General features: G+C 34.8%; 49 protein-coding genes, 2 pseudogenes and 1 CRISPR repeat array (1 of these 52 running past the window's edge). Of the genes and pseudogenes, 32 read left to right on the plus strand and 19 right to left on the minus strand.

Annotated features, from left to right (window positions below; genetic code table 11):
• Window positions 1-194 precede the first annotated feature (194 nt).
• Window positions 195-665 (plus strand): annotated as a pseudogene (locus H6F32_RS21235) (cadherin repeat domain-containing protein); the annotation flags it as partial.
• A 207-nt stretch (window positions 666-872) separates the two neighbouring features.
• Here the strand turns inward: H6F32_RS21235 and H6F32_RS21240 are convergent.
• The gene (locus H6F32_RS21240) at window positions 873-938 is read right to left on the minus strand and encodes a GLUG motif-containing protein (protein WP_395939613.1); all 66 of its coding nucleotides are present in this window, start codon (window positions 936-938) and stop codon (window positions 873-875) included.
• 99 nt (window positions 939-1,037) lie between these two features.
• Here H6F32_RS21240 and H6F32_RS21245 point away from each other — a divergent pair, with 99 nt between their 5' ends.
• The gene (locus H6F32_RS21245; RefSeq protein ID WP_395939614.1) at window positions 1,038-1,958 is read left to right on the plus strand and encodes a calcium-binding protein; all 921 of its coding nucleotides are present in this window, start codon (window positions 1,038-1,040) and stop codon (window positions 1,956-1,958) included.
• A 551-nt stretch (window positions 1,959-2,509) separates the two neighbouring features.
• Here the strand turns inward: H6F32_RS21245 and H6F32_RS13425 are convergent.
• The 3 genes from H6F32_RS13425 to H6F32_RS13435 all read right to left on the minus strand — a co-directional run bounded on the left by H6F32_RS13425 (window position 2,510) and on the right by H6F32_RS13435 (window position 6,446).
• On the minus strand, window positions 2,510-4,747 hold the full coding sequence (locus tag H6F32_RS13425; protein ID WP_190369836.1) for a tetratricopeptide repeat protein: 2,238 nt from the start codon (window positions 4,745-4,747) through the stop codon (window positions 2,510-2,512).
• 175 nt (window positions 4,748-4,922) lie between these two features.
• Window positions 4,923-5,702, minus strand: a complete 780-nt coding sequence (locus H6F32_RS13430) for a PP2C family serine/threonine-protein phosphatase (protein ID WP_190369837.1) — start codon at window positions 5,700-5,702, stop codon at window positions 4,923-4,925.
• Window positions 5,703-5,771: 69 nt separating this feature from the next.
• Entirely contained in the window at window positions 5,772-6,446 is a 675-nt protein-coding gene (locus H6F32_RS13435) for a VWA domain-containing protein (RefSeq protein WP_190369879.1), read from the minus strand.
• 733 nt (window positions 6,447-7,179) lie between these two features.
• On the opposite strand from H6F32_RS13435, the gene H6F32_RS13440 reads away from it, so the two are divergent.
• The gene (locus H6F32_RS13440; RefSeq protein ID WP_190369838.1) at window positions 7,180-8,637 is read left to right on the plus strand and encodes a response regulator; all 1,458 of its coding nucleotides are present in this window, start codon (window positions 7,180-7,182) and stop codon (window positions 8,635-8,637) included.
• A gap of 111 nt (window positions 8,638-8,748) precedes the next feature.
• Complete coding sequence (locus tag H6F32_RS13445) at window positions 8,749-9,981, plus strand: ATP-binding cassette domain-containing protein (protein ID WP_190369839.1); 1,233 nt, start codon at window positions 8,749-8,751, stop codon at window positions 9,979-9,981.
• Between the two features lie 30 nt (window positions 9,982-10,011).
• Here the strand turns inward: H6F32_RS13445 and H6F32_RS13450 are convergent, their stop codons facing one another.
• The 5 genes from H6F32_RS13450 to leuB all read right to left on the minus strand — a co-directional run bounded on the left by H6F32_RS13450 (window position 10,012) and on the right by leuB (window position 14,907).
• Window positions 10,012-10,491, minus strand: coding sequence for an MEKHLA domain-containing protein (locus tag H6F32_RS13450; RefSeq protein WP_190369840.1), 480 nt, complete (start codon window positions 10,489-10,491; stop codon window positions 10,012-10,014).
• 680 nt (window positions 10,492-11,171) lie between these two features.
• On the minus strand, window positions 11,172-12,122 hold the full coding sequence (accD, locus tag H6F32_RS13455) for an acetyl-CoA carboxylase, carboxyltransferase subunit beta (protein WP_190369841.1): 951 nt from the start codon (window positions 12,120-12,122) through the stop codon (window positions 11,172-11,174).
• A 413-nt stretch (window positions 12,123-12,535) separates the two neighbouring features.
• Window positions 12,536-13,363, minus strand: coding sequence for an A24 family peptidase (locus H6F32_RS13460; RefSeq protein ID WP_190369842.1), 828 nt, complete (start codon window positions 13,361-13,363; stop codon window positions 12,536-12,538).
• 51 nt (window positions 13,364-13,414) lie between these two features.
• Window positions 13,415-13,675 (minus strand): hypothetical protein, encoded by a 261-nt coding sequence (locus H6F32_RS20600; RefSeq protein ID WP_313926636.1) that lies wholly within the window; start codon window positions 13,673-13,675, stop codon window positions 13,415-13,417.
• A 146-nt stretch (window positions 13,676-13,821) separates the two neighbouring features.
• Window positions 13,822-14,907, minus strand: coding sequence for a 3-isopropylmalate dehydrogenase (gene leuB / locus H6F32_RS13465; protein ID WP_190369843.1), 1,086 nt, complete (start codon window positions 14,905-14,907; stop codon window positions 13,822-13,824).
• Window positions 14,908-15,446: 539 nt separating this feature from the next.
• Between leuB and H6F32_RS13470 the strand changes: the two genes are divergently transcribed.
• The 4 genes from H6F32_RS13470 (at window position 15,447) to argH (ending at window position 21,028) form a co-directional block, all read left to right on the plus strand.
• Complete coding sequence (locus H6F32_RS13470; RefSeq protein WP_190369844.1) at window positions 15,447-16,397, plus strand: ABC transporter ATP-binding protein; 951 nt, start codon at window positions 15,447-15,449, stop codon at window positions 16,395-16,397.
• Window positions 16,398-16,553: 156 nt separating this feature from the next.
• Window positions 16,554-18,395 (plus strand): ABC transporter permease subunit, encoded by a 1,842-nt coding sequence (locus H6F32_RS13475; protein ID WP_190369845.1) that lies wholly within the window; start codon window positions 16,554-16,556, stop codon window positions 18,393-18,395.
• A 331-nt stretch (window positions 18,396-18,726) separates the two neighbouring features.
• Window positions 18,727-19,572, plus strand: a complete 846-nt coding sequence (locus H6F32_RS13480) for a lysophospholipid acyltransferase family protein (RefSeq protein ID WP_190369846.1) — start codon at window positions 18,727-18,729, stop codon at window positions 19,570-19,572.
• Between the two features lie 67 nt (window positions 19,573-19,639).
• Window positions 19,640-21,028 carry an argininosuccinate lyase gene (gene argH / locus H6F32_RS13485; protein WP_190369847.1) on the plus strand — a complete coding sequence of 463 codons (1,389 nt, stop codon included), beginning with the start codon at window positions 19,640-19,642 and terminating at the stop codon, window positions 21,026-21,028.
• 97 nt (window positions 21,029-21,125) lie between these two features.
• On the opposite strand, the gene H6F32_RS13490 is transcribed toward argH, so the two are convergent.
• On the minus strand, window positions 21,126-21,296 hold the full coding sequence (locus H6F32_RS13490; protein ID WP_190369848.1) for a hypothetical protein: 171 nt from the start codon (window positions 21,294-21,296) through the stop codon (window positions 21,126-21,128).
• Between the two features lie 584 nt (window positions 21,297-21,880).
• On the opposite strand from H6F32_RS13490, the gene H6F32_RS13495 reads away from it, so the two are divergent.
• Window positions 21,881-22,375 carry an NUDIX hydrolase gene (locus H6F32_RS13495; protein ID WP_199294571.1) on the plus strand — a complete coding sequence of 165 codons (495 nt, stop codon included), beginning with the start codon at window positions 21,881-21,883 and terminating at the stop codon, window positions 22,373-22,375.
• A 170-nt stretch (window positions 22,376-22,545) separates the two neighbouring features.
• Here the strand turns inward: H6F32_RS13495 and H6F32_RS13500 are convergent, their stop codons facing one another.
• Window positions 22,546-23,433 carry a WYL domain-containing protein gene (locus H6F32_RS13500; protein ID WP_190369849.1) on the minus strand — a complete coding sequence of 296 codons (888 nt, stop codon included), beginning with the start codon at window positions 23,431-23,433 and terminating at the stop codon, window positions 22,546-22,548.
• A 156-nt stretch (window positions 23,434-23,589) separates the two neighbouring features.
• Here H6F32_RS13500 and H6F32_RS13505 point away from each other — a divergent pair, with 156 nt between their 5' ends.
• The 17 genes and pseudogenes from H6F32_RS13505 (at window position 23,590) to H6F32_RS13585 (ending at window position 43,018) form a co-directional block, all read left to right on the plus strand.
• On the plus strand, window positions 23,590-23,832 hold the full coding sequence (locus H6F32_RS13505; RefSeq protein WP_190369850.1) for a DUF433 domain-containing protein: 243 nt from the start codon (window positions 23,590-23,592) through the stop codon (window positions 23,830-23,832).
• 14 nt (window positions 23,833-23,846) lie between these two features.
• Window positions 23,847-24,221 carry a DUF5615 family PIN-like protein gene (locus tag H6F32_RS13510; protein ID WP_190369851.1) on the plus strand — a complete coding sequence of 125 codons (375 nt, stop codon included), beginning with the start codon at window positions 23,847-23,849 and terminating at the stop codon, window positions 24,219-24,221.
• Window positions 24,222-24,226: 5 nt separating this feature from the next.
• Window positions 24,227-26,404: a type I-D CRISPR-associated helicase Cas3' gene (cas3, locus tag H6F32_RS13515; RefSeq protein ID WP_190369852.1), complete on the plus strand. Its 2,178-nt coding sequence runs from the start codon at window positions 24,227-24,229 to the stop codon at window positions 26,402-26,404.
• Between the two features lie 497 nt (window positions 26,405-26,901).
• On the plus strand, window positions 26,902-27,072 hold the full coding sequence (locus tag H6F32_RS13520) for a hypothetical protein (RefSeq protein WP_242031130.1): 171 nt from the start codon (window positions 26,902-26,904) through the stop codon (window positions 27,070-27,072).
• A 143-nt stretch (window positions 27,073-27,215) separates the two neighbouring features.
• A complete protein-coding gene (locus H6F32_RS20605) occupies window positions 27,216-27,392 on the plus strand; it encodes a DUF433 domain-containing protein (RefSeq protein ID WP_395939615.1) in 177 nt (58 codons plus the stop codon).
• Window positions 27,393-27,404: 12 nt separating this feature from the next.
• Window positions 27,405-27,821, plus strand: a pseudogene (locus H6F32_RS13530) (DUF1016 N-terminal domain-containing protein); the annotation flags it as partial.
• Window positions 27,822-27,914: 93 nt separating this feature from the next.
• Window positions 27,915-31,286: a type I-D CRISPR-associated protein Cas10d/Csc3 gene (cas10d, locus tag H6F32_RS13535; protein ID WP_190369854.1), complete on the plus strand. Its 3,372-nt coding sequence runs from the start codon at window positions 27,915-27,917 to the stop codon at window positions 31,284-31,286.
• Between the two features lie 3 nt (window positions 31,287-31,289).
• Window positions 31,290-31,898, plus strand: a complete 609-nt coding sequence (locus H6F32_RS13540) for a type I restriction enzyme HsdR N-terminal domain-containing protein (protein WP_190369855.1) — start codon at window positions 31,290-31,292, stop codon at window positions 31,896-31,898.
• Window positions 31,899-31,921: 23 nt separating this feature from the next.
• The gene (gene cas7d / locus H6F32_RS13545) at window positions 31,922-32,932 is read left to right on the plus strand and encodes a type I-D CRISPR-associated protein Cas7/Csc2 (RefSeq protein ID WP_190369856.1); all 1,011 of its coding nucleotides are present in this window, start codon (window positions 31,922-31,924) and stop codon (window positions 32,930-32,932) included.
• 62 nt (window positions 32,933-32,994) lie between these two features.
• Window positions 32,995-33,702, plus strand: coding sequence for a type I-D CRISPR-associated protein Cas5/Csc1 (gene cas5d, locus H6F32_RS13550; protein WP_190369857.1), 708 nt, complete (start codon window positions 32,995-32,997; stop codon window positions 33,700-33,702).
• A gap of 83 nt (window positions 33,703-33,785) precedes the next feature.
• Window positions 33,786-34,604, plus strand: coding sequence for a CRISPR-associated endoribonuclease Cas6 (gene cas6, locus H6F32_RS13555; protein ID WP_190369858.1), 819 nt, complete (start codon window positions 33,786-33,788; stop codon window positions 34,602-34,604).
• A 229-nt stretch (window positions 34,605-34,833) separates the two neighbouring features.
• Window positions 34,834-35,442, plus strand: coding sequence for a CRISPR-associated protein Cas4 (gene cas4, locus H6F32_RS13560; protein ID WP_190369859.1), 609 nt, complete (start codon window positions 34,834-34,836; stop codon window positions 35,440-35,442).
• A gap of 345 nt (window positions 35,443-35,787) precedes the next feature.
• Complete coding sequence (gene cas1d / locus H6F32_RS13565; protein ID WP_190369860.1) at window positions 35,788-36,792, plus strand: type I-D CRISPR-associated endonuclease Cas1d; 1,005 nt, start codon at window positions 35,788-35,790, stop codon at window positions 36,790-36,792.
• Window positions 36,793-36,896: 104 nt separating this feature from the next.
• A complete protein-coding gene (gene cas2, locus H6F32_RS13570; protein WP_190369861.1) occupies window positions 36,897-37,169 on the plus strand; it encodes a CRISPR-associated endonuclease Cas2 in 273 nt (90 codons plus the stop codon).
• Window positions 37,170-37,396: 227 nt separating this feature from the next.
• Window positions 37,397-40,497: direct repeats of the CRISPR family, unit length 37 nt; unit sequence ATTGCAATTTCTACTAATCCCTATTAGGGATTGAAAC.
• A gap of 329 nt (window positions 40,498-40,826) precedes the next feature.
• Entirely contained in the window at window positions 40,827-41,633 is an 807-nt protein-coding gene (gene rsmA, locus H6F32_RS13575) for a 16S rRNA (adenine(1518)-N(6)/adenine(1519)-N(6))-dimethyltransferase RsmA (RefSeq protein WP_190369862.1), read from the plus strand.
• A gap of 20 nt (window positions 41,634-41,653) precedes the next feature.
• On the plus strand, window positions 41,654-42,601 hold the full coding sequence (ispE, locus tag H6F32_RS13580; protein WP_190369863.1) for a 4-(cytidine 5'-diphospho)-2-C-methyl-D-erythritol kinase: 948 nt from the start codon (window positions 41,654-41,656) through the stop codon (window positions 42,599-42,601).
• 96 nt (window positions 42,602-42,697) lie between these two features.
• The gene (locus H6F32_RS13585) at window positions 42,698-43,018 is read left to right on the plus strand and encodes a DUF3082 domain-containing protein (protein WP_190369864.1); all 321 of its coding nucleotides are present in this window, start codon (window positions 42,698-42,700) and stop codon (window positions 43,016-43,018) included.
• A 63-nt stretch (window positions 43,019-43,081) separates the two neighbouring features.
• On the opposite strand, the gene H6F32_RS13590 is transcribed toward H6F32_RS13585, so the two are convergent.
• The gene (locus H6F32_RS13590) at window positions 43,082-43,951 is read right to left on the minus strand and encodes a helix-turn-helix domain-containing protein (RefSeq protein ID WP_190369865.1); all 870 of its coding nucleotides are present in this window, start codon (window positions 43,949-43,951) and stop codon (window positions 43,082-43,084) included.
• A gap of 672 nt (window positions 43,952-44,623) precedes the next feature.
• On the opposite strand from H6F32_RS13590, the gene H6F32_RS13595 reads away from it, so the two are divergent.
• Together H6F32_RS13595 and H6F32_RS13600 are read left to right on the plus strand one after the other, a co-directional pair.
• On the plus strand, window positions 44,624-44,923 hold the full coding sequence (locus H6F32_RS13595) for a HetP family heterocyst commitment protein (protein ID WP_190369866.1): 300 nt from the start codon (window positions 44,624-44,626) through the stop codon (window positions 44,921-44,923).
• A 150-nt stretch (window positions 44,924-45,073) separates the two neighbouring features.
• Window positions 45,074-45,928 carry an indole-3-glycerol phosphate synthase TrpC gene (locus H6F32_RS13600; protein ID WP_190369867.1) on the plus strand — a complete coding sequence of 285 codons (855 nt, stop codon included), beginning with the start codon at window positions 45,074-45,076 and terminating at the stop codon, window positions 45,926-45,928.
• Between the two features lie 189 nt (window positions 45,929-46,117).
• On the opposite strand, the gene rfbB is transcribed toward H6F32_RS13600, so the two are convergent.
• From rfbB to H6F32_RS13615, 3 genes are all read right to left on the minus strand, one after another.
• Window positions 46,118-47,146 (minus strand): dTDP-glucose 4,6-dehydratase, encoded by a 1,029-nt coding sequence (rfbB, locus tag H6F32_RS13605; protein WP_190369868.1) that lies wholly within the window; start codon window positions 47,144-47,146, stop codon window positions 46,118-46,120.
• Between the two features lie 8 nt (window positions 47,147-47,154).
• A complete protein-coding gene (locus H6F32_RS13610; RefSeq protein WP_190369869.1) occupies window positions 47,155-48,153 on the minus strand; it encodes a glycosyltransferase in 999 nt (332 codons plus the stop codon).
• 527 nt (window positions 48,154-48,680) lie between these two features.
• Window positions 48,681-48,956: a LuxR C-terminal-related transcriptional regulator gene (locus H6F32_RS13615; RefSeq protein WP_190369882.1), complete on the minus strand. Its 276-nt coding sequence runs from the start codon at window positions 48,954-48,956 to the stop codon at window positions 48,681-48,683.
• A 1,302-nt stretch (window positions 48,957-50,258) separates the two neighbouring features.
• Here H6F32_RS13615 and ctpB point away from each other — a divergent pair.
• Complete coding sequence (gene ctpB / locus H6F32_RS13620) at window positions 50,259-51,617, plus strand: carboxyl-terminal processing protease CtpB (RefSeq protein WP_190369870.1); 1,359 nt, start codon at window positions 50,259-50,261, stop codon at window positions 51,615-51,617.
• 20 nt (window positions 51,618-51,637) lie between these two features.
• On the opposite strand, the gene H6F32_RS13625 is transcribed toward ctpB, so the two are convergent.
• From H6F32_RS13625 to H6F32_RS13635, 3 genes are all read right to left on the minus strand, one after another.
• Window positions 51,638-51,904, minus strand: coding sequence for a DUF3143 domain-containing protein (locus H6F32_RS13625; RefSeq protein WP_190369871.1), 267 nt, complete (start codon window positions 51,902-51,904; stop codon window positions 51,638-51,640).
• 57 nt (window positions 51,905-51,961) lie between these two features.
• The gene (locus H6F32_RS13630; RefSeq protein ID WP_190369872.1) at window positions 51,962-52,396 is read right to left on the minus strand and encodes a J domain-containing protein; all 435 of its coding nucleotides are present in this window, start codon (window positions 52,394-52,396) and stop codon (window positions 51,962-51,964) included.
• Window positions 52,397-52,616: 220 nt separating this feature from the next.
• Window positions 52,617-52,907: a DNA methyltransferase gene (locus H6F32_RS13635; RefSeq protein WP_190369873.1), complete on the minus strand. Its 291-nt coding sequence runs from the start codon at window positions 52,905-52,907 to the stop codon at window positions 52,617-52,619.
• Between the two features lie 368 nt (window positions 52,908-53,275).
• Here H6F32_RS13635 and H6F32_RS13640 point away from each other — a divergent pair, with 368 nt between their 5' ends.
• Window positions 53,276-53,827 carry a ferritin-like domain-containing protein gene (locus H6F32_RS13640; protein WP_190369874.1) on the plus strand — a complete coding sequence of 184 codons (552 nt, stop codon included), beginning with the start codon at window positions 53,276-53,278 and terminating at the stop codon, window positions 53,825-53,827.
• A gap of 218 nt (window positions 53,828-54,045) precedes the next feature.
• Here the strand turns inward: H6F32_RS13640 and H6F32_RS13645 are convergent, their stop codons facing one another.
• A complete protein-coding gene (locus H6F32_RS13645; protein WP_190369875.1) occupies window positions 54,046-54,927 on the minus strand; it encodes a fasciclin domain-containing protein in 882 nt (293 codons plus the stop codon).
• 442 nt (window positions 54,928-55,369) lie between these two features.
• On the opposite strand from H6F32_RS13645, the gene H6F32_RS13650 reads away from it, so the two are divergent.
• Together H6F32_RS13650 and H6F32_RS13655 are read left to right on the plus strand one after the other, a co-directional pair.
• A complete protein-coding gene (locus H6F32_RS13650) occupies window positions 55,370-56,164 on the plus strand; it encodes a glutathione S-transferase family protein (RefSeq protein ID WP_190369876.1) in 795 nt (264 codons plus the stop codon).
• A 195-nt stretch (window positions 56,165-56,359) separates the two neighbouring features.
• Window positions 56,360-57,671, plus strand: the 5' portion of a protein-coding gene (locus H6F32_RS13655) for an ATP-binding protein (RefSeq protein ID WP_190369877.1). The gene runs 404 nt beyond the window's last position; only the first 1,312 of its 1,716 coding nucleotides appear in the window; its start codon is at window positions 56,360-56,362; its stop codon lies beyond the right edge, outside the window.

The following is a 57,671-nucleotide window of genomic DNA, read 5'->3' on the forward strand; positions in this document are numbered from 1 at the left end:
CCATTACCAATAATCAACTTACCACCAACGCTGTATTTAACTTTGAAACCAAAAACAGTTACAGCATTAGAGTTAGAACCACAGACCAGGGTGGGTTATTCTTTGAGAAACAATTAACCATTGGAGTAACTGACCTTAACGAAACTCCTACCAACCTCACTCTTTCTAATAGTGCTGTTGCGGAAAACCAAATTATTGGTACATTAGTTGGTAATCTCACCACCACAGACCCAGATACAGCAAACACCTTTACCTATAGCTTAGTTACCGGAGACGGTGCAACGGATAACAGTTTATTTACCATTACCAATAATCAACTTACCACCAACGCCGTCTTTGACTTTGAAACCAAAAACAGTTACAGCATTAGAGTTAGAACCACAGACCAGGGTGGGTTATTCTTTGAGAAACAATTAACCATTGGAGTCAGCAACGTTAACGAAACTCCTACCAACCTCACTCTTTCTAATAGTGCTGTTGCGGAAAACCAAATTATTGGTACATTAGTTGGTAATCTCACCACCACAGACCCAGATACAGCAAACACCTTTACCTATAGCTTAGTTACCGGCACAGGTGCAACGGATAACAGTTTATTTACCATTACCAATAATCAACTTACCACCAACGCCGTCTTTGACTTTGAAACCAAAAACAGTTACAGCATTAGAGTTAGAACCACAGACCAGGGTGGGTTATTCTTTGAGAAACAATTAACCATTGGAGTAACTGACCTTAACGATAACAACAGCTTCACCACCACAGCCCAACAAGATATCATAGATGCTCAAGATGGAGAAGACACCATCACCAGCACATGGGCCAATTTACAACAAAACGACACCATCAAAGGTGGTAATGGCACAGATACCTTAATTATCAGTGGCGGAACAGTTAATGATATTATCTCCATAGATACCAGTAATACCACCAATCAATTAGATATTCCAGGGACAACAGTATTCGGATTTGAACGCTTTGATTTAACTGGCTTTACAGGTACTGTCAGCTTTTTAGGTACTGCGGGTAATGATTGGATTAAAGGTGGTACAGGAAACGATGATTTAAGTGGTGGAGACGGTAATGACTATCTGAACGGGGGAACAGGTGCAGATTTATTAGGTGGTGGTAGTGGTAATGACACTTATGTGGTAGATAATGTGGGAGATGTCATTGCTGAATTTTTAAATAGTGGAATAGATACCGTTGAATCTTCTATCACTTGGACATTAAGAAACCACTTAGAAAACCTAACCTTACAGGGAACAACCGCTATTAACGGTACTGGTAATAACCTGAATAATATCATTACAGGTAACACTGGTAATAACATTCTCACAGGTGGTGCGGGTGCTGATACCCTCATTGGTGGCGCTGGTAATGATTCCTATTATGTGGACAATACGGCAGATATCATCACGGAATTAGTAAATCAAGGAACGGATATTGTTTTCACCACTGTAACCTATACTTTAACCACCAATACGGAAAACCTAACATTACAGGGAACAACCGCTATTAACGGTACTGGTAATGACCTGAATAACAGCATTACAGGTAATGCAGCGGCTAACATTCTCACCGGTGGTTTAGGAAATGATACTCTCACAGGTAATGCCGGTGCTGATACTTTCATTGGTGGTTTGGGTAATGATAGCCTGTATTTAGGTTTAAACGATAATGCTGTGGATAACGTTAATTACGTTCTTGGTGATGGTACGGATACAGTTTACCAATTTGTGCGCGGTGTCGGTGGCGATAAACTGAATTTTACAGGTATTGCCAATTTTGATGTGATTACATCAGGTACTTCTACATTAGTGCGAGTTGGTGATGGTATTGCTGGTAATACTGGTTTTGGTACTGGTCAATTATTGGTTACGTTATCTGGTACATCAGGATTTAATAGCACTGATGCGAATGTAAACCTGTTCGGTGGTAATTTCCTGTTTAGTTAATAGCTTGGTTGGGTTGAGAAAACCCAACATCAAGCCTAACATAAAGTTATAGGATAAAAGATAATAATGTGTTACGTCCTGCGCTTTATACTTGATTTTGTAATAAGCTGTTGTGCCTTTAACTTGAATAATTAATACAAGCAAGATGCTTGTGCTACTGTAACTTCAGGTTTTTTAATTATACAGTGAGTGCTGCACATTAGCTTATTTTCTTTTATGATTAGCTATTTTGTGGTTATTTTTCACGGTAGAAAATTTTTCATTTCTTGATATACAAAGATTTCACCCATTATTTATTTTTTGTCTTTGATGTTTTTTTGCAGTCAGTGTTTTCTACTTATAATCAAAATTTTCAAACAACAATATTTTCTGCCAATTTTTTCCTAACCAGGACTGTCCATCTTTTATTGATATACAGCACGTTCCATCTATATGAGCAACAGGCAAGATGCCTGTGTTACAAGGGTTTTATCATTAATATCTGTATTTTATAATAACGGAAACTGTTGTAAAAATTAATGCAGATGTAAATGATTTCTGGAAAGATTGTATTATCTATTCATATTAAATTTATTGCTTATTTCTAAGCCACTAATTTTATCTAAATTAGGTAGAATACTATCACACCTATTAGACATTAACATACACATATTGCTCAAAGATTCTTGATAGCTTTCTATATCATTTTCTACAAGAGATATTTTCTCCGCAGTTTGTAAATCAGCTATGGCTTGTAAGTAGTTTTTATCTGTTTGTTTTTTATCATATTGAGCTAAGTCGTAATAAACCATGGCACGTTTGATGTATAATTTTGCTATGCGAGGATTGATTTTAATGGCTTGGGTAAAATCTTCAATTACTTGTTTATATTCTGCTAAATAGTTACTGCTATATTGCGCTAACTGATACCGCACTAAACCACGCTGAAAATAGGCATCTACTTTGGAAGAATTTATTTTTATGGCTTTGGTGAAGTCAGCGATCGCGTTATGATATTCTTCTAATGAAATATTGAGGTATTTGGTGAGTTCAAATCTTACTATTCCTCTTCTAATATAAGCTTCTGTGTCGTATTGATCTAAAGTTAGTGCTTGGTTAAAGTCGGCGATCGCTTGTCTATATTTTTCGTCGGGGTTGCTGCTATAGTCTGCTAACATATAATAAGTATTACCACGATTTACATAGGCTTTAATTTCTTGAGGGTTTAATTTTAATGCTTGGTTGTATTCGGCTAATGCTCCTTGATAGTCGCTCAAATTATAGCGAGCGTTACCTAAATTTACATATCCTCTAGCTTGGGGGTTTTTCTTGACGGCTTGACTAAAATGAGCGATCGCTAATTGATAATCTTTCTGTTTATAAGCTATATCACCTTGCTGATAATAGTCTATATTTGCTAAGTTTTCTGGTACGGATTTTTGTAGTTTTTCACTAGAAATCAAGTTTTGTTCGGTATAAGGATTGGCAGAAATAAAAGGACGAGTAAATTTAATCATTAGATCCAAATACCCGAAAATTCCTAAGCTTAAAGCTATAAAAATCATTCCATAGACTTTTGTTTTTGGTAGTTTTGTTACTCCTGTTTTTAAGTTAGTTTTTACGCTGGTTGTATATTGGGGTGTTACCGGTTGCTTATTATATACAATGGGGTTGGAATAATAAGGTTTAACAATTTTAGGGGTGCGATTTTTCTGATGTTTTAATTTAAGATGTGGTTGTAGATGTTGCTTATTAATGATTGCTTTTACAGAGGGAAAAGGATCTCTACCTTTTAAATGAGATGTTCTTTGACACCAAGGACATTCCTGTAGGTGACTATAATACCAATGTTGGGTGTTATTAGAACAAGTAAGTAAAGTTTCTTCTATATCGGCTAATGTGGATAGCCATGTTTGGGCTGTGGGGCGTAATTGTGGGTTATCGTGACCTTTTTCAAAACAATTTAAAAATAATTCTTGTAAGTTAGGGTGTAATAGTTTCCAGGCGGGGGCTATGGGGGTGGGTGCGTAGGGAACTTTTTTATTTTGACTGTAAGTAAAGTGTCCGGCGGCGATTCGTGCTTCATAACCTGGAGGATCACCAATGCCTTTGAAAATACCCGAATAAGGATGGGTTCCTTCCATTAATAGTTGGAAAATTAATACTCCTAGCCCAAATAAGTCATGATAGGTTTCTCGATCATAATCTCCAAAAGTTTTATTTTGTAATTCTGGAGGAGTATATTCTGGTTTACCCATAAAACAGCGATAAACCTGATTATTCTCTATATTTTTTACTTGAAATGAGTCTGTATCTACTAATGTTACTAAGGCTGTGTTGCTTACTAAAATGTTAGATTCGTTAATATCACCAATACAATAACCACTAGTGTGTAATGCTACAAAAGTAGATGCTAAGTTTCGAGCGGTTCTTAATAAATAACGATAATTAAATAACGGACAATATTGGCGACGAGTTCTGGGATTATAAAAATCTACTATTGGTCTCATCCTTTCAATTTTTGGCATTAAAAAGCCAATTATATTTTTACTGCCATCTACTGTTTCTAATAATTCCAGTGGCCAAGCAATAGAAATATGTCCCATATTAGCTGTAGGATCAGTAGGGCGATTGGCCAGCATTGTTTGCAGTTTTTCAGCTGATAAAAGGGTTGGTTTGTGATATACCTTTGCTACCAAATTATCATCGGATGGTACTGCATAAATACAGGCTTCTCCCCCACGTCCTATAATGACGGAGAGGTTGAGAATTTCTTGTTTGTGAACAGAACGACAACGTATTACTTGCATAACGTAATTACAATTGTAAAGGTTTATTTGAAAAGATATGGCAATGAAATAGACTTCTCTCAATTTACAGATTTAATGCACAATAAACTTACTAATTTTTACTGTTTTATATATTGCAAATCCATTCATCTAATCATTGCTGTATGACTTGGCTAAGACTTTATTTATCCATTAATTAATTAATTAACGCAGCTAACACTAAAGTTAGATCGTCATCAGTACGTTCTGTAATCTTATCAGAATTTAAAAATTTAATTAGCTGATCTTTAGCTAATACTTTATTTTCTGCACTGGATACAAATTGGAATAATGGTAAGAAAAATGGTTTATGAGGTTCCATGGCTGTCATATTTAAAGCTAACATTTGTAATCCGTCGGTTAGCACTCCTATGTTAACTATTTTATTTCGCCATATTTTAGTTTGTACTGTATCTAAGGCATTAATAGAGGTTAAAAATATGGTTTCGTTGATATATTCACCGCTATTGGGCATGGTTAAAGCAAATAGTTCGCCTATATTGTTCTTAGCTACTGCTACACCGTCTCCAATTTGTCCTACTGCTACTAAATTGGGTGTGGCAATCATAATGATTAATGTTGTGGCTAAATCATGGAGTTGGTGATTGCCTGTCATTGCTTCATCGGCGATCGCTTTTTGAGATACTGCTATGGTATCGTTGAGCAAATCTGTAATAAAGTCGTCGTGTTGTAGTTGATCTGGACTAAAATGCTGTTTTGCAAGATGGGCGATCGCTGTTTCTACGGCGATCATTGCTCCTACCTTTCCTAAATTAGCAGAACCAGCACCATCAGCCGTTGCCACCAGCAACATATTATTATTTAATACTTGCCAATGGTGAGCATCCTGACACAATTGTTGATTTTTTACGTGACTAGTACCACATACGGATGCTGACACTATGCGCCATTGCTGATTCTCTATTTTTTTATTCATATCACCCATAACTTAATTATCCATAGCTAACAGATAGCCAATTAGCTAACAGTTAGTTCAACGAGTATTTTAAACAGATCCCCAACCAATAGGAGGTAAAGCCACCTGTTCATTTACTTGGGAGTGGGATACCGCCGACATACTAGCTGATAACCACACGAACATCTCAATAAAGTTCAAACCTTTTAGCTTGAGGGGACTGCGAACGGCAATTTGACTTAGGAAACTCATATTAGCGTTTTCTACACCTACAGTAAAGAATGCTACTTTTTTATTAGCTTCGTTTTCTTGTAATCTCTGGGCTGCTTGTTGTATTAGATGATCTAATTCTCCCTGGGGTTCGCCATCAGTAATCATAAATATCCAGGGACGATAATAAGCAATACCATTTTTGCGATATTGGTATTTTCGTTCTTGAATAATATCTAAAGCCTTATGAATCCCTGAACCCATATTTGTTAATCCTTGGGCAGTTAAAATGGGAGGATTAAACTGATCTGCTGTGACAAAATCCTGTACCACATTGACATGGCTATCAAAAGTAACAATTGCTACTTCTACTCTTCGAGAAGCGAGGGTATTTTTCACCAGTTCATCTTTTAAACTTAGTAACCCTTGATTAAGGGATTCTATCCTATCACCTTGCATAGAACCAGATGTATCTAATAATAATACACATGGACAACGAGGTTCAGGATTTTCGGCAAATTCTACAACTTCATCCAGGTTAAATGTATCAATCATAACGTTTTGTGTTATGTTATAGTCCAAAGTTTTGTTTTCCTTTTTTTTAAAGTATATCGGTTCTGATGCTAGTATGACTACAATTATACTGTTTTGCCCTGCTGGCAGTTATTCTGAATCAGGGTAATAAACATACAACAAGTTGTAGTTTGTAGGAGGTACAAAATTTCATCAAGCACTGATCAAAAAGTCTGACCTAGAATTTTATCAATTTTATGTCAGTTGCCAATTTTCTATGACCTCTTCTTTACTGTAATAATCAATATATACATTTACCTCCGTTTTTGTTTAAAGATTATGTGCATTTTTTTCTGGTTTCATGTAAATCAATTCACTGGTAAAATTTAAGGTTCATGTATCAATAGTCTACTTATTGATCATGTTTATAATTAATTGTCTCTGGTGGATTTTGATATGGGAAAAACCGATTTTATGGCAACCTATTTCTGGCAAACTGATCATTTACAGCATATTCGATCTACATGAGGTACACTATGAACACAGTAAGATGCCCGTGTTACAAGGGTTTTATTATTAACATATGTACCTTATAATAAGGGAAACCGCTGTAGTTTAGAATATTAACCAGAAAAGAAGGCGTTAATTAAAGTAATTAAAGTCATGATCCTATCATGATGCCAATGTTTTTCCTAGCGATCATCTCAAGAAAGACAATTCTTTAATCTTTTTCAAGATTAGCTTGTTTTATCCGCATAGAAAAATTATAGAAAATATGAAGAATACTGGTTCATTTACTCATTTATCTCCTCAAGGTTTATTAAGACAATTAAGTAATTGTTGTGAAAATACTTATGTTCGAGTATTAAGTAATTCTGTATATTGGTTAATATACATAGAATCAGGAAAGATCATTTATGCTACTTATTCAGTAGAGTCTTTTGATAGATTAGAAAGAGTAATGCGTAGTCTTAGCCCGAATATTCCATTAGTAGCTAGTGAGATACGCGCACAAATGCGGTTGCAGTTTGAGGGGAATGAACAAAATGAACATTTGCTTGAACCTCCTGAATATGCTGCTATTTCTTGGTTAGTTGCTGAGAAGCATTTACTGTTTAACCACGCATCTTTGCTGATTCAAGAATTAATTAAAGAGACAATTTACTCTTTTTTATTAATTAAATTTGGTAGTTATGAATTAGATAATACTATCAAAATTTCTGAGAAATATTGTAGATTAGATGTTAATTATCTCCTGGAATATAGTGAAGATTATCGGCAAATTTGGCAACAATTTTTACCTTATGTTTATTCTCCTTATCAACGTCCTTATTTATTGATAAGTAGGAAATTTGAAGATAAAAAATTACCACCACTTCCTGAAAATTTAACTAATTGGATGAAGGGTTTTAGTTTACGTCATCTAGCGATAATTATGGATGAGGATGAATTACAATTACTTGTAAATTTGTATCCATACATTGTCAAGGGTTCGATAGTTTTACATGAACCAGATCCTCCATTTGATAAATTACCAAAAATTGCTGATCATCAAGAATATCTTAGTAAGACTGACTTAGTACGTGGTAAATCATTTGTTATTAATGAATCTCCTATATTGCGGAAAGTAATTCCAACACAAACTACTGTTACTGTACCACAGCAGTTAATTGAACAACCAATTGAACCACCTATTGAACAATCAATCATAGCAAAAGTATCTGAAGAAGTTACACCACAATCCTTATTAATAAATGTTACCAATGAAGGAGAATTAGAGTCAGATCAAGAATTTTCCCTAGCAACTGTTACTAATAGCATAGAGTTGGATTCAGAAAAAGTTAATGAGAATACCAAAATTGAGCAAAAAATTTACAAAATTATTTCCGTAGATGATAGTCCCACTATTCTCAAGGAAATTAGTCGTTGTTTAGAAAATGAAAACTTCTCTTTAGTGACAATTAATGAGCCAGTAAAAGCGGTAATGTCTATTATTAGACATAAACCAGATTTAATTTTACTGGATCTAAATATGGCCGGAATTGATGGTTATGAGTTATGTAGAATTATCCGGAATAATTCGATGTTTAAGAAAACACCGATTATTTTTGTCACGGGAAATAAGGGAATTATTGATAAAGTTAAAGCGAAGTTTGTTGGTGCTTCTGGGTATTTAACAAAACCCTTTACTCGCGCTCAATTGCTAAAAATTATTTTTATGCACTTGACATAATTTTTTTGGTGGTAATTGATGTTAAAATCTATGACAGGGTAGAGGGAATAGGTCATGGGGATGATTAGTAAAAAAGTTATTTTATAAGTTGAAAGGGTATCATTAAATATTGTGGCACAAGTTATATTAGAGAACGTTTATAAGAGTTTTTCTCCTCGTCATGAGTCTGACGAACAAGCTGAAAATCTGGCGGTTTTAAGACGAATCAATTTAACAATTGCTGATGGGGAATTTATTGTATTGGTTGGACCTTCGGGATGTGGTAAAAGTACATTATTGAGGTTAATTGCTGGGTTAGAAGAGATTACTGGGGGGAATATTTATATAGGCGATCGCTTGATCAATGATTTACCTCCTAAAAATAGAGATATCGCTATGGTATTTCAAAATTATGCTCTGTATCCCCATAAAACTGTGTATGAAAATATTGCTTTTGGGTTACGTCGTCGTTTAGGAAAAAATCACAATAAGCAGAATAAAATATCCCAATGGGGAGAGAATTTATTAACAGGAATGACCCGAAAACTACCTGAGAAATTGAGGTATTTTTCGGCGGAGGAAAATATAGTTGATCAAAGAGTGCAACAGGTTTCCCAGTTATTGCAAATTGAATCATTATTAAACAGACTACCAAAACAATTGTCAGGAGGACAAAGACAAAGAGTAGCATTAGGAAGAGCGATCGCTCGTAACCCGCAAGTATTTTTAATGGATGAACCGTTATCTAATTTAGATGCAAAATTGCGAGCAGAAACCCGGACACAAATAGTTAAATTACAGCGACAATTGGGAACAACTACTATTTATGTAACCCATGATCAAACTGAAGCGATGACCATGGGCGATCGCATAGCGATAATGTCAGCAGGACAAATTCAACAAGTGGCAAAACCATTAGAATTATATAATTATCCTGCCAATATTTTTGTAGCACAATTCATTGGTTCCCCCCCCATGAATTTTATTTCTGTGCAATTTAATGGACCATTACTAATTACCCATCCACACTTTCGTTTTACGTTACCAAATACGTGGGCAAAAGCCCTAGAAAAGTATGATGGAAAAACATTAATTTTAGGTATTCGTCCAGAACATTTTAATTTGAGTGTACCTGCAACTAAAAATCTACCTGTGAAAGTAGAACTAGTAGAAAATTTAGGAAATGATACTTTTTTATCGGCAAAAATTCATGATCCTGATGTAGAAACTAGGGTAGATCAAAATTTACAAATTCGTATTCCTCCTGATAAAATGGTGAGCATAAATGAACAAATATGGTTATCAATTAATCCTGAAAAGATTCATTTTTTTGATCCAGAAACAGAATTAGCAATTTATCCTTGATCAAGAGTTGATCAATAATTAATTCAGCAATTAATTCAGCATTTCCCAAGTAGAAAACGTGGCAGCTTGTCCACAAAGTTGCTGATGTTCATCTAATAAATTCCAGAGGATACCATCAGGAATAAAAAAGCGCTGACCTTTAGTAGAAATTCTTACTACCTGATAATTACAAATACCCTGTTCTTGGCAATTTTTAATAATGCGATCGCGTTCTGCTTGTTCTATGGGTTCTGCACTTTTACGGGAGGGTAATTTGATCAACTCATCCCAGTCTATTTCCCATAAACTTAAGGCCATTTGATTGCCATAATTAAAAATGGGATCATCGGCATTAGTGTGAGATAATACTGGAAAATCGGCATGAAATAATCTTGCTGCTATTTCTTTATCTGTTCCGTTTGTGTCAATTAAATGTTTACCAGTCCAATGATAGTAACTATTGAGGATAGTGAGACTTTGAGTAATGACTGATATTTGTTGATAAATTATCTGAGTTTGATGATTAGTCATGATGATACAGCACTTTTGGAGTAAATGAAGTACACAAATTTTAGAGGGTAGTTTTAAAAATTGAAGTTCAATCGCTTAGTGTACCTCATAAACCTCGAATATGCTGTAACTTTGAATTAAAGGAGAAAAAATCTAGAAATGAAGTTAAGCTGTTGTGCCTTTAACTTGAATAATTAATACAAGCAAGATGCTTGTGCTACTGTAACTTCAGGTTTTTTAATTATACAGTGAGTGCTGCACATTAGCTTACCACCAAAAATCACAATAGTAGATCAATCTCAAGATTTAGAATATTGAAGTCTGTAGAATTGTCTCAAAGTATGTATGATTGTATCAGTAATTGTAAAATATTCTTAAAATGATCCTGTACATCCTTAAATCCCTGGATATCCTAATTTGTGACAAATAAAAAATAGGAAAAAGAATTAATTATCAATTATCAACAGCACTTACGCAACTGGCACATTAGTAGGGTGTGGTTCGACGAGACTACTAACCACGTCAGACAGTATAAGTCATGTAAGTAACCAAATTGTTCATATCTGACGCACCCTACAACAGATTTTGTACTCTGAAACTTGCATAAGTCCTAATCAATTATCCTACGCATTCAGCCATCAGCTATACCGATAGCTGAATACTTATCAATGATCAATGATCAATTCTTTCTGCATATCTTCCTACTCAACTACAGAATGACTTAACTTCATACTTTCCCATAAAGCCATATTTGGTGCAGTAGGTAAAGGTTGATGTAAAGATATTAATTGTGCCAAAGTATTTTTTAACTGCGTTCGAGGTACAATATCATCCACAAAACCATGTTTTAACAAATCCTCAGCCGTTTGAAAATCTTCCGGTAATTTCTCCCGCAAAGTTTGTTCAATTACCCTTCTACCAGCAAAACCTATAGTTGCTTTTGGTTCAGCAATAATAATATCACCTAACATGGCAAAACTCGCTGTTACACCGCCAGTAGTGGGATTTGTTAACACGGGAATATACAACAGTTTCGCATCTTGATGTTGTTGTAACGCACCGGAGATTTTCGCCATTTGCATTAATGATAACATCCCTTCCTGCATTCTCGCGCCACCGGAAGTACAGACTATAACCACAGCATACCGACGTTGTGTAGCTTGTTCAATTAAGCGAGTGAGTTTTTCCCCCACTACAGAACCCATACTACCACCCATAAACCGGAAATCCATCACTCCTAAAGCTATGGGTAGGCCGTTAATTTCTCCTAAACCTGTTTTTACAGCATCCACTAATCCTAGCTTATCCTGCATTTCTTTGAGGCGATCGCTATAAGGTTTTCTATCCTTAAATTGCAAAGGATCAGTTGGCCGTAAATGATCATCTATAGATTTCCATGTACCAGGATCAATTAACTGTCGAATCCGTTCATCACTATCCACACGATTATGATGACCACATTCTGCACAAACCATTTGATTAGCTTTTAAATCTTTTGTATAAGATAAAACACCACATTGGGAGCATTTATGCCATAAACCATCTGCTATTTCCCTTTCTTGACGTTCTAAATTAGAATTAGTAGATTTGCGACGGTTTGCAAACCAATCAAATAGAGACTTTAAACCACGTGATTCTTCGTTGTTTGCCATTTTTATCTTAATTTAGTAGTAGGGATGGGTTAAAAAGTAACCACCGGAAAAGGTTGTCACCACAATTGTAGATTTTCAATTGAAGATTTATAAATAATTGACAATTGGTAATTGATAATTGGTGATTGGTAAAATGATTATCTATCATTTATTGCCTGCCATATATTACCAAAATAGTAAATCTTCATAACGTCATATCAATTACATTAACGAGTGACTCTTGAGTATGGAGTGCAGACTACTGACTCCTGACTCCTACAGGACTTACGCAACTGGTACATTGGCAAGGTGTGGTTCGACAAGCACACCAACCACGTCAGACAGTATAAATCATCTGCATAACCAAATTGTTGATATTTGACGCACCCACTCAACAGATTTTTTAGTGTGACACTTGCGTAAGTCCTATCCTATTACACCAAAAATAGTTTCATATAACCAGATAACATATTTTCCCCTACAAATAGCGTAATTACAGCACCTAAGGCCAAAAAAGGACCAAAGGGTATTTTTTGATCTCTGGTGCGCCCTAATAGTAAAATAGCTCCTATACCAATCACAGCACCGATAAAACAACCTATAAAACTTGCTAAGAGTAAATATCGCCATCCCAGCCATGCTCCCATCATAGCCGCTAATTTTGCATCCCCCGAACCCATCGCAGCTTTTTTAAATATTATAGAACCTAATACAGCAATACCATCAAATAACCATATTCCTAAAGTTGCCCCACCTATACTAGTCATTAAATGTTTAGCTACGCCTACACTAGAATTAGCCGATAATAAACCTAACACAAGATGAAATACAATTCCTGCAACTAACCCCGACTTAGTAAGCTGGTTAGGTAAGGTCATTGTATCAAAATCTATCATTGATAAGGCTAATAACCAGCTACAAAAAGCCCAATAACCGATAGTCAAAGGAGAAAATTGAAAAACCCAAAATACCGCTAAAAAGATTAATCCCGTAAAACCTTCTACCAATGGATAACGACTAGATATCTTTGTTTTGCAAAAATGACATCGTCCTTTTAACCATAACCACCCAAACACAGGTACATTCTGATAGGGTTTTAATCTATTTAAACATTTAGGACAACGAGAAGGCGGCCATAACACCGACAAACCAGCAGGGAGACGGTAGATAACCACATTGAGAAAACTACCCACAGAAGCACCAACAGCAAACACAAATACACCTACAAGTATATTTGTGACAGCATAAACAAAACTATCCATATTTTACAAAAGTGATTAAATGATTAACTTAATTAAAATAACTAATCATCACTAATATACATAGGATTCAATTTGACTTAATGGTACGAAACACTCCTGTGGAAGTAATACTGGACACCCGGTAAAAATCACTTTACCGCGATAAGTGACACGGCTAATAGCGACTCCGGTAGCCCTTCCCTGGATTTCTGGGTGTACCTCACAGTAGGTATAATAAATCTGACTTGCTGCCCTAATCAATGTAGGATCAACTAGAGGCAGATGGCGTTTGGGAGGGGCAAAATTTGTTTGTTCTTGTTTTAAAGCGTACACTATAATTTTTGGTGTTGATTTTATAGATTTTGATAGATTTTGTTTTGAAGTCATGTAAGGTAATTGGTGATGGGTAATTGGTAATTGGTAAGTAATTCTTGCACTGTCACCTGTCACCTATAACCTGTCACCTATCACCGCACTTATTATAATTCAAGAATTTGTAATAGTGCATCACCCATAGCACGACAACCAACGAGTTTCATTCCTGGGGACATAATATCTCCTGTGCGATAATTTTGTTGTAAAACCTGTAACACTGCATTTTCAATTAAATCTGCTGCCTGTGGTTGGTTTAAATCGTAGCGTAACATCATTGCCGCACTTAATACCTGTGCCAAAGGGTTGGCTTTATCTTGTCCAGCAATATCTGGTGCTGAACCATGAACGGGTTCATAAACTCCTGGACCATTAGCACCCAAACTAGCAGATGGTAACATTCCTATACTACCAGTTAACATGGCGGCCGCATCAGAAAGAATATCACCAAATAAATTACCAGTAACGATGGTATCAAATTGTTTAGGAGCGCGAACTAATTGCATGGCGGCATTATCTACATACAAGTGAGATAGTTCTACTTCGGGATATTCCGCAGCTAATTTTGTGATCCCTTCGCGCCACAGTTGGGATACTTCTAATACATTGGCTTTATCAACAGAACAAAGTTTTCCTCCTCGTTTTTTGGCTGTTTCAAAGGCAACTTTGCCAATTCTGTGGATTTCTGACTCGCTGTAAACCATCGTATTTACACCACGTTTTTCTCCGGTTTCAGTAGTAAAAATACCTTTAGGCTTACCAAAGTAAATACCACCAGTTAGTTCACGTACTACCATGATATCTACTCCGTCTACTACCTCTTTTTTCAAAGTAGAAGCATCTATCAATTGAGGTAAAATTTTCGCAGGACGTAAGTTAGCAAATAGTTCTAAACCTGCCCTTAGTCCTAATAAGCCTGCTTCTGGACGTTTGTAAGAAGGTAGTGTATCCCATTTGTAACCACCAATAGCAGCAAGTAATACAGAATTACTGTTGCGACACATATCTAAAGTAGCAGATGGTAAAGGTTCCCCAGTTTCATCAATAGCTGCACCACCAATTAAAGCAGTCTGAAAGGTAAATTTCAGATCAAAGCGTTTACCAATAACATTTAATACTTCCACTGCTACGGACATAATTTCTGGACCGATGCCATCACCAGGAAGTAAAGTAATATTGTAGTTTTGAGTCATAGTTAGGTTTTGTGGAGATTGTAAACAGATAAGAAAGATATCATACCGCAGTTTGGAAAAGATCCCTTGCAAAAGATCCCCGACTTCTTTAAGAAGTCGGGGATCTGAACTTTTGAATGTTTATAAATGACATCTTTTGTGATGGAATATCAGATGATTTTGTAAATTAATGAAAGTCATAGCAGCAGATGAATTTTATGCTGTAGAAATCCAAGTAAAAACTCGTTCTATATTGCCAGAAAATTTAAAAAATTATCATCAAATATCATCATAAAACAAATTAAATTTCATGTTAATAGGACTTATCTAGGGTGTAGTTCCACAAGCTCACCAACCACGTCAGACAGCATCAATTATGTCAATAAATAAATTCTTGATACCTGACACACCCTACTAATGTGCCAGTTACGTAAGTCCTGTTTCATTTTCCGAAACAAGGGTAAAAATTGTTGTATAAGTAAGTTAGTTTATATCATGCTGAATTTTCTGGACTTGATTTTTCATGTCTGTGATACCCTTTATACAGCATTTTTACAGCTATGGCTAAAGAAATCGCAATTCGTACTAATGGACTAACCAAGCAATTTGAAAAACATATTGCTGTAAATAATGTTGACTTAGAAATCCAAGTGGGTGAAGTTTATGGGTTAATTGGTCCTAACGGTGCAGGTAAAACTACTTTAATTAGGATGTTAGCTACTGCGGAAGAACCTACTACTGGTGAAATCTATATTAATGGAGATAAATTATTAAGAGATCAAACAAATCTTAAAATTAAACGTCGTTTAGGATACTTACCGGACGACTATCCACTTTATGAAGATTTGACGGTTTGGGATTATCTGGATTATTTTGCGCGTTTGTATCGTTTAACGGGAAAACATCGAACTCAACGTTTACATGAAGTTTTAGAACTAATCCAATTAGTTAATAAACGTCATAGTATGATTTCTACCCTATCACGGGGGATGAAACAACGTTTGAGTTTAGCCCGTACTATTATCCATGAACCCATTTTACTGCTTTTAGATGAACCCGTATCAGGACTTGATCCTATTGCGCGGATGCAGTTTAGAGAAATTATTAAGGCATTGCAAGAAGCAGGAATGACAATTTTAATTTCTTCCCATGTTTTAAGTGACTTAGCAGAGTTATGTACATCTGTAGGCATTATGGAATTAGGGTTTTTGGTGGAAAGTGCTTGTTTGCAACATCTTTATCAACGTCTATCTCAACAGCAAATTTTTATCTCAACTTTGGGTAATTTAGATGTATTGATAAGTGAGATTAAGAATTGTGATTTAGTGTCAGAATGGGAGGTAATTCAGGGTAGAAATAGTATCAGAGTGAATTTTTCTGGTAAGCCGGAAGATAGTGCGAATTTATTGCGATCGCTTGTTAGTGTAGGTATTCCTTTAACAGAATTTCATTGTACACAAGAAGACTTAGAAACCATTTTCTTAAAATTAGGACATAAACAAGCATCGTAGTAACTTATCAGCTATCAGCAGTTAGCAAAAAGTTGATATTTTGGCTATCTTTTTGGATTTTTTGGATTTATTTTATCAATAAAAAACAATTTCCATGTCGTTAACTAACCGCTAAAAAATGAAAATAAACACTCACAAACTTTGGAGTAATTAACCATGTTGATGAATTTTATAGACAAATTAACAGACAGAATAGGAGAAGCTAATCCCCAACTATTTCGAGAAGTAAAAGGGAGGTTTAACCCCTTAAATTTGATTCTAGTAATGGGATCATCTATACTTGTGCAACTGCTAGTTTTCCTCTATCAATTAACTAGTTTTCCTGGGGATAAATACTATCTAACCGATACGTACTGTGAATTTAATAAAGTATACAATGGTAGCCAGCAACAACTTTATAGCTTGATTAATTCCTTGGAAAGTAAAATTTCTAATTATCAGCAAATTACCCTTTCTGATCCTACCATAATTCCCAAATTACAGGAACAACTGCAACAAGCGCAAACCGAGTTAAGTCACCTGAATAACTATGTAGCTAAAAACTTTTGTCCTCCGAATCAAATCAACTATACATTATGGTGGAGAGATCATTGGGAATATTATTTTCTCACATTTACTGTGATTTTCATTTTCACATTACTAGTAGCAGGAACTTACACCCTAATTCACGACTTATCCAAAGAAGAACAACGAGGAACATTAAACTTTATTCGTTTAAGTCCACAAGCAGAAACCAGTATTTTAACTGGCAAAATGTTAGGAGTACCCAGTTTAATATATCTTGGGATTTTGATAGCTATTCCCTTGCATATAGTTGCAGGAATTGGTGCAGATATAGCATTTAGTTACATTGTTAGTTATTACCTAACTTTGATAGGCTCTGGCATTTTATTTTATAGTGCCGCCATTTTATGTGGCCTACTAAATCGTTCATTTAGTAATTTTTTATCCTGGTTAGGAAGTGGTTCTGTTTTGCTGTTTTTGTTCATGACAATGGCTTGCACATATTTCTATCCCTATGATAATGACATAATCCAAAATCCTTTTTCTTGGGTGAGAATACTTAGTCCTTGGGAAATTACGAATTATCTTTTCCCTAATTTATTTGGTTATTCCCATGATTCTGGAATGAAAAAATTGATGTTTTTTGCCTTACCAATTGGTAGCAATACTTTTACATTGTTGCTATTTCACTTAGCTAATTATGGCATTTGTTCCTATGGAATTTGGCAAGTAATTAAACGTTGTTTCCGTAATCCCAATACGACAATATTAAGCAAGAAACAAAGTTATGGACTAGTGGCATTTTTGCAAATCATGTTTTTAGGCTTATCTGTCCCAGCAATAGGTGAAAGACAAGATTTAGATGCTTTATATATTGTGATGTTTTGTAATTTTGTCTTAGTTTTGTGCCTAATATTGATTTTAGCCCCACCTCGTCAAACTATTCAAGATTGGTCCAGATATCGCCATGAAGATGAACTTAAAAAGTCCAGATGGCAAGATTTAATGTTTGGTGAAAAAAGCCCTGCTATTGTGGCTATAGGCATTAACCTTTTAATTGTCACCATACCTTTAGCAATTTGGATTTTCACTATTCCAGAAAGTCTTTATCGTTATGATAATTTACCACAGATCAAAGTATTATCGGAGATGATTTTCTGTGCTAGTTTAATCATGCTCTATGCCACAGTTGCCCAATTAGTGCTATTGATGAAAAATCCCAAACGTTATGTTTTTGCGGTGCTTGCTGTGGGAGGATTAATCTTTTTACCACCAATTGCTCTGGCATTTTTGGGCATTAGACAATATGATTATCCCATTGTTTGGTTATTTTCTACCTTCCCTTGGTTTGGTTTACAAGAACTAGGGTTAGAGACTATTTTCATGGCATTATTAGGACAAATGACTGTTACTGCTGTGTTAAATTTCCACCTCTATAAACAGATGAATAAATTAGGAGAATCTGCAACTAAAGCCTTATTAGCTTCGAGATAAATATGCAACGGAAGTTGGCAAATTTGTAGTAGGGCGTTTTTATTGCCTAGAGTAAAGAAGTGATATTTTTTTGAAAAAATCAAAAAAATATCACTTCTTTTTAAGATTTTAGATTATGCTAAGATTAGTAATGCTCGGAATTAGTATTAGAGGATGTTTTAAAAGTATGGGACGAATATCATAAGGCTTACGCTACGGTAATTGCTCATTACTCATGTCTGAGCAACAATGATAATTGTCTGAAAAAGTTGTTCAAAAAATTGCCAAAAAATATATTATTATGTATAATATTAGCTAAGGTCTAAAAGTATCACAAATATAGAATAATTCCATGTTAGAAATTTCCACTTTACCACATAAAGATTTAGGATGGTCTTTAGATAAACGAGATCCCCAATTTATTCAGGCAATGATGCCTCTTCTCAGTATTATATATAATTTGTATTTTCGTGTTAATACCAGTGGTTGGGAAAATGTCCCTAACGAAAAAGTTTTAGTGGTTGGTTCTCATAATGGTGGTTTAGCCTCCCCTGATACTTCGATGATGTTGTATGATTGGATACGTCGCTTTGGTACAGAAAGACCTATTTATGGCTTGATGCACCCCAAAGTTTGGGAAGTGTTTCCGCAAATCGTGGGATATGCTATGAAAGCTGGTGCAGTACGTGCCCATCCAAAAATGGCTCACACGGCTTTTAAAGCTGGAGCGACGGTTTTAGTATATCCAGGTGGTGCAGAAGATGTTTTTCGTCCCTATCAAATGCGGAATCAAATATATTTCGCGGGTAGAAAGGGTTTTATTAAGTTGGCGTTGCGAGAAAATGTACCTATTTTACCAGCGATTTCCTGGGGAGCGCATGATACCTTAATTGTTTTAGCTGATTTATATAAGTATATGCAAAAATTGCACGAATTAGGTATACCTTGGATTTTGAATATCGATCCTCTGGTATTTCCTGTGTATCTGGGAATGCCTTGGGGTTTAGCCTTTGGACCTTTACCGAATATTCCTTTTCCTAAACAGATTTATACTAGAGTATGTAAACCGATTAGGTTTAATAGATATGGCAAGAAGGCAGCAAGCGATCGCTCCTACGTTAATGAGTGCTATGAATTGGTACAAAACCAAATGCAGCAAGAATTAGATGATTTAATTAAGCAAGCTGGTAAGAATTAGCAGCACGGAACTTGGAAGTTTACAATGCCTAAAACTATAGTAAGATTATAATTTTCTCTTTTCATTTATGACGGAAAAACAAACTTGGAGTCAACGTTTTGAATCAGCATTACATCCAGCGATCGCTCGTTTTAATGCTAGTATCAATTTTGATATAGAACTCATAGAATATGATCTTACTGGTTCTCAAGCCCATGCCAAAATGTTAGCTCACACTGGAATAATTTCCTCCGCAGAAGGAGAAAAATTAGTTACAGCGTTAGAACAAATTCGCCAAGAATACAGACAAGGTAAATTTACCCCCGGCATAGATGCTGAAGATGTTCATTTTGCTGTAGAAAAACGGCTTACAGAAATTATTGGTGATATTGGTAAGAAAATACATACAGCTAGATCCCGTAATGATCAAGTCGGTACTGATACAAGACTATATCTCCGCGACCAAATCCAACAAATTCGTCAACAACTGCGTCAATTCCAAACAGTCCTTCTTGATCTTGCAGAAGCAAATGTAGAAACCTTGATTCCTGGATATACCCATTTACAGCGTGCCCAACCAATAAGTTTAGCTCATCACTTATTAGCATATTGGCAGATGGCACAACGGGACTGGGAAAGATTAGCAGATGTTAATAAAAGAGTTAATATATCTCCCCTGGGATGTGGAGCATTAGCGGGAACAACATTCCCCATAGATAGAGAATATACAGCCAAACTATTGGAATTTGATCACATTTATGCTAACAGTCTGGATGGAGTGAGCGATCGAGATTTTGCCATAGAATTTCTCAGCGCAGCTAGTATCATCATGGTTCATCTGAGTCGACTATCGGAAGAAGTGATCTTATGGGCATCGGAAGAATTTCGCTTTATTACCCTCAAAGATAGCTGTGCTACTGGTTCTAGCATTATGCCTCAAAAGAAAAATCCCGACGTGCCTGAATTAGTGAGAGGAAAAACAGGGCGCGTATTTGGTCATTTGCAAGCCATGTTAGTCATTATGAAAGGTTTACCCCTGGCATACAACAAAGACTTGCAAGAAGATAAAGAAGGTATATTTGATAGCGTAAATACTATTAAAAACTGCCTAGAAGCAATGACAATTCTATTTCAAGAAGGTTTAGAATTTAGACCGCAACGACTAGCGGTGGCAGTTACAGAAGACTTTTCTAACGCTACAGATGTAGCAGACTATTTAGCAGCTAAGGGAGTACCATTTAGAGAGGCTTATAATCTCGTAGGTAAAATTGTCAAAACCAGTATTAGTTCCGGTAAACTATTGAAAGACTTAACCCTGGAAGAATGGCAAACATTACATCCTGCCATTGAAGCAGATATTTATGAAGCCATAACTCCTAAACAAGTTGTAGCAGCCCGTAATAGTCACGGTGGTACAGGATTTAATCAAATTAGACAAGCTATTTTAGCAGCGAAAAAAGAACTTAGCATGATCTAAGAGTCAGGAGTCAGGAGATCAAGAAGTCAGAATAAAGAATTTTTGCTCTCACCCCTCCCCTCTCCCCTCTCACCTGAGAAGTTCACAAACAGAGAAATTAGTCAGCATCCATAGCTGCTGCACCCGTTGCTTCATCTTCTTCACTCTTAGGCGATCTTTGTTGGAATCGTCTGCCCATTCTACCTGTAGTAGTCCGTTTACGAAACTTTCTGGCGTAAGCCTGGTTTCGTAGCGCCTTTTCTTTTTTCGGGTTACGGCGCTTTGCCATATTCACCTCGTAAATAAACAACAAAAAACTTGCATCTAGGCATTATGTAGGCAATATCAATTACTTGGTGTTATTGAGATACTTTTACCCTAGTGCGAAAATCAATAAGTATTAAACAACGTATCATTCTACCATAACTACAATACTTCTGTCAAGCGATCGCCAAATTCCTAATTTTTTGCATTTTTGCAGGAGATAGGGATCTGTTGACTCACTGTATAATTAAAAAACCTGAAGTTACAGTAGCACAAGCATCTTGCTTGTATTAATTATTCAAGTTAAAAGCAAGATATCTTAGCACATAAGTTGATTTTTTATCTATCAGGCCTTAGAATCATAAATCAAACTCCAGCTATTTGTAGACGCAAAACATCAACCTAATGAATTAATTAATAATGAAGTTAATTAAAATTATACATAGGACTTACACAAGTGTCACAGCAAAAATCTGTTGTAGAGTGCCTCAGACTGAATGCCTGCAAATAAACAGACTGTTGATATCTGACGCACCCTACCAATGTGCCAGTTGCGTAAGTCATGATACAAATAACCGAAAAATATTGTATAATCAGGTCGTTTTACCATTGAAACTCTTTGCTTTTTTTACACCCGTGATTGATTTTGGCTTTAGCATTAAAAAACTCTTGCAAACAGTATTAGGTATAATATTTCGCCATCCTATTACTGGTACAAGTATCATTCCTGTTTTACCAAATGGAGAAATTGTCCTGATTAGACGGAAAGATGATGGATGTTGGTCATTACCAGGTGGTGTGGTAGATTGGGGAGAAGATATTAGAAGTGCTGTGCATCGAGAATTAAAAGAAGAAACTGGATTGGAAATAACTAATATTAAGCGATTGGTAGGGGTTTATTCATCACCAAATCGTGATCCTCGCATTCACTCAATTTGTATTGTGGTGGAAGCTCAAGTACAAGGAAAAATGGAGATATCTGATCCTTTAGAAGTAATAGAAATACAATCTTTTCCTCTTAATTCCCTGCCAAAACCCAATATGTCTCATGACCATTCTCAACAATTACAAGATTATTTTAATGGGTTAACAACTCTTGCTTAACTATTATAAGGTGTACTACACTACATATTAACAAAATTGATTTATTAACAGTGATTACAACTATTACAGAAATTAGTACACATATTAAATCAGAGGATGTTTGAAAAGTTCTGAGTAATGTGTCATAAACTTTGAGATCCCCTAGCTGTTTAAGGGGATTTTTATTCCAGTTAGGGCGAAATCTGATTATTATTGTCACCTACTACAATAGCATAATTGTCACACAGGGTAATGAGTTTAGCTTTGATGAGCGATCGCACATTCTCCGGTGAAACTACAATACAATCAGAGGAATATTGCATAATTTCCCGAATAAACCAGAATGTATTTGATATTCTTCTAATTACGCGTTTTACCCGTGGTTGATCTGGTATCCATTCCACTATTTTATCCTCTGGTTTAGGTTGATATGCAAACGCTAACTTATTCAATAGGTGCATTTCCACATCTATTTGATCCAAGTCATTAAGCCATTTTTGAGTAATTTCCGTAACTGATGCTTCATTAATTCCGTCTAAACGGAAACACCAGTTATGTTTTAATTCTGGTATATCAAGATTTCCTTCTGTCTCTTTGCACCAACAGTCAAGATATAGACGTTTTTCATGGGGTCTGATTTTGGCATAACGTACAGTAAAATTAAGTACTTGTTCTAGTGCATCTTGATAAGCAAGTTGAAAGGGTTGTTGACGTAAGATATAGTGATCTATTTGTAACCGCCAAGATGGACGGGAGTTATTTAAAAACCCTTCTATTTCTTTCCGTAAAGGTACGGATAATTCACTGCGTTCTAGTAGCAAATTAGCTATAATTTCCGCCTGTTCATTTTGTCCGATATCCGTTAATGCACTTATACAACGATGTAAGGCACGGATACGAAAATCCTGCCAGTCATTATTTTTACTAACTATTAATTCATGTTGGGCTATAGACTTGATCAGTTTGGAGATATTGGGATCATCTCCCCACTTCATCCCAAATTGGAGAGCGATCGCTTCTAGTTGCGTTTTATCGCGCTCTGATACTGATAGTGTAATAGATTGACCTTTTCGACTCATGGAAAGTGTCCGTGTACTTTATACTTGTTTTCGCTTGTCAATTTTTATTGTGGCTGTTATTATAGATTTTAGCAATGAGTTACGGACAGTTTTTAATTACCTTAATAAATAACTAAAGATAACATAGTAAACAGGACTAAATAGGAAACAACAAAAATGAGTACAAATAATTTACTTTCTCGAATTTCCATTGATCCAAATATTTGTTTTGGTAAACCTTGTATTAAAGATCATCGGATCTGGGTATCACTAATTTTAGATTTACTTGCAGGTGGAGAAACAATAGAGACAATTTTAGAAGAATATCCAGATTTAGAAAGGGATGACATTTTAGCTTGCATTGCTTATGGTGCAGAAATGTCTAAAAATAATTATATAGAAATTCCTTTAGGAATGTAAAAGGAAGTAAGAAAGTGAATATTAAACTTGATGAAAATTTGGGTAATCTGCGAATAGTTACATTATTGCGTCTTGCGGGACATGATCTAGCAACTGTAAAAGAACAAGGTTTAACTTCAACTCCAGATGAGGAATTAATTGATATTTGCCACAGCGAAGCTAGATGTTTGGTAACAATAGATAGAGGATTTGGAAATCGTCTTAAATATAAACCTTCCAACTATACAGGAATTGTAGTTATTCGTTTACCACCGCGTCCTAATTTTGCAGATTATCGTGAAGTTGCAGAAACTCTGATAGCAGGACTAGAAAGAGCAGATGTAACTGGAAAATTATGGATGATTCGAGTAGGAAGTATTCAAGAATATCAAGATATTGAACTAGAGTAAAAGCAATGGAAACAGAATTTAAAATACAACTTAAACCGGTTTATTCTCAAACAGTCCCCACACCTGACGGGGTAAAATTACCAGATGGTTGGTGTTTATCTTGGCATCAATTAGAAACTTTAAAAGCATTACAAGATCCTAACATTGACGTGGTTTTTAACACTGCAATGACTGGAGATGGTAAAAGTTTAGCAGCTTATTTAGAAGTTTTGCAGGGTGAATTTTGCGCTATTGGACTTTACCCAACCAATGAATTGGCAAGAGATCAAGAAACCCAAATTAAAGGATACATTGATATATTTCACCCAGAAAATAAACCGCGCATAGTTAAATTAAGCGGTGCAGATTTAGAAATTTATGCAGAAAATGAAGGATTAAAAAAAGGGGCAGCAATTTTAACACTTTCTAGTCAAAGAGAAGTATTATTAACTAATCCTGATATTTTCCATTATTTACATCGCAGTAATTATTTAATTACAGGTGATAGTCCTGAAAAATTATGGAATAAGATAGATAAAGACTTTGATGTATTTATTTTTGATGAATTTCATGTTTTTGCAGCCCCGCAAATTGCCAGCGTAATTAATACAATGCTATTAATTCATTGTACAAACCGCCGCAAAAAGTTCCTCTTTCTTTCAGCAACACCAGATCAAGATTTAATTAGCAAATTAGAAATAGCCGGATTTCGGTGTAAAGAGATAAATCCTCTAGCAGAAAATAAATATCAATTTCCTGATCATCCAGAACAGGAAGTACAACTTCAAAACCAAAATTGGCGACAGGTAACACAAGGAATTACACTCAATTTTATGCCTTTAGAACCGAGTTTTAAAGCTGCGGAAACTTGGTTAAAAGCAAATAGTAATGTGATTATCTCTCAATTTCAGGAATATCCAGGAAGTAAAGGGGCAATTATTCTTAATTCTATTGCATCAGTGAAACGACTAACGCCATTTTTTCAGGAAATTTTACAACCTTATAATTTGACAGTGGGAGAAAATACAGGTTTATCAAGTAAAGGTGAAAAAGAATTAAGTTTAGCGGCTGATTTAGTTTTAGGTACAAGTACAATTGATGTAGGAGTTGATTTTAAGATTAATTTTCTAATTTTTGAATCTTCTGATTCTGGCAATTTTATTCAACGTTTGGGAAGATTAGGAAGACATGATGGATATGAAAAAAATGGTCAACAAGTTAAATTTGAGAATTATACAGCTTATGCTTTAATTCCTAACTTTTTGGTTGAGCGTTTATTTCAAACAGATTCACCACCATTGCAAGCGGATCATATTTATGATCGCCCATTTTTACAACAAATAATTAAAGAACAATATCGGAAAATTAATGATTTTCATGGATATTATCGCAAATGGGGTGCTGTACAGTCTTTTTGGTTGTGTGTGAAGTTGAGCGATCGCACTATTAAACAACAATATACCCAAAGTCGAGAAAAGTTTCAAATAGCCTGTGAAAAAGTATTTAATACCAGTTTAAAATCCCAAGCAGGACATATTCAAAAATGGGCTAAAGAATGGCGAGAAAAATCAGGTAAATCAGGAAATCCCATTGCGGAAGATGCAGCAAGTTTTCGTGGTTCTAGTCCTTTGCAATGTGGGTTATATGATTTAACAGAAACTAATGAAAGTGAGAGATTTAAAACTTATGATTTACCGGGAATTTTAAGCAATTTAGAAATAGAGATGTGGACAGAAGCGGGATTCATGCGGACATTAAAAGAAACCGCCGCACGCACTGGACAACCTATAGCAAAAGGTAGATTTGCCCATTGTCTAGCATTTATCAAGTTGAAAGCCTACCGGGAGGAACGGTTGAACTGGAAATTTACCTATGATGGAGACTTACAACCCATAGCAGACGCTTGGAAAGTACAGGTTTTAACAGGGGTGGGAGTATGGCAACCGGATATCACTTGGATCAGTCAAATTAATAAAAAACTGAAGAAAGAGGGTTTAGTTTGTTATGTTATTCGTCGTCCAGTTGCTGAAGTGCGAATGCGGTTAAGGTTGCCTATGCACTTTCAAGTTTATCCCATTAGTGACCAATACAGTGTTAATGATGCTAGTAGTCCTTATGCTATAGCTTTTGGTCAATCGGCACTGCTATTAGATACGCTTGTTTATACATTTAAAAGCAAAGGAGATGAGATATGGGTTGTTTAAGGTTTCGACCCCTAATAGGGATTATGGAGTTGAAGGAGTTGTATTCATGCCTTGATTACTTCTTTACCAAAATTTCAATCCCTGATAGGGATTAGGGTTTATTCTCAAGGCTTCCTTAGTATACATCTTAAAAAGTCTCATGGAAGAAAAATTCTTTTTATTGCCAGATTTTTTTGATATCTTTACTAGCAATCTTTGATACCCTTTAAGACTAAATTAGACTTAGCATAAATAAAGCAAAACAAATCTTGTCTTAATACGCTGTTAAATGTCTTCAATCTCCAATTTTGTAAATAGATTTTTTTCCTTACTTCTTTTCCAAAGACCTTTTAATTTTAAACTTCGTATGTTATATTATGGGGAACCGGAAAAAAGTTATCCCAGTTCACCTATATAGAGTCGCACCTTATAGGTTAGCACTAGCATGGCTGATTCGGCGCAAACCACTTGAGGTAATTTTTATGAAAGAAAACCTTCCAAATCGTATGCTACAGCTTATGTCAGATGGTTACTGGCATCCTACAGAAGAACTAGTTGAAAAAATCAGCCACCGATTTTCTGCAACCATATATGTTTTAAGAAAACGAGGTTATATTTTTGAAGATCGTCGTATTGAAGGGCAACGAAGAGAGTGGCGGCTAGTAGTAGAATCACAAGTAACCGCTTAAAAATAATTTCTTGCATATTGGGAGTAGTTTTTCCTGCTCCCATTTCCTGAAAATAGCTAGTAGGGTGCGTTAGCTGTCTTCGTAACGCACCAAAACCTAAACCATATACCTAAATTATCAAAGAACAAACATTACTAGAAAGAATCACATTTAACCCCCAAATCTTTGGCGGTAAACCAATAATTCGTGGTCGTCGTCTAGCTGTTGAACATATTTTAGGAATGTTAGCAGCAGGTGATACTATCGAAACTTTATTAGAAGCATATCCCTGGTTAGAACGGGAAGATATACAAGCCTGTTTAGTTTACGCAGCTAATTAAAACATTGTAGTTATGAATAACCCAATTTCTGATAATTACATACATCTACTTATGGAAGTAAAACAACGAATTCGTTCCGCCCAATATGAAGCACTCAAAGCAGTTAATCGAGAAATGATTAACTTATATTGGGATATTGGCCAGATGATTTTTATCAAACAACAAAATTCTAACTGGGGTAAATCTGTAGTTGAACAGTTATCAAAAGACTTACAAACAGAATTTCCAGGTATTAGTGGTTTTTCTGCTCGAAATATCTGGAATATGAGGAATTTTTACGTCACATACAGCCAAAATGAAAAACTGCAACCATTAGTTGCAGAAATTGGATGGACTCACAATATAGTCATTTTAGAAAAGTGTAAAGATGACTTAGAACGAGAATTTTATATGAAAATGACTCGTAAATTTGGCTGGACAAATCAACTTCCTGATCCTGAACAAGTTGCTAAACTACTAGAAGGATTTGCATAAAACACATCATAAAAATCAACTCTTATTTAATTTTATTGGCAAAAAACAATGGCTAAAAAAAGTAAAAAAACAGATAAATTTCAACAATTATCACTTGTAGAAATAGTAGATAACGCTAATTCTGAAACCTCAGATGATGATTGGTTATCAGGTGATTTTGGTTTTGATGGTGATGGAGATAGAACAATTGAAACCAAAGGACAATTACTCACACTTAAACTATTAAAAGAAGCCATACAATCGCAAAATCCCAACGATCAAGTAATGGCAGATTTTGCCGAATATGTATTACCAAATCTGGTAAAAATCGCTATTGGTGTCACAGCCAAAGGTGGTAAATTCTTTGATGAAATTGACGAAAAACGAGCAGTAGAAGGTAAAACAAAAGTTAGACGAGATAATGCGGCTGATCAATCTTTAAATACTCACTTGCTTAATGGTTTATTTCCAGCTAATTTAATCGAACAAAGGTTAGAAAAACTGGATACCACAATTAAACGAGTGGTAAAAGATAAAGAACGACGTTTAGTAATTGCTGGTTTCATTTTACATGACTTTGAAAAATTCCCAGATGCACCAGAAGAATGTCGCAAATTACCTTTAGATGAACATAGAAAAATTATTGATAAAAAAGTCAAACAATTAGGACTTGATAAATTTATCAATCCAGATAATTCTGAAGAGTATCAAGAATATATTGATGATTTATTGTGTATGGCCTATAATGCCCAAAGACGCTGGGATACTAACTGGAATTTTTCTGAATTTGGTTTAAATCCTATTCTCAAAGATCGCACTATTCGCAGTTTATCAGATTTAACTTGTTTAGCTGATTCTCTCGCTTCAATTATTAAACATCCTCAAGATGCAGAAAATACGAGAATTAATGAAATTATTCACAGTCTTAGTGATGGTAAATTAAAATTTACATATCATCACATTGCCGAAAATAGAGGTGTTTTAACCAACGTTGTAAATAATGCTGTAATTGAAGCTCATACTAACTTAAATACCGCAGAAAATAGATATTATGAACCTTTGTTATATCTACCCACAGGGGTAATTTATCTAGCGTTGCGTGATGCTCCTCCTATCTCTCGAGAAACTTTACCAAATTTGGTAGTTAATAAGATTAAATCTCTTTGTGCAGGTCAACTAAAACTCAGACAAACGGGATTTGGTAGAGATGGAAAAGGAATGAAATATGCTGAATATTACAATCTATTTTTTGATTCTCTTGGTTTAATGCAAGTTGCGTTAGATGCTACTTTACGCATTTTAAATACTGGTAAAACATCTGTTGGTAAAAGTCGCAGTGAAAATTTAGTTAAGTTTCAAAAACAAAATGTTTTATCCATTGATTATGATTTTAATTTTGATGACGATATTCGCATTGATCAAATTGCCGAATTTGGAGATCTAATTACTCGTAAAATTTGGGAAGAAACCGTTGAAAAAATCGAAACTGCCAGAAAAAAAGATAAGAAATTACCAGAAGTTCCAGATTTTGATTTAACTCATAAAGTCGCTGAATTTTGGAATTTAACAGAATATTTACCGCAAGTTCGAGAAATTCAACGTATCAATGAAAGTTTGAAAGAACAAAAATTAAAAGGTAATACAGGAGGTGTACCTTATGAATGGTATTATCTAGCGGCTAAATATCTGGAAAAACATCCAGGTATTGAAGATGTCCGCGAAAATTGTCAACAGGTAATTTATTACTTGACAGATTTAATTTCCCCAATTCTGGCACAATATCAATTACCTGATGGTTGGGATGATTTAAGGTTGTGGGTATCAAGAGTGATCATGTTACCTAATACTAATCAATCCACATCTGTCACCACTGAAATTGATAATTTTATCAATGAACTAGGTAATTATAATGCTGCGAAAAAACCAGGCAGAGGTAAACAATTAATTTGCTCAATTTCTCATTCAGCTTATACTGTTACTGAGCAAATGGAATCAGCAGTTTTATTTACTCCCCAAGTTTATACAAATAAGCAAATGTTAGGAGGTTCTAACGCTAAACGCAACATTTCTAGTATTGCAGGCGTGGAAATGATGCTCAGACAAATATTAATGAATCAAACGCAAGCTGTAGGGAAAAGATTTGAAGATGGTAAATATCGCTATCTCTACTTTTATCCAACTTATTATTTCACTCCAGAAACTAATAAGTTTTTACAAAAAGCCTACACAAATATTGCCCAAACTCGTTTTGATACTAGTATTCGTAATCATTTCATTAGTAAAGATTTACAGGTTGATTTATCTAAAGAAAATTATCAATGTGTGGATAGTTTCTTAATTGATGAAAATTTAGATAGTGAAAAAGATCGCACTTTTAAACTTTCCTATCCTCAAGATCAACCTTTAACATTTTACTTCATGGCCTTACCACCAGGAAGAGATAGCACTGATACAGAATCTTGGGTAATGCCGAGTTGGTTAGCGTTCGCTTTTCCCATGATTTTAGATGTGAAAACTGTGGTTTCTGAGTCTCCAATTCCCCCATTTAATGATGGTGCAGAATTTGAAGAAACCGTTTTTCTTGATAGTGCGCCTCATGCTTTCCGTACTTTAGTAAAAAGAGATAGATTCCGACTTGATTACATTCTTGAAGGTTGGGAAGAGTACGGTATTCAATATTCTGCACCTTTGAATGTTTTAACTGCGGCTTACGCTATTCATTTAGATGTGAATGCTAGACAAAGTAAGACTGGTTATGATGCTAATTGGGGGAAATTTACGGAATTAGCTAAGGATTTTGAAACCAGTCCTCTATATGTGTTCGCTTATCTGAATAAATGGGTGCGTAACCAAGGAGTGGAAACAGCTAGAGTTGAGAAAATCAAACTTTACACCTATCATTTTTACCCTTGTTTTGACCCTTATACAAAATTTGATTCTATTAAGGAGGAATTAATTGTGGAAGAAAAATCAACTTTGAATCATCCAAAGAAATTAACGGAACTTTATCGCCGTTTTTATCGGGCAAATAAAAGGTTTAGTCCTAAAGCTAATGCTGTTTTAAAACCCATTGATATCGCTGCGGAAACTATTCTTAAAGCAGATTCTTGTGTGTTTAATGGGGAAAGTTTAATTTCAGCCGTAGCAGCAGAGATTTTTAAACTTATGGATAGGGTACATTCTTCCACTGCGGAAGGACGTTGGATGATGAGTAAAAGGGAGGAAGAAAGACAAGCTGTTTTAGAGTTTGCAAAATATTTTGTAGAGGATGTTTTTGAGGGGTGTTTTAAGAGCGATCGCGCCCGGTTAGCAGGTCGTCAATTAAACCTGATTCGAGATACCTGTGAATTTCTTTATCGTTTAGCAGATGATGAAGAATATAAAGCACGCCCCCAAAATGAACCTGATGAAATTACTGAGATTGAAACTGAGGAAAATTAGATAATGACTATTCTGGATTCTACTCAGTCTTATACTTTTAGCAAATATTTTGAGATGCACATTTCACCTCAAGATTTTGCTCAAGAATTTGGCTATACATTTGCTCGAAAACGGTTGAATTTACCCCAATATCAAGAAAATCTAGACCGATTACAAGAATTGCAAGAAAGACTTGATGAAATTCTTCCATACTTTGATTTGGCCAATGAGACAAGTCGCAGAGAAGTATTAATTTCTCCAATAATTTTAGACTTAGTTCACTATACTAAATCGGAGGTGAGAATTGAATATCAAATTAAGGTGAGCGAACAACTACAAGGTTACTTTGATTATCTAATCAAAAATCGCAATAACCTCTTAGTAATCGAAGCTAAAAAAGAGGATTTAGATTATGGTATGACTCAACTTTTTGCAGAATTAATCGCCCTAGATCAATGGCAAACAAATCAACAACAAACTCACCTTATTGGTTCAGTCACTACTGGCAAAATATGGGAATTTGCCCAACTAGATCGCCTTAATAAACATCTTGATCAAGGACTTGATAGTTATCGTGTTCCTGATGATTTAGACCCCTTAATGCGGATTCTAGTTCAAGCACTCATTTATTAAACATTTATTTCCAGGAGAAAATTATGTCACTCTTAAAAACCGTTGATGCTAAATTATTTCAAACAGAAATTCCCTACAAACCAATGGGAAAATATGCTCACTTTTTAACTATTCGTGTTACTGAATCTTACCCTTTATTCCAAACAGATAGCGAACTAAATAAAGCACGAGTAAGAGCAGGAGTCAAAGAAAAAAATACCATTAGCCGTCTTTCCATGTTCAAACGTAAACAGTCCACACCGGAAAGATTAGTAGGTCGGGAATTATTGCGGAAATACAAATTTATGACAGCAGAAGAATGTGAATATAACGTATCTTTTGCAATGGATAACCCTGATTGTATTATTTACGGTTTTGCTATTGGTGATTCTGGTTCAGAAAAATCAAAAGTTGTGGTAGATACTGCATTTTCAATTACAGCTTTTGATGAGTCTCATGAAACCTTTACTCTCAATGCTCCTTTTGAAAATGGGACAATGGCTTCTAAAGGAGAAAGTGGTTCTAAAGCTGGTGAAGTCACTAGCAGAATTAACCAGCAAGATCACATTAGACCACAGGTATTTTTCCCCAGCATTGTCACTTTAAAAGACCCCACAGAAGCGAGTTTTTTATATGTATTTAATAACATCCTGAGAACTCGTCACTATGGCGCACAAACAACCCGTACAGGTAGAGTTAGAAATGAGTTAATTGGTGTGATTTTTGCTGATGGAGAAATTACCAGTAACCTGCGTTGGACTCAAGCAATATATGATGAAATGAAGGCTAGTAATACTCTCAAATCACCAGATCCTTTAGATGAAGATGATGTAATTACATCTGCTAAAAGTGCAATTGAAAGTTTAATGAATGATGAATTTATTGTGCATACTGACTTTATTGGTGATGGTTTTGTACCTTTAATTAATGAAGTGAAAAACCTCACAAATAATGAGGCGGGAATTAAATCAATTTTGCAAAAAGCTGATACTGAAGCTAAAGAATATGCCAGCAAACATATTAGTAAAAAGAAAACAGCCGCTAAAACTAAGTAGTTGAATATTCAGATTCCCGACTTCTCAAAGAAGTCGGGAATCTATACCCCATCATCACCACTATGACCATTATCTATCGCTGCAAATTAGAACTACATGACAGCCTCTATTTTGCCACTCGTGAAATTGGCAGACTGTACGAAACAGAGCCAATAATTCATAATTATGCCCTCTGTTATTCTCTAGGTTTAATTGATAGTGAAAACTATTCAACCACTGTTTCTGAAGAAAATTCCTATCGCTATTTCTGCCCTGAACAAGTGCCAAAATATGAGGAACATTTAACTCCTTTAAATGAACAAGGAATTTATATAACTCCGGCTCGTTCTTTGCATCATTTATCTATTCTCAATACATGGAAATATGCCAATAATAACTACCATGTAGAAATGGAAAAAACCCAAAAGAATATTCCCAGTTTTGGTAGAGCAAAGGAAATTGCACCAGAAAGTCAATTTGAGTTTTTTCTCATTGCTCAAAAAAACATTAAATTACCTAAATGGATTCGTTTAGGTAAATGGATGAGCAAAGCAGAAATCACAGTGGAGAAATTACCACCACCAAAAACTAAAACTGATTTATTCACCTGTACTCATCCTCTAAATCCTTTAGATGTCATGTTTACTAATCGAGTAATTAGCTATGATGTGGTAAATATGCCGCCAGTAAGTCTGATTCAAAATGTGCAAATGCAAGGAGAATATTACTATTTTGATGATGTCAAAAATGTAAAAATTCCCAAACAAATGCAATACAGATTTAAGGCTTAAATTCTCATCATTTTCACACTTACAAATCCTGTGGGGTGGACATCTTGCCCGCCCTTAACTTAGAATGTTAAACCATCAATAATATGCCTCACAGTCTCATCCTCAACATCACCCCCCAATCCCCCATTTACCCCAACTTCCTATCTGGTAGACACTACCATGCCTTATTCCTTAATTTGGTCAGTTCTGTAGATAGAAAATTAGGTGATTATCTCCACGAATCAAATGCTGATAAGGCCTTTACCCTCTCACCTTTGCAAGTAAAAAATAAACATAAAATCCAATTCCATACTTTGCAATATATCCATCAAAATCCTATTCCTGCCGGTAGTTCTTGTTGGTGGCGCATATCTTTATTAGATGACAATTTATTTGGTAAACTCACACCTTTATGGTTGAATCTTAACCCAGAACATCCTTGGCATTTAGGATCAGCCAATTTATTTATTACTAGCATTCAAGGTACACCCCAATCTACCCAACCTTGGTCTAATGTTTGTACTTATGCCCAATTATATGAACAGGCAAGTGAAACAGAAAGGATAATTAATTTTATATTTTCTACACCTGTAGCCTTTCGTCAAGGTGCATTTGATAATGTTTTACCAACTAAGGAGTCTGTATTTAATAGTCTACTAAATCGGTGGCATAAATATAGCGGTATTGAATTAACTAATATTTCCTTTGAATCAGTTTATCCTAGTGCTTTTAATATCAAAACTGAGGTGATTAGCAACTATGAAAATAAATTTATTGGTTGTTTAGGTGAAATTAGTTATCGTATTCTTGGCAATGTGGAAGCAATAGGAATTAAACAAATTAATGCTTTGGCTGATTTTGCTTTATATGCAGGTGTTGGGAGAAAAACCACTATGGGTATGGGTATGGTAAGAAGAAGGTAGGTTAGGTTGAGAAAAACCAACATTAAACCAACATTAAACCAACATTAAACCAACATTATTTATAGAAAGATCCCCGACTTCTTTTTTGTCTTATAAATCAAATTTTACTTAATTTAAAAAGTCGGGGATCTGGGTACATTTGTAGGGTTGCGCGATCGCTTGACAATTAAGATATTCGCCACAGATCAATTGTTTTTTATTGTTTTGAAAATCAAATGGCAAATAATATATGCTATCACTTGTCACCTCTCCAGAAGATTACGTTAACATTGCCTCACTAAATCAATATTCCTATTGTCCCCATCGTTGTTGGTTAATTCATTGCGCTGGTGAATTTACAGATAATCAATACACTATTGAAGGCACAAGTTTACATGAACGAGTTCACACAATAGGAGAACTAAACCGGGAGGAAACTTACCAAATACGGGCAATTTATCTTAAATCTGATCAATATCAATTACTTGGTAAATCCGATTTAATTGAATTTCAAAATGGCGAATTTTACCCCATTGAATACAAAAGAGGACGTAAAGGAGAATGGGATAATGATGAATTACAAGTTTGCGCTCAGGCTTTGTGTTTGGAGGAAATGACTGGTAAAAATATCAATTCTGGTTATATCTATTATGCCCAAACACATCAACGTCAATTAGTAGAAATTACGCCAGAATTACGAGAAAATACTATTGCCACTATTGAAGCTATAAAAATGTTGTTGTTTACTGGCACTATGCCAAAATCTGTCAAAACAAAACGCTGTGATGGTTGTAGTTTATTTTCTCGATGTTTACCCCAAGCTGTTGATAAGGTTGGACGTTATCAAGAAGCAAATTAATTATCGGTAATGGGTAATTAGTAATTGCTGAAAAATCTTAACTTGTCACCTGTCACCTAAAAGCTTGTAGCTTGTAGTGCATTAGCGATAGCGTAACGCACTAAAAACTTGAATAGGATGCGTTACAGCTTGTATGGTGCATTAGCGATAGCGTAACGCACTAAAAACTTGAAGATGGTGCGTTACAGATTTCATCTTAAGCTGTTGTGCCTTTAACTTGAATAATTAATACAAGCAAGATGCTTGTGCTACTGTAACTTCAGGTTTTTTAATTATACATTTTAGCTGCACATTAGCTTAACATACCCTACTGTATATTTTACTGTATATTTTGAGGATTTGATCATGGGTACTCTTTACATTTCACAAGCAGATTCTTTTATTGGTAAAGTTGATGAAAGAATTAATGTCAAATTCGATAAGCAAACTATCATAGATGTACCATTTATTAAATTAGATGGTGTGGTGGTTTTAGGTCGTTCTACTATTTCTCCTGCTGTTGTTTCTGAGTTGATGATTCGTCATATTCCTCTATCTTTTATTGATGAAAGAGGTCATTATTTAGGACAGTTACAACCGGAAATGTCTGGTAATATTTTTGTGAGAAAATCTCAATGGCAAGCTGCGGGAAATACTCCTCAATCTGTTCATGTTGTCCAGGGTTTTGTCAGAGGTAAATTAAAAAATTATCGGCAACTTTTGGTACGTCGTCAACGAGAATTTGATCATCTTGATTTGTCTGCTGATATTACTCGTTTGGAAAATATTATTGCGGCCATTGATAAAACAGAAAATATTGATTCCTTACGAGGTTTAGAGGGTGCTGGTAGTGCTGTTTATTTTGGTTGTTTTAATAGCTTAATTCTTAATCCTAATTTTGAATTTACTAAGCGTGTTCGTCGTCCACCTACTGACCCTGTAAATTCTCTGCTTAGTTTTGGCTATTCTTTGTTGCGTCATGATATCCAATCTGCTGTAAATATTGTGGGTTTTGATCCTTATTTGGGATATCTACATTTTGATCGTTATAATCGTCCTTCTTTGGCACTAGATTTAATGGAAGAGTTTAGACCTTTGGTGGTTGATTCTTTGGTTTTGACTTTGTTGAATAAACAATTTTTAAAGCCGGATGATTTTATTAGCGAACCTTTGAGTAATGCTGTTTCTCTTACTGCTGAAGGTAGGAAAATTTTTCTCACTAATTATGAGAAGAAAAAACAATCGGAGTTTAAACATCCAGTGATGGGTAAAAAATGTACTTATCGAGAATCTTTTGAGTTACAAGCTAGGTTGTTAGCTAAGTATTTAATGGGAACAACTGATAAGTATCCTCCTTTATTTTTGAAGTAAGAAGGTGACAGTTGACGGGTAACAGTAAGTGACAAAAAGTCACAAGTCCCAGCAAAAAGAGAAGAGTGTGTTTTTACCAATTACCAATCACCAATTATCAATTTATGAATCTTGTGGTTTCTTATGATATTTCTGAAGATAAACGACGCACTAAAATTCACAATATCCTCAAGTCTTATGGACAATGGGTACAATATAGTATTTTTGAATGTGAATTGACTGATACTGAGTATGCTAAACTGCGATCGCGTCTGAATAAACTGATTAAGTCTGATACCGATAGCATCCGTTTTTATTTCCTTTGTGCTTGCTGTCATGGTAAAATAGAAAGAATTGGTGGTGAACAACCCCGCGATCATACTGTTTTCTTTGCTTGATGCGCGGATGGGTGGGTGTAAAAAATCTAGGTGGGCAAAAAATGGCTGGAATGTTTTCTACATCAGCTTTTGATATGTTTTATCCAAGTTACCCACCCGCGCACTTTACACTGTAAGGTTTTCATTGATTTTCCCTCTTGACACAATTCTTGGAATCAACTATAATTATGGCATCCGCGCAACCGAACCTTGAAAACTAAATATACCAAGGCTTTCAGAACCCTGCTATTGCAATTTCTACTAATCCCTATTAGGGATTGAAACTTTTCCATCTTTTCCTTATTTATATGATCATCGGAATTGCAATTTCTACTAATCCCTATTAGGGATTGAAACTAGATGCTCAGAATTGGGCAAATTGGATTAACTCCAGGATTGCAATTTCTACTAATCCCTATTAGGGATTGAAACTCATAGTTCTCAAACATTCATTCATAACCTCAGAAATTGCAATTTCTACTAATCCCTATTAGGGATTGAAACATTCCCAATTTATGGATGAAGCTAAGAAGAGACTTGAATTGCAATTTCTACTAATCCCTATTAGGGATTGAAACGTTGAATATGAAGCCGCTAAATACGGCTTTAGCATATTGCAATTTCTACTAATCCCTATTAGGGATTGAAACAAGCCAACTCCTCCCAAATTTCTCTATTTGCTCATATTGCAATTTCTACTAATCCCTATTAGGGATTGAAACAAATATTAGACTTGCTTTGGCTTGCTCATTTAGTGTTATTGCAATTTCTACTAATCCCTATTAGGGATTGAAACAAGAAAACTGCTAATCTTCTTAGTTCGGAGGGTGATATTGCAATTTCTACTAATCCCTATTAGGGATTGAAACTATGAAAACACATAAAATTATCAGGAATGAATCAGGCTATTATTGCAATTTCTACTAATCCCTATTAGGGATTGAAACAGTCTGCTGATGTGGCTAAAACCCTTATGGCTATTGAATTGCAATTTCTACTAATCCCTATTAGGGATTGAAACCACGATAGCTATAGCAGAATCAGGACAAAAACACATTATTATTGCAATTTCTACTAATCCCTATTAGGGATTGAAACTCTTAATTGAAGATTTAAAAATTAAAGATTTAGTATTGCAATTTCTACTAATCCCTATTAGGGATTGAAACTTTACGCTTCCTTTAAACCTATCTTGCTCTATTAGAATTGCAATTTCTACTAATCCCTATTAGGGATTGAAACGTAACATCACAAGCAGTCTTGTACAGCAAGAGTTAATTGCAATTTCTACTAATCCCTATTAGGGATTGAAACAAGATTGAAACCATTGATAAGGAAGGGAAAAAAATTGATTGCAATTTCTACTAATCCCTATTAGGGATTGAAACCTTTTTTACCTGATACTTGTTTGGCTTCTTCGCGGTAGATTGCAATTTCTACTAATCCCTATTAGGGATTGAAACCGTCTTTCCTCCTTCCAAGATCATCTGCTTCAGAAATTGCAATTTCTACTAATCCCTATTAGGGATTGAAACAAATATTTACGGAAACTGCACTTTTAAGCGTGTTTAAGGTGATTGCAATTTCTACTAATCCCTATTAGGGATTGAAACATCCTCGTGTAACTCCCACATTCCACGACGAAATATTGCAATTTCTACTAATCCCTATTAGGGATTGAAACAGGGATAATGGCAGCGACTAACCTTATTCCTAAAAATTGCAATTTCTACTAATCCCTATTAGGGATTGAAACGGTACTCTCTCTTTGTGAATACTTGTTTTTCAACAGAATCATTGCAATTTCTACTAATCCCTATTAGGGATTGAAACACAGAACCATCCACACCCGAAGCTAAACAGTGGGATTGCAATTTCTACTAATCCCTATTAGGGATTGAAACTCTTGCCTGCTTGTATTTAATTACTGTATCTTCTCCGATTGCAATTTCTACTAATCCCTATTAGGGATTGAAACAAATATTTCAGTAACTACTTCTATATTTACTGGTATTGCAATTTCTACTAATCCCTATTAGGGATTGAAACAGTATGTAACCCAGCAAGTGAAACATTATATTAAAGCCAATTGCAATTTCTACTAATCCCTATTAGGGATTGAAACACTTAACTTACTAAAATGGAAAAGACTGTACTATCTATTGCAATTTCTACTAATCCCTATTAGGGATTGAAACATCGAAATGGAAGTCCTCTTCATGTACTTTTGAAATTGCAATTTCTACTAATCCCTATTAGGGATTGAAACAAGAAAACTTCTAATTTGAAACAGATATTGCTTTTTTATTGCAATTTCTACTAATCCCTATTAGGGATTGAAACAACCCAATCTTCATGAATATCAGCAGACATACCAATTGCAATTTCTACTAATCCCTATTAGGGATTGAAACATACCATCTTGAATTACGTGCATAACTAAAACCTCAAATTGCAATTTCTACTAATCCCTATTAGGGATTGAAACAGGTCTAATAACCCTTACAACAGGATCAGGGGATAATTGCAATTTCTACTAATCCCTATTAGGGATTGAAACGCTGTGGATAGCCATGCCTGTCCTTGGGGAGCAGTATTGCAATTTCTACTAATCCCTATTAGGGATTGAAACTGGATACCCAAACCCGCAACGCAAAACAAAATAGCATTGCAATTTCTACTAATCCCTATTAGGGATTGAAACAAAACTCTTCATCTCTTAATAGGCGATAGCCTTGTTATTGCAATTTCTACTAATCCCTATTAGGGATTGAAACCTATTACCCCAAAGGGATTGACGCACCCAATGGGATTGCAATTTCTACTAATCCCTATTAGGGATTGAAACCTTGTTTAAGTTTCATACGCTCTCTAAATTTTTTTCATTGCAATTTCTACTAATCCCTATTAGGGATTGAAACGCTTACCTTCACTAGTGTTATAGCTCCGCTTTGTCATTGCAATTTCTACTAATCCCTATTAGGGATTGAAACTAGTTTCTCGGTCACGACTCCTGATTTTTTTTCCCTATTGCAATTTCTACTAATCCCTATTAGGGATTGAAACAAACATTTTTATCTCCTTATTTGTGTATTTTCATTGCAATTTCTACTAATCCCTATTAGGGATTGAAACAAATCTATGACTGCACCAATATTAACTTTACCTCCAATTGCAATTTCTACTAATCCCTATTAGGGATTGAAACTTGTACGATGTAAACATCGGAAAACAAGGCTAGATTGCAATTTCTACTAATCCCTATTAGGGATTGAAACAGTGCGATCGCTCAAGTCGCCCCAAGTTAGCCCGATTGCAATTTCTAATAATCCCTATTAGGGATAGAAAGTGAAATTCACAGTGCAGAACATTTAATCGCAATTGCTTTATCAGGAAATCCTCCATCTGAAATTGCAGAAAAACTCAAGGATTTATTTGTAAAAATCAATATTCATAAATATTTTGCCTGTGGTGGTTTAGTATTTGATGCAGCTAAAATTGAAATTCTTAGGTAGAAATTAACTTGACTAAAAAACTGATAATAAAATTTTAATGGTAAATAACCATCGTCTTCACCTGAATATAAACATTCAGTTTTTTCGGCAAAACATTGAAAAGCGATCGCTTATTTTATGATATTATAATCACATTCAATCCTCAACTTATTGAACATCAATAATGGTACAACCGCGTAAACAATTTGCCCAACATTGGTTAAAAAGCGATAAAGCCCTAAACGCCATAGTCAAAGCAGCCGACTGTCAAAAAACCGATAGAATATTAGAAATAGGGCCAGGTACAGGAATTTTAACTAAGAGATTATTACCCTTAGTAGAATCTTTATTAGCAGTAGAAATTGATCGAGATTTATGTAAATTACTAGTAAAACAAATAGGAAGTAAAGAAAATTTCTTACTATTACAAGGTGATTTTCTGGAACTAGATATACCAGCCCAAATTGGTAATTTCCCCAAGTTCCAAAATCAAAATAAAGTAGTAGCTAATATCCCCTACAACATCACAGGTCCAATTATTGAAAGATTACTGGGCACGATCGCTGATCCTAATCCTCAACCTTTTGACTCTATTGTATTATTAATTCAGAAAGAAGTAGCGGAAAGATTATATGCTAAACCTAGTACAAGAGACTTCGGAGCGTTATCAGTTAGAGTACAATATTTAGCGGATTGTGAGTTAATTTCTATCGTGCCCGCAACAGCTTTTTATCCACCTCCTAAAGTTGATTCTGCGGTAGTACGTTTGTCACCTAAACAAATAGAAATACCCGCAGAAGATCCCAAAAAATTAGCAACTTTAGTTAAGTTAGGATTTGCCTCTAAGCGAAAAATGTTAAGAAATAATTTAGAATCAGTAATTGACCGCGATCGCTTGACACAATTAATGGAAAAATTAGCCATAAATCCCCAAGTTAGGGCTGAGGATCTCAGTGTTCAACAATGGGTAACTTTGGTAAATAGTATCTAAATTTGTAACATGATAATGATATGAGGAAGTACAAATTAATCGCCCCGGCTAAAATCAATTTATATTTAGAAATCATCGGTAGTCGTGCAGATGGTTTTCATGAGTTAGCCATGATTTTGCAAAGTATCAATTTAGCTGATGAAATTGAAATTCACGCTGCAAGTACAGAAAATATTCGCATTTATTGTCAACATCCCCAAGTACCCAATGATAAAACTAATTTAGTTTATCGCGCTGCGGAATTAATGACTAAAGAATTTCCCGATGCTTTTAATAATTTTGGTGGCGTGGATATTACACTGATAAAAAATATTCCTGTGGCTGCTGGTTTAGCCGGAGGTTCAACAAATGCAGCCGCCATATTGGTGGGAATTGATCTACTTTGGAACTTAGGATTAACAGAATCAGAACTACAACAACTAGGCGGAAAATTGGGTTCTGACGTACCATTTTGTATTGCAGGAGGAACAGCGATCGCTACAGGAAGAGGAGAAAAACTTTCACCTTTACCAACTGTAGATAATTTGCATATTGTCTTAGGAAAATATCGCAGTTTAGAAGTTTCTACACCTTGGGCTTATAAAAGTTATCGAGAAAAATTTGGACATACATATATTGCAGATCAAGATAGTTTAGCAGCCCGATCTCATGCCTTCCATTCTGAAGCAATGGTTAAAGCAATTTATAATCACAATATAGGAGAAATTGCCCACCAATTACACAATGATTTAGAAAAAGTTGTCTTACCAGCCTATCCTCAAGTATTGCGATTAAGAGAATTATTTGCAGCACAACCACAAGTTTTAAATACCATGATGTCTGGTTCTGGACCTTCAGTATTTGCTATTGTAGAATCAGCATCACAAGCAGAAATAGTTAAACAAAAAATCAGATCAGCAATTCCTGATCCAGATTTAGAATTGTTTACAACTCACACCATTGAACATGGAATAGAAATCAGTTCTTAATTTATTAATCACCAAAATTATAGTAGTGCAAGCATCTTGCTTGCATAACTGATCAAAATTAACAACAACATCACAATTTAATCATCATTAACTAACATGAACGAAACCAAACAAAACCAAATTAAAGATGAATCTAAAAAGCTAGAAGCCAATCCCGTGCGTTGTTTTACAGGATCAGCAATTGCAGCAGGATTATCTTTTGCAGCATATTCATTAATGATAGCGATCGCCACAACATTCGCTAAAAAACCCATTCATACCGATAATCAAGTTGTATACAATATTAGTTCCGCAGTCAGAACATTAGTAGTAGGAATTATTGCTTTAGGTGCAGGAGTATTTGGTATAGTAGCTTTGGGTTTATTAGCATTAGGAATACAATTATTTCTGCAACAATTAGCCAAACCGAAAACCTAACTATTCAGATACCCGACTTCTTGAAGAAGTCGGGTATCTTGATTATTGATTATTGATTATTGATTATACATTTGCTAATTGTAAAGGTTTGATCATTGAATGCAATTTATTATTGCCATTATTACTTATTAATTGATGTTTTTTCCGCCAATTATTCGGTGATAAACCATGATGTTGGCGAAATTGACGGGAAAAATGACAAACATTTTGATACCCTAATTTAATAGCTATATCTTCAATAGTTTGATCAGTATTTTCTAGTAAAGACAAAGCAGCTACCATTCTTCTTTTCACTATCCAAGCATTAACACTTTCCCCTGTTTGTTTAGCTACTTGATGAGTTAAATAAGGTGAAGAATAACCCACAGCAGCAGCTACATCTGATAAAGTAATACCTTCATGATAATGAGCTTCAATGTATTCAAAAACATTTTTAAAATGCGGAATATTCGGGAAAATTGATAGAGAAGAAACCGTGTTTGTCTTTATATTTTCTGTTTGTTTACTATTCATAGCTTTCATAGTGTACCAGTTTTTAAATAAATCTTGTTTTTGTAGTCTAATAGCGATTGACCTTAATAACTCATCCACACTAGCATCTATAGTAGCAGGTTTAGATAAATAATCATCTGCCCCTAAATCCATTGCTTTCCTTACAGTTTCCTGGGTATTACTAGCACTAAAAAAGATAAAAGGAATAATTGCTGTTAGTGGATCTTCCCGCAAATTACTTAAAACAGTAAAACCATCAATATCTGGTATTAAAACATCACAAACTACTAAATCTGGGGCATATTCCTGAGCTAATTTTAACCCAAGAATACCATCTTCCGCAGCGATCGCAAAATATCCTTTAGATATCAAAGCATCTAATACTAAATTACGAGTATTTATATCATTTTCAATGACAAGAATTTTCTTTTGTGCGTTCATAATTCCGATTGCAATACTAAATTTTGGATGATGAAAATCATTAAGTTTTAATAAGTTTGATGTTAATTGATTTTACCGATCACAGATCAATAATTTCATGAGAATTGCATTAGTCAACAGCCCTGCATTTCTCTAACTTATTCATGCTTAATAATTCTATAAATTCTTAATTATTTAGCGAAAATTACCAACATTCACTAAATTTAATTCAGTTTTGATTGAACTATGGAACAATATTACAAATCATCTATCATAAGGAGTATATTTTCCCTATGATCAAATTCATCAATTACCCCTATAGAAGAATAAGGGTTTCAGCTACATCTTGTATAAGTCTTAATAAAAAATCATCCATAGGATAGTTGACTTATTACCAAACTTAGGTAATTAGTTGAGAGATTAACAGAGAAGATTAAAAACAAAAAAATAGACAAGTAAATCAAAAAATAGTTCATGTATTTTCTATACAAATTTGACTAATCTTAAGCAAGAAGTTCATTTTGCAATACGGTTAATATTTTGGGTTGATTTATCTATAGATATCAACAGATATCAACATTAATATTTTGATTCTTGTTGTAATTATTAGATAAATCAGCCTCTCACTTCACTACACTAAAAAAGTCCTAAGCAAAAACAAATTAAATCTACTTACACGAGGATGATCAATATATGGCTCACAATATCAGTCACAATCTTACACAAAACTTGACTAACTCAGTTAATAAACAAATCAAAACAGAACAGATAGAACAAATTATTAAAGCCATCATATCTGGCAAATATTCGTGGGCTTGTGTATTAATGTTACAATTTTCTGGTTATGATCCTGTAGATTATATTCCCTATCGTACTTATATTAGATTACTCAAAAATAACTATTTATTGGGTAGTTCACCAACAAATCAACCTGATGTATCTAATATAAAAAATCTAGAAAGCATGAATAAAAAATCAACTTGTCTCACTTAACAAAATCGGCACAAAATTCAAATTTCTGGTAATGTGTACATTGGTTATGTGTAAACAATATTATCCATAAATCAGGGTGTTTACACTAAATTTACCCAAACAAAACCGCAGCAATTAATTTACAGTAAATCTGATATATCATAAATAAATATGAGTTACCAAAGAACCATTTCCTGTCATGAAATACAACCAATTCTCAAAGAAATTATTTGGTATAAACGTTTAGAAGTTGCCCAAATACAACAAGATATGACTTGGGCTTCTTTACAACGTCAATTAACTTCTGCTCCACCAATTAGAGATTTTATCACAGCTTTACAACAGAGTATTTATAAACCTAGTTTAATTGCAGAAGTCAAAAAAACCTCTCCGGAGAAAAACATAATTAGACCAGATTTTGAGCCAGTTAGTATTGCCCAGTCTTTCAAAAAAGGGGGAGCATCTTGCATATCAGTAGTCACAGATAAAAAGTTTTTTCATGGTGGTTTTGATCATCTACGGGCGATTAGATATACAGTAACATTACCCCTATTATGCAAAGACTTTATTATTGATCCCTGTCAAATCTATTTAGCACGTTCAGCTGGTGCGGATGCAGTATTATTAATGGCTGCAATTTTAAAAAATCAAGAACTAGAAAACTTTTTAAGAGTAATTCATTATTTAGGAATGAATGCAGTAGTACAGGTTAATAACTTATCAGAATTAGATCGAGTATTAGAACTACAAGATGTGAGAATAGTAGCAATTAATAACCATAATTATCAAGATTTTACTAGTGATATTAGTATTACTCAACAATTATTAGCAGCTAGGCGATCGCAATTACAAAACTTAGGAATTGTGATCATTAGTGACTCAGGAATACAAACAGTAGATGATTTATCTTTAGTGCGAGATGCAGGAGTTCAATCTGTAATTGTGGGAGAATATTTACTACAACAAACAGATTTAGAACTAGCTGTACGTAGTTTATTACAATCTAAATTTCCTGTACATTTTTGATGTGTGAAAATTGCTAGAGTCAGATCCCCGACTTCTCAAATAAGTCGGGGATCTTGTTGTTATAAGCTAATGTGCAGCACTCACTGTATAATTAAAAAACCTGAAGTTACAGTAGCACAAGCATCTTGCTTGTATTAATTATTCAAGTTAAAGGCACAACAGTTTAGCTGACTACTCAAGGCTGATAGCTTAATATGATAACAAACGTTGCCACCAATCCTGATTTTTTAAATACCAGTCCACCGTTAAACGCAACCCTTCATTAACAGTAACTTGGGGAAACCAACCCAAGTCTTGTTTAATTTTCTCAGCATTAATAGCATATCTTCGATCATGGCCTGGTCTATCTTTCACAAAAGTTATTAATTTCTGTGCTGGATACACTGGTAAGTTGGTTGCTAATTCGTTCATTATTTCACATAAATTATGCACCAAACTAATATTTTCTACTTCATTATTCCCACCAATATTATAATTTTCTCCCGGTTTTCCTCCTTGAATTACCACATCTAAAGCACGACAATGATCTCCCACATATAACCAATCTCTCACATTTTTACCATCTCCATAAACTGGTAATTCTTTACCCATCAAAATGTGAATACACATCAAAGGAATTAACTTTTCTGGAAATTGAAAAGCACCATAATTATTAGAACAATTAGTAATAATTGTGGGTAAATTATAGGTATGATAATATGCTCTGACTAAATGATCACTACCAGCTTTAGAAGCAGAATAGGGACTATTAGGAGCATAAGGTGTAGTTTCTGAAAATGCCGGATCCTTTGCTCCTAAACTACCATAAACTTCATCAGTAGAAACATGAAGAAAACGATAATGATCAGGTTGATTTTTATTTTGCCAATGTTGTTTAAAAGCCTCTAAAAGTGTAAATGTTCCTACTACATTTGTTTGCACAAATGCCCCAGGTCCAAGAATAGAACGATCTACATGAGATTCGGCGGCAAAATGGGCGATAGTGTCTATGTTTTCTGTTTCTAGGATATCATCAATTAATGAGCGATCGCCTATATTCCCCTGCACAAATCTAAAATTTTTCCTATCCTCAACCTGTCGTAAATTTTCTCGGTTTCCTGCATAGGTTAAAGCATCTAATACTATCAACCTATCATCTGGATAAACGTCACACCAATGATGCACAAAGTTTGCACCAATAAACCCTGCTCCCCCTGTCACCAAAAGTCTTTTATTCATCGTTTTCTTCAACTTATTTTTAAATACTTCTTCTTTACTTTATCAGATATTCGCTGAATTTTTAATTTAATCAACCTAATTTTTGTTAAATTTTCAATTGGTGATGTATAATTACTATAATCATCAAAAAAATCATTAATTTCTCCTAAAATTACTCCTAATCTCTGCAAAATATTCTCATTTCTATACTCATCCAATACCCTTGAATCTAAATGTAAACTTTCAGAAGAACTAATCACCCTTAAAATTCTTTTCACATCATATTCTAAAGCGTATCCACCAATTTTATAACAGTTAAAACCCGGATCTAAATAATCAGATAAACCCCCATTAACACTAGAAAAAACCTGACAACCACAAGCTAAGGCCTCCATCGGTTGTAAACCAAAACCTTCACTTACACCTTGAATAGCCCAATATTCAGCAGAATCATAAACATATACCTTAGCACGATTAAATAAACCTGGTAAATCTTCTACATAAGAATCAACCACAAAGACACGACATTTTTTTTCTAAAGCAGGAATTAAACAATTTAGTAAATATTCGGAGGACTTTCTTACCTGCACTAAAACATCAATATCTCTTGTTTGATGTAAATTAGTAAATTGATTACTAATCACATTTGGTAGATAATACATTAAAGAATGAGGATTTTTTTGTCCCCAATATCCTAGCGTATTTCTACTAACAGTAATAATAGGAATATTAGCTGGTAAATTAACATTATATCCCACACTATGGGCATGATAAATAACATGATAATTCGCTAATTTTTTCGCTAGTTTACTTACATCAAAACCCCAACTCATCACAAAAATTACATCATCCAAATTAGACTTTAATACATCATCTAAAAATAAGTTACCCTCCTCTTTTTGCCGATAGGTAACCACAGTAACATCGCAAATTTTCGCGGCTAAATTAATAGTTTTTAATTCTGCCCATAAACCTCCACAGGCAAATTTATCATCTGTTCCTGGTAATAAAAAATACAATTTTCTCATAGTTTTTTGATGATATACAATGATCCAGGACTGACGCAACTGGCACATTGGTAGGGTGTGGTTCGACAAGCCCATCAACCACTTCAGACAGCATAGCTGCAAATAAGCAGATTCTTAATATGGCCTTGCTGAACTCAGGTATAAAATTGAGAAATTCAAAATTTGAAACTTTGCGTCTAAGGCAAGTGCTTCGCTAATGCGCGAAATAAATATTAATTATACCCCAATTCAGCAACGCCCTTAATATCTGACGCACCCTAACCCCACAACAGATTTTTGGTGTCACACTTGGGTAAGTCCTATGATCTACAAAATTATCCAAATTATATACAATAATGTACATTTGTAGTAGGTTAAGTTGAGAAAACCCAACATTACACATTACAGAACATTATCATCAATGTGCGAGTTGTGTTGTAAAATGGTCAATACAAATAGTAGAGGGTAATAAATTTATTACCCTCCTTAACTTTTTGTACAAATTCACACTTATGGAAATATGTGAAGAAAGAAACTATTAATTAAATTTAGGTAGATTTTGAATTATCCTCAGTAGGTAAACTACAACAGTTAATATCATTCAAGCATACTTTACCCCATTGTAAAGCCCAACGTACTAAAGCAACACGATTATCAGTTTTAGTTTTAGTTAAAACGTTACTGATATGGTTATCAACTGTACGCTTACTAATTTCCAACTTTACCGCAATTTCTTGGTTAGTTAAGCCTGCGGCCACTAAGTCTATAATTTGCAGTTCTCTGTCTGATAAATTAACGGATGTTCCAGACTCACTAGCAGCCATGACTTTTTCCATTCTCCCTTAGTATATTTACTCAATTATTATTTCCCATTTTAGAAGATTCTTGTGAAAGTAGATATTGATAATTGTTGTCAATGATACTATATCAAGATTTTTTTAGGTTTTTATTTGTCTGTGATCAATTATCCAGTATTAAAGTATAATTTTCAACATTTAAAATCATTTAGAATATCAGCATCAAAAATTATCAATTCTCCTTGATGTTCACATTTAAACCTGTGTATTGCCAAAACTGCATATCTACATCGCTAAAATTGCTAATATGTCGGCACTGTGGTTGAACCAGTAGACTAATAGGCATCTTGTGGTAATTAAATGTGCATAACCTCGAAACCTTTGTAGGGACAATTCATGAATTGTCCTTACAATAATTCTCACTACTATGTCTAATAATAGCTGATAGTGAAATTCTGATAACATCTAAAATAGTTTTATATTTGACTATGTTTGACTATATTTTTGTGATTTAAACTCAATACCAAGATTCTTGATTACCAGGAATACTTACTCGGTAACTGTTTCTATTTTTACCAATATTCCATAAGGATCTAAGATAATTTGTGCCATTAATTTAGCACGGAAAACATGACTACCAAAAGTAATTTGATCTTATGTACACAGTAGCATCATAAAAATTATCAAAAATTAACCTAGCGCAATTTTCTAACCATACCTGTGCGGATGTGGATTTTTCTCTGTGAAAAATTAACCAAATACAAGGATCAAGAGAACTACTTGAGATTAAAATAGGAGTGTCTAGATTTTCCTTTGCTAATTTTGCAACGTAAATTTTTTTACTAATGCTACCTCCTCAGACAAAAAAGCATCTACAGGCTGGAAAGAAGCAAAAACTAAGGTTATAGTAGTAACAACAACCAACATAATTAGGAGCTTTGTTTGCCCCAATTGCGGTTATGACATACCGCGAGATTTTAATGGAGCTTTGGGGATTTTCCTCAAGGCAATGTGGGATACCACCTTTATCAACTCAGTTGGTAATGTTGTACTGGACCTTCACGATATCTCAGATGTCAGGGAATGTCTCGGTTAAAAGTATCAGTAAGCGGAAAACCCAAGATAGCTTTTGTAGCAATTTATGTCGTAACTTAATAAGTTGTCAGAAAATTAACCTTTGATTAAAACCATGAAAACTAAATTATAAATGACAGCAATTCTAATTAGAAAATGCTATGTTAATGGCAATGATCGGGGGTCATTCATGACACTTGCTCAAGTGTCTCTTTCACAAAATGTCAAAAACACAACTATTCCAACTAATTATACATGAACCAATCAGCGAAACGTTATTCACCCCTTCAAGCAGCTTTGATTGGTGGTGCGATCGCCACAACTGCTACTCTCTCTCTAGTTGGTCAAGCATGGACACGCAGCGTTAGCGCGGCTTTACAAGATAGTCCTAAAGCATTAGTAGACCAAGTTTGGCAGTTAGTAAATCGTGAATATGTTGATGGTAAGTTTAATCAACAAGATTGGCAAGCCATTAGACAAAGTTTATTAAGTAAAGACTATACATCCAAAGAGGATGCTTATACAGCGATTCGTGAAGCGTTACAAAGATTAGGAGATCCTTATACACGATTCATGAATCCTCAGCAGTATGAATCTTTGACAAACCAAACTTCTGGAGAAGTTTCTGGGATTGGGATTAGGATGGAAGTCAATGAAAAAACTCAGCGACTGACTGTCATTGAAGCTATTGAAAATTCTCCTGCACTCCAGTCCGGATTACAACCAGGTGATGAAATTATCTCGATTGATGGTAAATCTACTGTAAAAATGTCAGTGGAAAACGCCTCAAAATTAATTCGTGGCCAGGTAGGTACATCTGTAAAACTAGAGCTACAAAGAAACGGTAGAACTCCTTTTGAAATCAAATTAACTAGAGCTATCATTGAAGTTCCTACAGTTCGCTATACTCTCAGGCAAGAAAATGGTCGGCGAATTGGGTATATTAAATTAGAAGAGTTTAGTTCCCATGCAGCGGATCAAATGCGTCGGGCTATTGTGAATTTGAACAAACAAAAGGTAGATTCTTTTGTATTGGATCTACGTGGTAATCCTGGCGGTTTATTAAATGCGAGTATTGAAATTGCCAGAATGTGGTATGATAATGGCGGTATAGTCAAGACTGTGAACCGTAAAGGCTACAGTGACGAAACTAAGGCTAATCGTACCGCTCTTACTAATTTACCTTTGGCTGTATTAGTAGATGGTAATTCCGCTAGTGCTAGTGAAATTCTCACTGGTGCGCTCAAAGATAATAAACGAGCAGTTGTAGTAGGTAGTCAAACTTTTGGTAAGGCTTTAGTACAGTCGGTTCATGAATTATCAGATGGTTCTGGTTTAGCTGTAACTATTGCCCATTATTATACACCCAATGGCACTGATATTAATCACAAAGGTATTGTACCCGATATTAAGTTGGATCTGACACAATCCCAAGAAAAACAGTTAGCATCTAACCCCAGCTTAATTGGTACTCAAAGTGATCCGCAGTATGCTCGTGCTGTGGCCGTGCTATCTAATGGTGGTAAAATAGCTAGAAATGAAGCTGATTCTGTGAATACAGGTTCACAGTCTTTGAGTATTCGTGCTGAAGACTTGAAGCTAGGTGAAAGGTAAAAGGGAAAGCCCAGGAATAGTTATGGACCCGCAAAAATAGCTTGTTCTATATCTTTGCGGGTTAGTGAATATTTAAAAGAACGTTGAATATCTTGGTTGTTTTGGCCTGCTTGGAAATAACGGACGGTAATTTGTTCTACATCTAACCATAGTTCTGCTTTCCAAGTAGGTTTAGTAATGTGCCAACAGTGTAATTCATTGCGGTCTTGTTGACAACCTTGGTTCTTTAACCATTCTTCAATTTGGGGGAGAGGATGACTGTATAGAGGTGTGTTTGCTGGTAACATAAGAATTAGTAATTGGTAATTAGTGATAACTGACTATTGACTGCTGACCAATAATAACTATAATGGATCACCGCGTAGAATGCTAATAGCGATCGCTAAACCAAAACAACCAATAAAAGTTAATCCTAGTATAAATAATGCAAAAATTTCGCCAGGTGATAAAGGTCTATCACTTGCATCCAAATACATTGACTTAGAATAATCATAAGGTTTATGAACAGGATGATCTAGGTCACTAGGTATTTGAATGACACTAAATCGAGAATAACCTATTTTAATATCATAATTAAGGCGTTTATCTGGACTGCTAAGAGTAGCATAGGCCTCATTAATTGCTTGGAATTTAGCAGTAGCAACAGGATCAGGTAATTCCGCCGTATCAGGATGATAAACTTTACTAAGTTCCCGATATGCGCGACGGATATCTATAACAGACGCAGATGGATGTAATCCTAATAAGGAGTAATATGTAGTTTCCTGATTATGATTCACGGTAGTTTTGCAGTTTTTAGTAGAGATATTTTTTATATTATAATTGGTGATTGGTAATTAGTGATTGGTAATTGGTGATTAATCATTGATAATTCTATAGATGTTGAATAGAAAGTTTCTATGATGACTTTATAAGAAGTTCACTAGTAGAGAAGTTTAGGAATTTTCAGGATACATAGTTTCTACAGTTTCTTGAAAATCCTGCATAGCGTTATCATGATTACGTAAAAACCAAGATTGATGATTTATCTAAAATATCGTAAAGATAGGAAATAAATCTAAATCCGATAAATACATAGATTGTACCATGAGGTTTTAAAATTCTATAGGCTTCTTTAGTCCACTTTCTGGAAAAATGCAAATATTCCTCAAAACTTTTAATGTCGTGATTATTGCCATATTCTTTTCCCAAATTATAGGGAGGATCAGCAATTACTAAATCCACTGTTTCTGATGCTATTTCTTGCATTTTAGTAATAGCATCACCAAGAATTATCTTTTGTTTAATCATCAGATTTTATCCACCCATTTTGATATGCTATTTGAGGTGTTAATTTAATCACTAAGACATAGGATATGTTAATAAATTCTATCTTAGTTGTAAGGTGCATCAGATGGAAAACATCCATTTATTTGCAGGATTAATACAGTCTGACGCACCCTACTATTTAGAGTACTTAGTTGTAAGGTGCGTCAGATGGAAAACATCCATTTATTTGCAGGATTAATACAGTCTGACGCACCCTACGAATATTCTAATTGCGTAAGTCCTGAAATTCTATCTTAGTAGCATGGTTAAACTGTATCTGTAGGATGAGGAGAATCGGAAAAAGTGACATTAGGGTTAAGAAGAACTGCCATTTTTTTGGAGTATAAATCATGGTTCAACTTACTGAACGCCCAGCTAGTAAAAAAATCACCACTTTACAACAACAGTTTATCTATGAAGTGAGTAGGATGTATGATGCCGAAAATCGCTTTTTAGAAGCACAACAAATGATGTGGGAATGCTGTCAAAACAATCAGCTAAAATCAGTAATTGAACCACATATTCAGGAAACAGAACAGCACGTAGATAACTTAGAAGAAATTTTAAGCATTTTAGGAGAACAACCACAAAGAGTTACCTGCGATGTTGCGGCTGGTTTAATTAGTGAATGTCAAAAGTTTAGTTTGTTAGGTGCTAGTAATCCTAAGATTGTTGATTTAGGTGTAGCAATATGGCATACTAAAATCGAACAACTAGAAATTGTTTCCTATCGGTTTTTAATCAAAATTGCCGAACAGATGCAACAAGCCCAAATTGTGCAATTATTAGAGCAGAATTTGCGCCAAGAAGAACAAACTGCGCAAAAACTGGAACAAATGATTACTACATTATTGCAAGATTGCAAACAAGCTGATACTAAAACCACAGCTAAATCTCGGTAATTCCTAGCCGTCAGCAGTCAGTTATCAGTTATCAGCTAAGAATAAAACAGGACTTACGCAACTGGCACATTGGTAGGGCGTGGTTCGACAAGCGCACTAACCACGTCAGACAGTATAAATCATGTAAATAAACTGATTTTTTATATCTGATGCACCCTACAACAGATTTTTTCGTGTGACACTTGCGTAAGTCCTATCAAAAACTGACTACTGACTCCTTAAAGACTAGGAGGTAAAATCAAATTATCAATTACATGAATTACCCCATTACTACCTTGAACATCTGATTTAATTATTTTTGCATCATTTACTTCTATAACATCTCCATTAACTTTTATACTAATAGGATCTCCTTGTAAACTTTTTATTTCCTTGGTTAATTCTTGAGCAAGCACTTTTTGAGAAACAACATGATAAGTCAATATCTTCAATAATACTTCTTTATTTTCTGGTTTCAATAAATCTGCTAGTGCATCTTTCGGTATTTTATTAAATGCCTCATCTGTAGGTGCAAAAATTGTAAAAGGTCCAGTTCCTTGCAATACATCTTTTAATCCTGATAGTTCTAAGGCTGTAATTAAGATTTTAAAAGATCCTTGAGAATTAGAATTATCCAACACTATTTTAGATTTTTCCAACACTAGTATTAAATTTCTCTTTTCTTCAGTTTCCATTACTGCTGGGGTGGTTCCTGTGGGATTAGTTGCTGGAGATACTTGTGTATTTGTTGGTGTATTTGTTAGTGTATTTACTGGGGTGGTTTCTGTGGGATTAGTTGCTGGAGATACTTGTGTATTTGTTGGTGTATTTGTTAGTGTATTTGTTGGTGTATTTACTGGGGTGGTTTCTGTGGGATTAGTTGCTGGAGATACTTGTGTATTTGTTGGTGTATTTACTGGGGTGGTTTCTGAAGCAGGTTCTTTAGTGGGTATGGTTTGAGGAGTCTTTTTTCCTCGATTATAAGGAGGTTCGTTAAAAATACTTGGGTTAGGATTAATAATTTCCTTAGCTGGTGATGGAACTGGTACTAATAAACTCATTCCTGCTAAAGTTATTATACTAGTAATTTTTCTCCAAAGTCTGTTGTAGTCAGTTTTCATAAATCTTGTTTATGGTTTATGGTCAGGTTGTATTTTATATTAGTTATGGATTGGTTCACAAATCATAATATGAAATTTTGATAAATGTTTTGAGATTGATATCTACGTAAATGTTAAGTTTGAATAAAAATAAGGCGTTGCTGAATTGAGGTATGATATGTATTTCCCGCATCAGCGAAGCGAAGCACTTGCGTTAGACGCAAAGTTTCAAATTTTGAATTTTTCAATTTCATACCTGAGTTCAGCAACGCCAAAAATGATTATTAATTGAATTTGTACGTACAAAATGATACAAAATGATTCAGAAAGTCATGATGCTTTCGTTAAATAACTTCCTGTTATAGTAAATTAGAACTAATCAACTGCAATTCATAGTAGAATTGGAGAAATTCAGGCTAGAATCATCACATTACCAAGATAAATCAGCAAAGAAGTATCGAATATGATTGAATTATATCAGTGGGAACTATCACAATTTTCTGAAAAAGTCCGCCTGATCCTAGATTATAAAGGATTGGAATACCGTAAAATCGAAGTTACTCCTGGTATTGGCCAGGTAGAATTATTCCGCTTGACTGGACAGCAAAAAGTACCAGTGATTAAAGATGGTAATAGATATGTTGCAGATTCTACCGCGATCGCTAAATATTTAGATAAGGAATATCCAGATCGTCCTTTAATTCCTCAAGATCCTAAACAACGGGCTTTAACTCTATTATTAGAAGAATGGGCTGATGAGACTTTCAGTGTTAAAGGTAGAAAAGTTTTATTTGCTACCATTAGTCAAGATCAAGAGTTCCGTAAATCTCTATTACCTAATGCTACTCCAGATATTTTTAAAAGTTTTCTGGATGTTGTTCCCACAGACTTTTTCTCAGCGTTGGGTTTTGGTGTAGGTTTTACTCCTGATGTCATCAGTGCAGCCATTACCAGTGTACAAGAAGATTTACAAATGTTTTCTGATTTATTGGCTAATAACCCCTATTTAACAGGTGATGAACCCACTTTATTAGATTTAACGGTGGCCAGTTTATCCATTTTAATCAAGTTTCCTGATGGTCCCTATTTAGATTTACCCGCATCTTTACGAGGTAAGGGACTACCAGCTATAGCAGATAATCCTAACAATGAAGCGTTTTTTAATTGGCGCGATGGCCTTTATTCACAATTCAGAAAACCATTATCCGGTATCACTAGAGCAGTAGATAGTTCACCTCATAGAATTGAAATTGATTAAAGCTATTATTAGTCAGGAGTCACAAGTTAAGCTGTTGTGCCTTTAACTTGAATAATTAATACAAGCAAGATGCTTGTGCTACTGTAACTTCAGGTTTTTTAATTACACAGTGAGTGCTGCACATTAGCTTAGTAAAATTATATTACCAGTTATCAATTGTCAATTACCCATTACCAATCACCAATCACCATTATAATGAAAGCCTTACAACCATTAGGTTCAGTAATTGAAGGTTCTTTAACTGGAGGTTTAGAAGTTAGGTTACATCCTGATATATCCGTAGAAGATATGCGGGTAGGTAAATTTTTAGTCGTTCAAGGGGTGCGATCGCGTTTTTTCTGTATGCTCACAGATGTATCATTAAGATCATCTAATGCCCGTATTATCGCCAACCCCCCCAATTGGGATGATCATTTCCTTAGGGAAGTCTTAGCTGGTAGTGGAACCTATGGCATGATTAATTTAGCACTCATGCTTATGTTTACTCCGGAAACTACTGCCACAACCTATTCTCCCATGGATTTTATTCCCTCTAGCACTGGTTTAGCATCCTTTCAACCCCAAACCAATACCACCATAGAACTATTACCCGTTAAAACCATTCCCAGCCATTTTAGCCAAGTTTATGAAGCTAATGAGGATGATTTTCGCAAAGTCTTTGGTTGGGAAGATGATCCTCAACGTAAAAACTTTTCTATCGGTAAACCCTTAGATATGGATGTCCCTGTTTGTATAGATTTAAACAGATTTGTAGAACGCAGTAATGGTATTTTTGGTAAATCTGGTACGGGTAAATCTTTTTTAACGCGATTAATTTTAGCTGGTGTGATTAGAAAAAGTGCTGCTGTAAACTTAATTTTTGATATGCACTCAGAATATGGCTGGGAAGCAGTGGCGGAAGGTAAAAACGTGAATACCGTTAAAGGTTTAAAACAATTATTCCCTAAATCAGTGGAAGTATATACACTTGATCGAGACTCTACAAAACGGCGTGGTGTGAGAGATGCACAAGAGTTATATTTAAGTTATGAACAAATAGAAATAGAAGATATTAAATTATGTAGTCGTGATTTAGGACTTTCTGAAGCAGCATTAGATAATGCTAATATATTATTTAGTGAATTTGGCAAATCTTGGATTATTCAATTACTTAACATGAGTAATGAAGATATTGATATGTTCTGTGAGGAAAAACGCGGACATAAAGGTTCTATAATGTCGTTACAACGTAAATTATTACGATTAGACAGTTTAAAATATATGCGTGGATCTTGTCCACAGAATTATATTAATAAAATTTTGCAATCTTTAGAAGCTGGTAAAAATGTAGTTGTAGAGTTTGGTTCGCAATCAAATATGCTTTCTTATATGTTAGTGACAAATATGATTACCAGACGTATTCATGAACATTATGTAAAAAAAGCAGATAAATTTCTACAAAGCAAAAATCCTTTAGATCGGCCTACACCATTAATGATTACCATAGAAGAAGCCCATCGTTTTCTTG

The organism is Anabaena sp. FACHB-1237, from assembly GCF_014696225.1.
Classification (GTDB): domain Bacteria; phylum Cyanobacteriota; class Cyanobacteriia; order Cyanobacteriales; family Nostocaceae; genus FACHB-1237.

Bases quoted from the DNA above. Each gene is read 5' to 3' on its own strand.
- H6F32_RS13615 (WP_190369882.1), bottom strand. From the start codon at position 48,956: ATGGCTGCTAGTGAGTCTGGAACATCCGTTAATTTATCAGACAGAGAA.
- H6F32_RS13450 (WP_190369840.1), bottom strand. From the start codon at position 10,491: ATGACTAATCATCAAACTCAGATAATTTATCAACAAATATCAGTCATT.
- H6F32_RS13440 (WP_190369838.1), top strand. From the start codon at position 7,180: ATGAAGAATACTGGTTCATTTACTCATTTATCTCCTCAAGGTTTATTA.
- rsmA (WP_190369862.1), top strand. From the start codon at position 40,827: ATGGTACAACCGCGTAAACAATTTGCCCAACATTGGTTAAAAAGCGAT.
- H6F32_RS13490 (WP_190369848.1), bottom strand. From the start codon at position 21,296: ATGGCAAAGCGCCGTAACCCGAAAAAAGAAAAGGCGCTACGAAACCAG.
- ctpB (WP_190369870.1), top strand. From the start codon at position 50,259: ATGAACCAATCAGCGAAACGTTATTCACCCCTTCAAGCAGCTTTGATT.
- H6F32_RS13430 (WP_190369837.1), bottom strand. From the start codon at position 5,702: ATGAATAAAAAAATAGAGAATCAGCAATGGCGCATAGTGTCAGCATCC.
- H6F32_RS13460 (WP_190369842.1), bottom strand. From the start codon at position 13,363: ATGGATAGTTTTGTTTATGCTGTCACAAATATACTTGTAGGTGTATTT.
- cas7d (WP_190369856.1), top strand. From the start codon at position 31,922: ATGTCACTCTTAAAAACCGTTGATGCTAAATTATTTCAAACAGAAATT.
- H6F32_RS13650 (WP_190369876.1), top strand. From the start codon at position 55,370: ATGATTGAATTATATCAGTGGGAACTATCACAATTTTCTGAAAAAGTC.
- H6F32_RS13520 (WP_242031130.1), top strand. From the start codon at position 26,902: ATGTCAGATGGTTACTGGCATCCTACAGAAGAACTAGTTGAAAAAATC.
- H6F32_RS13435 (WP_190369879.1), bottom strand. From the start codon at position 6,446: ATGATTGATACATTTAACCTGGATGAAGTTGTAGAATTTGCCGAAAAT.
- H6F32_RS13470 (WP_190369844.1), top strand. From the start codon at position 15,447: ATGGCTAAAGAAATCGCAATTCGTACTAATGGACTAACCAAGCAATTT.
- H6F32_RS13635 (WP_190369873.1), bottom strand. From the start codon at position 52,907: ATGATTAAACAAAAGATAATTCTTGGTGATGCTATTACTAAAATGCAA.
- leuB (WP_190369843.1), bottom strand. From the start codon at position 14,907: ATGACTCAAAACTACAATATTACTTTACTTCCTGGTGATGGCATCGGT.
- H6F32_RS13480 (WP_190369846.1), top strand. From the start codon at position 18,727: ATGTTAGAAATTTCCACTTTACCACATAAAGATTTAGGATGGTCTTTA.
- cas5d (WP_190369857.1), top strand. From the start codon at position 32,995: ATGACCATTATCTATCGCTGCAAATTAGAACTACATGACAGCCTCTAT.
- cas4 (WP_190369859.1), top strand. From the start codon at position 34,834: ATGCTATCACTTGTCACCTCTCCAGAAGATTACGTTAACATTGCCTCA.
- cas1d (WP_190369860.1), top strand. From the start codon at position 35,788: ATGGGTACTCTTTACATTTCACAAGCAGATTCTTTTATTGGTAAAGTT.
- argH (WP_190369847.1), top strand. From the start codon at position 19,640: ATGACGGAAAAACAAACTTGGAGTCAACGTTTTGAATCAGCATTACAT.
- cas3 (WP_190369852.1), top strand. From the start codon at position 24,227: ATGGAAACAGAATTTAAAATACAACTTAAACCGGTTTATTCTCAAACA.
- H6F32_RS13640 (WP_190369874.1), top strand. From the start codon at position 53,276: ATGGTTCAACTTACTGAACGCCCAGCTAGTAAAAAAATCACCACTTTA.
- accD (WP_190369841.1), bottom strand. From the start codon at position 12,122: ATGGCAAACAACGAAGAATCACGTGGTTTAAAGTCTCTATTTGATTGG.
- H6F32_RS13625 (WP_190369871.1), bottom strand. From the start codon at position 51,904: ATGTTACCAGCAAACACACCTCTATACAGTCATCCTCTCCCCCAAATT.
- H6F32_RS13585 (WP_190369864.1), top strand. From the start codon at position 42,698: ATGAACGAAACCAAACAAAACCAAATTAAAGATGAATCTAAAAAGCTA.
- H6F32_RS13610 (WP_190369869.1), bottom strand. From the start codon at position 48,153: ATGAGAAAATTGTATTTTTTATTACCAGGAACAGATGATAAATTTGCC.
- rfbB (WP_190369868.1), bottom strand. From the start codon at position 47,146: ATGAATAAAAGACTTTTGGTGACAGGGGGAGCAGGGTTTATTGGTGCA.
- cas2 (WP_190369861.1), top strand. From the start codon at position 36,897: ATGAATCTTGTGGTTTCTTATGATATTTCTGAAGATAAACGACGCACT.
- H6F32_RS13595 (WP_190369866.1), top strand. From the start codon at position 44,624: ATGGCTCACAATATCAGTCACAATCTTACACAAAACTTGACTAACTCA.
- H6F32_RS13505 (WP_190369850.1), top strand. From the start codon at position 23,590: ATGAGTACAAATAATTTACTTTCTCGAATTTCCATTGATCCAAATATT.
- ispE (WP_190369863.1), top strand. From the start codon at position 41,654: ATGAGGAAGTACAAATTAATCGCCCCGGCTAAAATCAATTTATATTTA.
- H6F32_RS13475 (WP_190369845.1), top strand. From the start codon at position 16,554: ATGTTGATGAATTTTATAGACAAATTAACAGACAGAATAGGAGAAGCT.
- H6F32_RS13600 (WP_190369867.1), top strand. From the start codon at position 45,074: ATGAGTTACCAAAGAACCATTTCCTGTCATGAAATACAACCAATTCTC.
- H6F32_RS13425 (WP_190369836.1), bottom strand. From the start codon at position 4,747: ATGCAAGTAATACGTTGTCGTTCTGTTCACAAACAAGAAATTCTCAAC.
- cas10d (WP_190369854.1), top strand. From the start codon at position 27,915: ATGGCTAAAAAAAGTAAAAAAACAGATAAATTTCAACAATTATCACTT.
- H6F32_RS13540 (WP_190369855.1), top strand. From the start codon at position 31,290: ATGACTATTCTGGATTCTACTCAGTCTTATACTTTTAGCAAATATTTT.
- H6F32_RS13590 (WP_190369865.1), bottom strand. From the start codon at position 43,951: ATGAACGCACAAAAGAAAATTCTTGTCATTGAAAATGATATAAATACT.
- cas6 (WP_190369858.1), top strand. From the start codon at position 33,786: ATGCCTCACAGTCTCATCCTCAACATCACCCCCCAATCCCCCATTTAC.
- H6F32_RS13645 (WP_190369875.1), bottom strand. From the start codon at position 54,927: ATGAAAACTGACTACAACAGACTTTGGAGAAAAATTACTAGTATAATA.
- H6F32_RS13500 (WP_190369849.1), bottom strand. From the start codon at position 23,433: ATGAGTCGAAAAGGTCAATCTATTACACTATCAGTATCAGAGCGCGAT.